Annotated in this window: 48 protein-coding genes (2 of these 48 running past the window's edge); 30 read left to right on the plus strand and 18 right to left on the minus strand. The window is 35.9% G+C overall.

Annotated features, from left to right (window positions below; genetic code table 11):
- The 6 genes from BW946_RS07635 to BW946_RS07660 all read left to right on the plus strand — a co-directional run.
- Positions 1-208, plus strand: partial view of a thiol-disulfide oxidoreductase DCC family protein gene (locus BW946_RS07635; RefSeq protein WP_076595604.1) — the final stretch only. It extends 605 nt beyond the left edge of the window; the window shows 208 of its 813 coding nt (coding positions 606-813); its start codon lies beyond the left edge, outside the window; the stop codon is at positions 206-208.
- Between the two features lie 32 nt (positions 209-240).
- The gene (locus BW946_RS07640; protein ID WP_076595605.1) at positions 241-717 is read left to right on the plus strand and encodes an SRPBCC family protein; all 477 of its coding nucleotides are present in this window, start codon (positions 241-243) and stop codon (positions 715-717) included.
- A 16-nt stretch (positions 718-733) separates the two neighbouring features.
- Positions 734-1,438, plus strand: coding sequence for a YqjF family protein (locus BW946_RS07645; RefSeq protein ID WP_076595606.1), 705 nt, complete (start codon positions 734-736; stop codon positions 1,436-1,438).
- Positions 1,439-1,671: 233 nt separating this feature from the next.
- On the plus strand, positions 1,672-2,571 hold the full coding sequence (locus BW946_RS07650; protein ID WP_076595607.1) for a TIGR01777 family oxidoreductase: 900 nt from the start codon (positions 1,672-1,674) through the stop codon (positions 2,569-2,571).
- A gap of 50 nt (positions 2,572-2,621) precedes the next feature.
- Positions 2,622-4,064: an alpha-L-fucosidase gene (locus tag BW946_RS07655; protein ID WP_076595608.1), complete on the plus strand. Its 1,443-nt coding sequence runs from the start codon at positions 2,622-2,624 to the stop codon at positions 4,062-4,064.
- Positions 4,064-6,727: a beta-glucosidase gene (locus tag BW946_RS07660; protein WP_076595609.1), complete on the plus strand. Its 2,664-nt coding sequence runs from the start codon at positions 4,064-4,066 to the stop codon at positions 6,725-6,727. The genes BW946_RS07655 and BW946_RS07660 overlap by 1 nt, the downstream gene beginning before the upstream one ends.
- Before the next feature lie 47 nt (positions 6,728-6,774).
- On the opposite strand, the gene BW946_RS07665 is transcribed toward BW946_RS07660, so the two are convergent.
- Together BW946_RS07665 and BW946_RS07675 are read right to left on the minus strand one after the other, a co-directional pair.
- On the minus strand, positions 6,775-7,656 hold the full coding sequence (locus BW946_RS07665) for a hypothetical protein (RefSeq protein ID WP_076595610.1): 882 nt from the start codon (positions 7,654-7,656) through the stop codon (positions 6,775-6,777).
- 463 nt (positions 7,657-8,119) lie between these two features.
- Entirely contained in the window at positions 8,120-9,001 is an 882-nt protein-coding gene (locus tag BW946_RS07675) for a hypothetical protein (RefSeq protein ID WP_076595611.1), read from the minus strand.
- A 499-nt stretch (positions 9,002-9,500) separates the two neighbouring features.
- Between BW946_RS07675 and BW946_RS07680 the strand changes: the two genes are divergently transcribed.
- The 3 genes from BW946_RS07680 to BW946_RS07690 all read left to right on the plus strand — a co-directional run bounded on the left by BW946_RS07680 (position 9,501) and on the right by BW946_RS07690 (position 12,029).
- Entirely contained in the window at positions 9,501-9,764 is a 264-nt protein-coding gene (locus tag BW946_RS07680) for a hypothetical protein (protein ID WP_076595612.1), read from the plus strand.
- Positions 9,765-9,992: 228 nt separating this feature from the next.
- The gene (lpdA, locus tag BW946_RS07685; RefSeq protein ID WP_076595613.1) at positions 9,993-11,381 is read left to right on the plus strand and encodes a dihydrolipoyl dehydrogenase; all 1,389 of its coding nucleotides are present in this window, start codon (positions 9,993-9,995) and stop codon (positions 11,379-11,381) included.
- Between the two features lie 315 nt (positions 11,382-11,696).
- Positions 11,697-12,029 carry a hypothetical protein gene (locus BW946_RS07690; RefSeq protein WP_076595614.1) on the plus strand — a complete coding sequence of 111 codons (333 nt, stop codon included), beginning with the start codon at positions 11,697-11,699 and terminating at the stop codon, positions 12,027-12,029.
- 259 nt (positions 12,030-12,288) lie between these two features.
- Here BW946_RS07690 and chrA read toward each other — a convergent pair whose 3' ends face one another.
- On the minus strand, positions 12,289-13,422 hold the full coding sequence (gene chrA, locus BW946_RS07695) for a chromate efflux transporter (RefSeq protein ID WP_076595615.1): 1,134 nt from the start codon (positions 13,420-13,422) through the stop codon (positions 12,289-12,291).
- 282 nt (positions 13,423-13,704) lie between these two features.
- On the opposite strand from chrA, the gene BW946_RS07700 reads away from it, so the two are divergent.
- Positions 13,705-14,505 (plus strand): patatin-like phospholipase family protein, encoded by an 801-nt coding sequence (locus BW946_RS07700; protein WP_076595616.1) that lies wholly within the window; start codon positions 13,705-13,707, stop codon positions 14,503-14,505.
- A 126-nt stretch (positions 14,506-14,631) separates the two neighbouring features.
- On the opposite strand, the gene BW946_RS07705 is transcribed toward BW946_RS07700, so the two are convergent.
- The gene (locus tag BW946_RS07705; protein WP_076595617.1) at positions 14,632-15,069 is read right to left on the minus strand and encodes a hypothetical protein; all 438 of its coding nucleotides are present in this window, start codon (positions 15,067-15,069) and stop codon (positions 14,632-14,634) included.
- A 444-nt stretch (positions 15,070-15,513) separates the two neighbouring features.
- Here BW946_RS07705 and BW946_RS07710 point away from each other — a divergent pair, with 444 nt between their 5' ends.
- Both BW946_RS07710 and BW946_RS07715 read left to right on the plus strand, forming a co-directional pair.
- On the plus strand, positions 15,514-17,451 hold the full coding sequence (locus BW946_RS07710; RefSeq protein WP_076595618.1) for an SPFH domain-containing protein: 1,938 nt from the start codon (positions 15,514-15,516) through the stop codon (positions 17,449-17,451).
- A gap of 165 nt (positions 17,452-17,616) precedes the next feature.
- Positions 17,617-17,907 (plus strand): hypothetical protein, encoded by a 291-nt coding sequence (locus BW946_RS07715; RefSeq protein WP_136523106.1) that lies wholly within the window; start codon positions 17,617-17,619, stop codon positions 17,905-17,907.
- 40 nt (positions 17,908-17,947) lie between these two features.
- Here the strand turns inward: BW946_RS07715 and BW946_RS07720 are convergent, their stop codons facing one another.
- From BW946_RS07720 to BW946_RS07730, 3 genes are all read right to left on the minus strand, one after another.
- Positions 17,948-18,643, minus strand: a complete 696-nt coding sequence (locus tag BW946_RS07720) for an ABC transporter ATP-binding protein (protein ID WP_076595620.1) — start codon at positions 18,641-18,643, stop codon at positions 17,948-17,950.
- Between the two features lie 80 nt (positions 18,644-18,723).
- Positions 18,724-19,284: a hypothetical protein gene (locus tag BW946_RS07725; RefSeq protein WP_076595621.1), complete on the minus strand. Its 561-nt coding sequence runs from the start codon at positions 19,282-19,284 to the stop codon at positions 18,724-18,726.
- 344 nt (positions 19,285-19,628) lie between these two features.
- Positions 19,629-20,666, minus strand: coding sequence for a serine hydrolase domain-containing protein (locus BW946_RS07730; RefSeq protein ID WP_076595622.1), 1,038 nt, complete (start codon positions 20,664-20,666; stop codon positions 19,629-19,631).
- A 112-nt stretch (positions 20,667-20,778) separates the two neighbouring features.
- On the opposite strand from BW946_RS07730, the gene BW946_RS07735 reads away from it, so the two are divergent.
- Complete coding sequence (locus BW946_RS07735) at positions 20,779-21,291, plus strand: hypothetical protein (RefSeq protein WP_076595623.1); 513 nt, start codon at positions 20,779-20,781, stop codon at positions 21,289-21,291.
- Positions 21,292-21,431: 140 nt separating this feature from the next.
- Here the strand turns inward: BW946_RS07735 and BW946_RS07740 are convergent, their stop codons facing one another.
- The 5 genes from BW946_RS07740 to BW946_RS07760 all read right to left on the minus strand — a co-directional run bounded on the left by BW946_RS07740 (position 21,432) and on the right by BW946_RS07760 (position 29,184).
- The gene (locus BW946_RS07740; protein ID WP_228402486.1) at positions 21,432-21,950 is read right to left on the minus strand and encodes a TonB-dependent receptor plug domain-containing protein; all 519 of its coding nucleotides are present in this window, start codon (positions 21,948-21,950) and stop codon (positions 21,432-21,434) included.
- A gap of 969 nt (positions 21,951-22,919) precedes the next feature.
- The gene (locus tag BW946_RS07745; protein ID WP_076595624.1) at positions 22,920-24,389 is read right to left on the minus strand and encodes a TolC family protein; all 1,470 of its coding nucleotides are present in this window, start codon (positions 24,387-24,389) and stop codon (positions 22,920-22,922) included.
- On the minus strand, positions 24,382-27,543 hold the full coding sequence (locus BW946_RS07750; RefSeq protein ID WP_076595625.1) for an efflux RND transporter permease subunit: 3,162 nt from the start codon (positions 27,541-27,543) through the stop codon (positions 24,382-24,384). The genes BW946_RS07745 and BW946_RS07750 overlap by 8 nt, the downstream gene beginning before the upstream one ends.
- A gap of 15 nt (positions 27,544-27,558) precedes the next feature.
- Positions 27,559-28,644, minus strand: coding sequence for an efflux RND transporter periplasmic adaptor subunit (locus BW946_RS07755; RefSeq protein ID WP_076595626.1), 1,086 nt, complete (start codon positions 28,642-28,644; stop codon positions 27,559-27,561).
- Between the two features lie 105 nt (positions 28,645-28,749).
- Entirely contained in the window at positions 28,750-29,184 is a 435-nt protein-coding gene (locus BW946_RS07760) for a hypothetical protein (protein WP_170872062.1), read from the minus strand.
- A 320-nt stretch (positions 29,185-29,504) separates the two neighbouring features.
- On the opposite strand from BW946_RS07760, the gene BW946_RS07765 reads away from it, so the two are divergent.
- Positions 29,505-31,013, plus strand: coding sequence for an amidohydrolase family protein (locus tag BW946_RS07765; protein ID WP_076595628.1), 1,509 nt, complete (start codon positions 29,505-29,507; stop codon positions 31,011-31,013).
- 232 nt (positions 31,014-31,245) lie between these two features.
- Here the strand turns inward: BW946_RS07765 and BW946_RS07770 are convergent, their stop codons facing one another.
- Positions 31,246-32,076: a hypothetical protein gene (locus BW946_RS07770; protein WP_076595629.1), complete on the minus strand. Its 831-nt coding sequence runs from the start codon at positions 32,074-32,076 to the stop codon at positions 31,246-31,248.
- A gap of 265 nt (positions 32,077-32,341) precedes the next feature.
- Between BW946_RS07770 and BW946_RS07775 the strand changes: the two genes are divergently transcribed.
- Positions 32,342-33,388 carry a helix-turn-helix domain-containing protein gene (locus BW946_RS07775; RefSeq protein ID WP_083688807.1) on the plus strand — a complete coding sequence of 349 codons (1,047 nt, stop codon included), beginning with the start codon at positions 32,342-32,344 and terminating at the stop codon, positions 33,386-33,388.
- Positions 33,389-33,645: 257 nt separating this feature from the next.
- Here the strand turns inward: BW946_RS07775 and BW946_RS07780 are convergent, their stop codons facing one another.
- The 3 genes from BW946_RS07780 to BW946_RS07790 all read right to left on the minus strand — a co-directional run bounded on the left by BW946_RS07780 (position 33,646) and on the right by BW946_RS07790 (position 37,117).
- Positions 33,646-34,677 carry a hypothetical protein gene (locus tag BW946_RS07780; protein ID WP_139325983.1) on the minus strand — a complete coding sequence of 344 codons (1,032 nt, stop codon included), beginning with the start codon at positions 34,675-34,677 and terminating at the stop codon, positions 33,646-33,648.
- A 419-nt stretch (positions 34,678-35,096) separates the two neighbouring features.
- Positions 35,097-35,789 carry a hypothetical protein gene (locus BW946_RS07785; protein WP_139325984.1) on the minus strand — a complete coding sequence of 231 codons (693 nt, stop codon included), beginning with the start codon at positions 35,787-35,789 and terminating at the stop codon, positions 35,097-35,099.
- A gap of 380 nt (positions 35,790-36,169) precedes the next feature.
- Entirely contained in the window at positions 36,170-37,117 is a 948-nt protein-coding gene (locus tag BW946_RS07790) for a beta-1,6-N-acetylglucosaminyltransferase (RefSeq protein ID WP_076595633.1), read from the minus strand.
- 445 nt (positions 37,118-37,562) lie between these two features.
- On the opposite strand from BW946_RS07790, the gene BW946_RS07795 reads away from it, so the two are divergent.
- The 4 genes from BW946_RS07795 to BW946_RS07810 all read left to right on the plus strand — a co-directional run bounded on the left by BW946_RS07795 (position 37,563) and on the right by BW946_RS07810 (position 41,377).
- Positions 37,563-38,279: a DEAD/DEAH box helicase gene (locus BW946_RS07795; RefSeq protein WP_228402489.1), complete on the plus strand. Its 717-nt coding sequence runs from the start codon at positions 37,563-37,565 to the stop codon at positions 38,277-38,279.
- Between the two features lie 55 nt (positions 38,280-38,334).
- Positions 38,335-38,529: a cold-shock protein gene (locus BW946_RS07800; protein ID WP_076595634.1), complete on the plus strand. Its 195-nt coding sequence runs from the start codon at positions 38,335-38,337 to the stop codon at positions 38,527-38,529.
- A gap of 346 nt (positions 38,530-38,875) precedes the next feature.
- Positions 38,876-39,337: a MaoC family dehydratase gene (locus tag BW946_RS07805; protein WP_076595635.1), complete on the plus strand. Its 462-nt coding sequence runs from the start codon at positions 38,876-38,878 to the stop codon at positions 39,335-39,337.
- 369 nt (positions 39,338-39,706) lie between these two features.
- Positions 39,707-41,377, plus strand: a complete 1,671-nt coding sequence (locus BW946_RS07810) for a hypothetical protein (protein ID WP_076595653.1) — start codon at positions 39,707-39,709, stop codon at positions 41,375-41,377.
- 153 nt (positions 41,378-41,530) lie between these two features.
- Here the strand turns inward: BW946_RS07810 and BW946_RS07815 are convergent, their stop codons facing one another.
- Positions 41,531-42,001, minus strand: a complete 471-nt coding sequence (locus BW946_RS07815; RefSeq protein ID WP_076595636.1) for a hypothetical protein — start codon at positions 41,999-42,001, stop codon at positions 41,531-41,533.
- 405 nt (positions 42,002-42,406) lie between these two features.
- Between BW946_RS07815 and BW946_RS07820 the strand changes: the two genes are divergently transcribed.
- From BW946_RS07820 to BW946_RS07830, 3 genes are all read left to right on the plus strand, one after another.
- On the plus strand, positions 42,407-43,717 hold the full coding sequence (locus BW946_RS07820) for a hypothetical protein (protein ID WP_076595637.1): 1,311 nt from the start codon (positions 42,407-42,409) through the stop codon (positions 43,715-43,717).
- Between the two features lie 432 nt (positions 43,718-44,149).
- Positions 44,150-45,289, plus strand: a complete 1,140-nt coding sequence (locus BW946_RS07825) for a helix-turn-helix domain-containing protein (RefSeq protein ID WP_076595638.1) — start codon at positions 44,150-44,152, stop codon at positions 45,287-45,289.
- A gap of 154 nt (positions 45,290-45,443) precedes the next feature.
- Entirely contained in the window at positions 45,444-46,502 is a 1,059-nt protein-coding gene (locus BW946_RS07830; RefSeq protein WP_076595639.1) for a serine hydrolase domain-containing protein, read from the plus strand.
- Between the two features lie 77 nt (positions 46,503-46,579).
- On the opposite strand, the gene BW946_RS07835 is transcribed toward BW946_RS07830, so the two are convergent.
- Positions 46,580-48,976, minus strand: a complete 2,397-nt coding sequence (locus tag BW946_RS07835) for a TonB-dependent receptor plug domain-containing protein (protein WP_076595640.1) — start codon at positions 48,974-48,976, stop codon at positions 46,580-46,582.
- 485 nt (positions 48,977-49,461) lie between these two features.
- On the opposite strand from BW946_RS07835, the gene BW946_RS07840 reads away from it, so the two are divergent.
- From BW946_RS07840 to BW946_RS07875, 8 genes are all read left to right on the plus strand, one after another.
- Positions 49,462-51,372 carry an amidohydrolase gene (locus BW946_RS07840; RefSeq protein ID WP_076595641.1) on the plus strand — a complete coding sequence of 637 codons (1,911 nt, stop codon included), beginning with the start codon at positions 49,462-49,464 and terminating at the stop codon, positions 51,370-51,372.
- 222 nt (positions 51,373-51,594) lie between these two features.
- Complete coding sequence (locus BW946_RS07845) at positions 51,595-52,419, plus strand: helix-turn-helix domain-containing protein (RefSeq protein WP_170872063.1); 825 nt, start codon at positions 51,595-51,597, stop codon at positions 52,417-52,419.
- Positions 52,420-52,495: 76 nt separating this feature from the next.
- Positions 52,496-53,794, plus strand: coding sequence for a serine hydrolase domain-containing protein (locus BW946_RS07850; protein WP_076595643.1), 1,299 nt, complete (start codon positions 52,496-52,498; stop codon positions 53,792-53,794).
- Between the two features lie 249 nt (positions 53,795-54,043).
- Complete coding sequence (locus tag BW946_RS07855; RefSeq protein WP_076595644.1) at positions 54,044-54,715, plus strand: hypothetical protein; 672 nt, start codon at positions 54,044-54,046, stop codon at positions 54,713-54,715.
- Positions 54,716-54,883: 168 nt separating this feature from the next.
- Positions 54,884-55,429: a helix-turn-helix domain-containing protein gene (locus tag BW946_RS07860; RefSeq protein ID WP_076595645.1), complete on the plus strand. Its 546-nt coding sequence runs from the start codon at positions 54,884-54,886 to the stop codon at positions 55,427-55,429.
- 1,175 nt (positions 55,430-56,604) lie between these two features.
- Positions 56,605-57,051 carry a helix-turn-helix domain-containing protein gene (locus tag BW946_RS07865; RefSeq protein ID WP_317043148.1) on the plus strand — a complete coding sequence of 149 codons (447 nt, stop codon included), beginning with the start codon at positions 56,605-56,607 and terminating at the stop codon, positions 57,049-57,051.
- A complete protein-coding gene (locus BW946_RS07870; RefSeq protein ID WP_076595646.1) occupies positions 57,026-57,352 on the plus strand; it encodes a transposase in 327 nt (108 codons plus the stop codon). The genes BW946_RS07865 and BW946_RS07870 overlap by 26 nt, the downstream gene beginning before the upstream one ends.
- 206 nt (positions 57,353-57,558) lie before the next feature.
- Positions 57,559-57,671, plus strand: partial view of a fibrobacter succinogenes major paralogous domain-containing protein gene (locus BW946_RS07875; RefSeq protein ID WP_076595647.1) — the 5' end (the start) only. 2,905 nt of this gene lie beyond the right edge of the window; 113 of the gene's 3,018 nt are visible here — the first part of the coding sequence; the start codon lies at positions 57,559-57,561; the stop codon falls past the right edge of the window.

Raw genomic sequence — 57,671 nt, forward strand, 5'->3', positions numbered from 1 at the left:
TTTAATCGGAACTTTACTGTTAATTCCTGCGCTGATAATCAGTTTTACTCCTGTTTTTTATATGATATATTTTGGAATTGTCATATTGATCATGTTTCTGGAACATATAAGGAGATGCCGCATACTAAAGTTGAATTTTCTTCCGACCATTTCATGGATATTATTTAGAATAACAGCATTAGTAATAATTATTCTGTCAACTATATAAATTAAAATGTAATCGCTAAAACCTATTAAAAAATGTCAACCATCTATTTAAATACAGTCATCAAAGCAGATATTCACTATGTTTTTGATCTGGCAAGAAATATCGATCTCCATCAGCAATCCACTTCTATATCTCATGAAAAAGTCATTGCAGGACGTACTTCAGGACTGATTGAAAAAAATGAAACCGTAACCTGGCGGGCAAAACATATGGGAGTCTATCAAAATCTCACTACAAAAATTGTCAGCATGGAAAAACCGTTTCAGTTTATTGATGTCATGCAGAAAGGAGCATTCAAATCTATGCGTCACCGACATATTTTTAAATCTGTAAACGGAAATACGTTGATGACAGATATTTTCGAATTTGAATCTCCGTTGGGCATTATTGGAAAGTTATTTAATGCTGTTTTCCTCAGAACGTATCTCAAAAACTTTCTGATCCGAAGAAATGAAATGATCAAAACCATTGCAGAATCTTCTGTCCGTGACGGAATTGCGATTTTTTAACCTAAAAAACAGAGTGATGAACTTTTTAAAAGCAGAATGGCGAAAACTGGCCATCATCAATTACGAGATCAATCCTGAAGTTTTGCAGCCTTACCTTCCAAAAGGAACTGAACTCGATTTTTATAAAGGCAAATGCTACGTAAGTCTGGTGGGATTTATGTTTTTAAATACCAGACTTTTGGGTTTACCGATCCCTTTTCACCGCAATTTTGAGGAAGTGAATCTAAGATTTTATGTAAAGAAAAAAGAAAACGGAATCTGGAAAAGAGGAGTGGTGTTTATCAAAGAAATTGTTCCAAAACCTGCTTTAAGTCTGGTGGCCAATTCCATATATAAAGAAAATTATCATACCATGCCGATGAAAAATCAGATTGATGAAAAAGGAGATGAACTCCAGATCCGGTATTCATGGAAAGATAAAAGCTGGCATTCTATCCAGATTACAGCCGAAAATACTGCAAAACCACTGGAAGAAAACTCAGAATTTGAATTTATCACAGAACATTATTTTGGCTTTACAAAAAAAGAAAACACAACTTCCGAATATCAAGTCTGTCATCCGAAATGGGAATGCTATACTGTAAAAGAATATGAATTAAAAGTAGATTTTCAAAAGATCTATGGAAATGATTTTGAATGCCTGAATCATCAGAAACCTATTTCCGTAATGCTTGCCGAAGGCTCAGAAATTCAGGTCAAAACAAAGAAATACATCAGCTGAAAAATGAAGAGATTAAAACATCTTGTCTATTCATAAAAATCTGTGAAAATCTGTGCATTCTGTGGTAAAAAAAACACTCTCCAATAATAGTTGTGACAAATTATTTTAAACACAAATATCACCAATATTTTCACAAATATGCACAAGGAAAATACAACATAATCATCTGTGAAAATCTGTGAAATCTGTGGGAAAACCTTAAACATTGAACTCCAAACTTTAAACCTTAAAAAATGAAAATAATCATAGCCGGAGGCACCGGATTTCTCGGCGAAAACTTAGAAAAACACTTTACAGAAAAAGGAAATCAAGTTTATATCCTTACTCGCAATCCCCAACATAAAAATGAAATCCTTTGGGATGCCCAAACGATAGGTGAATGGAAAAATTACCTCGAAAAAGCAGATGTTCTCATCAACCTGACAGGAAAATCTGTGGACTGCCGCTATAACGAGAAAAATAAAAATGAAATCTACTCCTCAAGAATCGAGAGCACAAGAATATTACAGAAAGCAATAGATCAATGCTCTGATAAGCCAAAAATTTGGCTGAATGCCAGTTCGGCAACTATTTATGTTCATTCTGAAAAACATATCAATACAGAAGAAAACGGAATTATCGGTGACGATTTTTCTATGAATATCTGCAAAAGCTGGGAGACAGAATTTTTTAAAGTTGAAAATGAAGAAATACGAAAAGTTGCCCTCCGGACTTCTATTGTTATGGGAAAAAATGGTGGAGCTTTTCCAAAACTGAAAATGATTACAAAACTGGGCCTGGGAGGAAAGCAGGGAAGAGGCACTCAGATGGTAAGCTGGATCCATATTGAAGATTTTTGTAAAGCAGTGGACTGGATTATTCGGCACGAGACTCTTTCAGGAACAGTGAATATAACCGCACCGGCTCCTCTTTCCAATCAAAACATGATGAGAAAACTGAGAAATAAAATGAAAATGCCTTTTGGACTCAATGCTCCTGTCTGGCAGCTGGAAATTGCATCTCTATTCATGAAAACAGAAACCGAATTACTCCTAAAAAGCAGAAATGTGTATCCTGAAAAACTTATAAAAAGCGGATTTAAGTTTTTATATCCCGAATTTGATGAAGCGATTCTTAATCTCTTGGAATCCTAATGTTTGCGGGTTTCCCAAAGGATAATTAAATTAGCGAAAAACTATTCCATATGCTGGTTATATCCAAAATAAAATCCTTTTTTCTTTCATCCTTTTTAATAAGTTCAATCGCTTTTTCACAAGTTCATAATGTATCAGAAGGCTATCAGAAGCCCACAGACCCGTTGGTAGTCCAGAATCTGGAGCAATGGCAGGATATGAAATTCGGGCTGTTTATGCATTGGGGAACCTATAGCCAGTGGGGAATTGTTGAAAGCTGGAGCTTATGCCCGGAAGATGAATCATGGACACAGAGAAAACCTGAACATGGAAAATCTTACTACGAATATGTGAAGAATTATGAAAATCTTCAGACAACTTTCAATCCAACCCAGTTCAATCCTCAGAAATGGGCGGATGCCGTAAAAAAGGCTGGAATGAAATATGTGGTTTTTACCACCAAGCATCATGATGGTTTTGCCATGTTTGATACCCGGCAGTCAGATTATAAAATCACTTCTTCCAAAACCCCTTTTTCAAAAAATCCAAAATCTGATGTGACGAAAGAAATTTTCAATACGTTCAGAAAGGAAGGCTTTAAAATCGGAGCCTATTTTTCTAAGCCAGACTGGCATTCCGATGATTATTGGTGGTCTTATTTTCCACCCAAAGACAGAAATGTCAATTATGATCCAAGGAAATATCCGGAAAGATGGGAGAACTTTAAAAAGTTCACCTTCAATCAGCTGAATGAAATTACTTCCCGTTATGGGAAAATAGATATTCTTTGGTTAGACGGCGGTTGGGTACGCCCTTTTCACACCATAGACCCGAAAGTAGAATGGCAGCGCACCATCAAAGTAGAACAGGACATTGATATGGACAAAATAGGAACAATGGCGAGAAAAAATCAGCCGGGAATAATCATTGTAGACCGCACCGTTCCGGGAAAATGGGAAAACTATGTCACTCCTGAGCAGGCAGTTCCGGAACATGCTCTTTCCATTCCCTGGGAAAGCTGCATCACCATGGGAGATTCTTTTTCTTACGTTCCCAATGATAACTATAAGACCTCCCAGAAGATCATTGAAACCCTGGTAAAAATCATTTCAAGAGGTGGAAATTACCTCATGAATATTGCACCCGGACCTAACGGAGATTATGATGCCATTGTATACGAAAGATTACAGCAAATTTCCGGCTGGATGGAAAAAAATCAGTCCGCTGTTTTTGCAACCAGAAGCATTGCGCCTTATCACGACGGAAATTTTTATTATACACAAAGCAAAGATGGAAAAACAGTGAATATTTTTCACTTGGATGAAAAAACAAATTATGAATCTCCATCAACGTTAAGTTTTACAATTCCTGATCATTTTAAACCAAAATCTTTGAAAGTTTTAGGCTTGTCAAACAAAATTCAATGGAAAAAATCAGGGAATTCAATTGAAATTAATTTGCCGAAAGAAAGATCTCAGTTAAAATATTCAACTGTAATTCAAATCGTTCAATAATGAGATGCATTTGTTTTAAACTTGCTGGAGTCGCATTATTGTTGAATGTTGTGATTACTTTTGCCCAAAAACCTCTATATAAAGATCCCAAACAACCCATCGAAGCCAGAGTTCAGGATCTGTTGAAGAGAATGACTCCGGAGGAGAAGTTCTGGCAGTGTTTTATGATTCCCGGAGATCTGGATAACGTTCCGAAAGGACAATATTCCCACGGAATTTTCGGATTGCAGGTAAGCGCAGGAAATCAGGGAGGCGGAGCCGCAGGACAGCTGCTGAAATACAATGCCAGTGAAGATGCAGAGATACTTGTGAAAAAGATCAACACCATTCAGAAATATTTCGTAGAAGAATCAAGGCTGGGAATTCCCATTATTCCTTTTGATGAAGCGTTACACGGATTGGTTCGGGAAGGTGCTACCGCTTTTCCGCAGGCAATAGGTCTGGCTGCTACTTTCAATCCTGAATTAATGAACAGGATTTCAACAGCAATTGCCAGAGAATCAAAATTAAGAGGAATCCGTCAGATTCTGACACCAGTGGTCAACCTTGCAAATGACGTGAGATGGGGAAGAACAGAAGAAACCTACGGTGAAGATCCGTTTCTGACCTCCGTAATGGGAGTCAGCTTTGTCACTTCGTTTGAAAATATGGGAATTATTACCACGCCTAAACACTTTTTAGCCAATGTAGGAGAAGGTGGAAGAGATTCATACCCGATTCATTGGAGCAAAAGATATCTGGAAGAAACTCATTTGATTCCTTTTCACAACGCTTTTACAAAAGGAAAAAGCCGTTCTGTGATGACTTCTTATAATTTGCTTGATGGAAGACCGTCAACCGCCAATCATTGGCTGTTAACTGAAAAATTAAAAAAAGACTGGGATTTCAAAGGCTTTGTCATTAGTGATGCCAGTGCAGTGGGTGGAGCAAATGTTCTGCATTTTACGGCAAAAGATTATGATGATGCCTCTGCACAGGCTATCAATGCCGGACTTGATGTCATTTTTCAGACAGAATATAAACATTATCAACTCTTTATTCCTCCGTTCTTAGATGGAAGAATTTCTAAAGAAAGAATAGACGATGCCGTCTCAAGAGTATTGAGAGCCAAATTTGAACTTGGACTATTCGAAAATCCCTATGTTTCTGCTAAGGAAATTGAAGAATTAAAAAAACTAAATCATAAACCTTTGGCAGAAAAAGCAGCTGCAGAATCTTTTGTTTTGCTTCAGAATAATAATCATACACTTCCTGTTCCTGAAAATGTTAAAAAAATTCTTGTAGTGGGAACAGATGCTGTGGATGCAAGATTAGGTGGTTACTCAGGGCCTGGAAACAAAAAAATAAATATTCTGGATGGTCTTAAAAATTATGTAAAAAATACAGATACTGAAGTTGTGTATTCAAGAGGAATTGACTGGAATGTAAAAGACTTCACCACAATTTCAAATGAATATTTATCTTCTGAAAATAAAAAGGGATTAACAGGATATTATTTCGTTAATCCCGATTTAAAAGGTAATCCAGCTTTTGGAAGGCAGGATGAAAACCTCAGTTTCAAATGGACTTTATACTCTCCCGATCCGGAAAAACTGCAGCCTGATCATTATAGTATTCGTTGGACAGGAAAACTGGAAGCCCCGGATTCCGGGAAATATTTGATAGGCTTGCGTGGAAATGATGGTTTCAGGCTATACCTGGATGGGAAATTAATGATTGATCAATGGGAAAAGCTTAGCTATTCTACAAAATCAACACCTGTGGACTTTATAAAAGGAAAGAAATATGATCTTAAGATTGAATTTCATGAAAATCGTGGAGAAGCCAATCTGGAACTGATCTGGAACTATGGTTTGTACGATTATCAGAAAGATTTTAACGAAGCTTTAGATCTTGCCCAAAAAGCAGATTACATTCTTGTAACAGCCGGAATTCATGAAGGCGAATTTCAGGACCGCGCATCACTGAGTTTGCCCGGAAATCAGGAAGCGTTTATTCATGAAGTTTCAAAATTAAATAAGCCAATTACCGTTCTTTTAGTAGGCGGATCGGCCATTAAGACAACAGCATGGAAAGATAAAGTAGGAGCGATCTTAGACATTTGGTATCCGGGAGAAGAAGGCGGAAATGCCGTTGCAAAAACACTTTTTGGCGCAGAGAATCCTTCAGGAAAATTACCTGTAACATTTCCTGCTGAAGAAGGGCAGCTTCCTTTAACTTATAATCATCATCCAACAGGAAGAGGAAATGACTATTATGATCTGAGTGGTGAGCCATTGTATCCGTTTGGTTTCGGATTAAGTTATACCACTTTTGAAATTTCTGATCTGCAGCTGAACAAGGCTCAGTATTCAGAAAACGAAACCATTGTGGCTAAAGTCAATGTGAAAAATACAGGGTCAAAAGCGGGGAATGAAGTGGTTCAGCTGTATGTAAAAGACATACTTGCTTCCGTTTCCAGACCTGTAATTGAGCTCAAAGGATTTCAGAAAGTAGAACTGCAGCCCGGGGAATCAAAATCTGTTACTATTGAAGTTCCCATAAAGCACTTACAGTTTCTGAATGAAAAAATGAAATGGGCTGTAGAAAAAGGAATCTACAGGATCATGGTTGGTAACTCATCCAGGAATCTTACACTAAAACAAAATATTGAAGTTTTATAACAAAAAAAGAGCAGAAATTTCTGCTCTTTTTGTATATCTTTATAATATTAGTATTTTCTCGCCAATAGGACATTCAATAAGAATGTTCCCGCCCAGTTACTGTTATTGGTTCCGTTTGTACCGATAAAGTCTACACGGGCTACAGATACCGTAAGTCTGGTTCTGCCTGCTGTACCGTTATTAGCCAGGCTTACAAATGATGCGGTAAACACATCGGGAAAACTTGAGTTATTTCCCGCAGTAAGAATAGGATACATATTCGTAACATTAAATGGAGTTCCCTGGTATTCATAAACAAGCGTCATTCTGCTTGTGTTGGAGTAGGAAGCAGTATGAGCCCGGTCCACAGATGTTTTACTCACGATCCACCATCTGTCAGCTGCAGTACCTGAATCATAGCCTGAATTAGTATGATTGGTCCAGTCTGCAGTAGCTGAAATTCCAAGCGCATGAGGAGGAATAAAAAGCTGCGTACCATAAATCTCTACGTTGCTCGGTTTTGGAAGCACTGTAAAAGATAAATCCCACGTTCCTCCGGAAGTATTGCTGTTGTTGACTACTTCAGCATATGCTCCTGTAGGAATTACAAAAGAGGAAACCGGTGTGTTATCTATTCTTAAAGTATTTCCACTGGAAGCCTGTAATGTAATGGCATTCGGAGAAATGTTTTTAATCTTATAAATTCTTCCGGTAAAACTGGTTGTTCCGGTTCCGATTACAGGTAGGGTGAAAGTGGCATCAGCCGTTCCGTTATAAGTGATGTAATGATCAGTAGCCAGGATATTATAGCTTGTAGCAGTTATCTGAGTATAGCCCGCCCTTAACGAACCATTTACGGCAAGGGTACTGTTGGGTGTGGTTGTGTTAATACCTACTTGGGCATTTAAGGGAACAGCTCCGAATAAAACGATAAAGATGTATTTTTTCATATAATGAAAAGTTAATTTATACAAAGATAAAAAAAACAACCAAAATGAATATTTAAAGCGGATTTTAGGAAAAATCACTTTTATTGGAAGTAGGTATTTTTGATAATTACTTAAATCAATTTGAAGGGAACCTCCAAATCTTCAGTAAGATAATAGCTGGAACACAGTCGGTGATAACCATCGTTCATTTTGTACTCTAACTAATAATATAGGAGACGGATTTTTATTTTTTTCAACCTTTTTCAGATTTTCTTTCACATGAATATTAGTTTCCGGAAGCAGGGTAAGTTTACTGGCTCTTAAAATATCTTCCGACTTCTTTGGTAGAAGCAGTCTTTAATTTTTTTCCGCAGAAGTCTTCATAAGTACTTCTTTAAAAAGAGCCATAAATGTATTAAAAATAGATTTTATAACATAAAAAGAACAGAAATTTCTGTTCTTTTTATGTTTATTCTTGAAAATATTAATATTTTCTGGCTAACAAAACATTCAGTAAGAATGTTCCTGCCCAGTTACCATTATTGGAGCCATTACTACCTATAAGATCCACACGGGCCACAGATACCGTAAGTCTGGTTTTACCACCATTACCATTATTGTCAAGACTTACAAAAGATCCTGTAAATACATCTGGAAAACTTGAGTTATTTCCTGGTGTGAGAATAGGATACATATTGGTGACATTGAAAGGAGTATCCTGATATTCGTAGACAATGGTCATTCTGCTTGCATTGGAATAGGTAGAAGTATGAGTTCCATCTACAGATGTTTTACTCACCACCCACCATCTGTCCTTTCCTGAGCCGGTATCATAGGCTGTATTAGAATGATTGGTCCAGTCAGAAATAGCTGATGCTCCTAATGCATGAGGAGGAATGGAAAGCTGAGTACCATAAATTTCTACGTTACTCGGCTTAGGAAGAACTGTAAAAGATAAATCCCATGTTCCTCCGCTCGTATTACTGTTGTTGACTACTTCAGCATAAGCCCCTGTAGGAATGACAAAAGAAGCAGTCGGTGTATTGTCAATTCTTAAGGTATTACCACTGGAAGCCTTGAGAGTAATTGCATTCGCAGAGATATTTTTAATCTTATAAATTCTTCCGGTATAACTTGCAGTTCCCGTTCCTATGACAGGAAGAGTAAATGTAGCATCAGCTGTTCCATTATAAGTAATGTAATGATCAGTTGAAAGAATATTATAACTTGTGTCCGTGATCTGGGTATATCCGGCTCTTAATGAGCCGTTGATAGCGAGAGTACTGTTAGGATTTGGGGTGTTAATCCCAACCTGTCCCATTAAGGGTAAAGCCCCCAATAAAGGGATCAAAATATATTTTTTCATATTGCGATGTTTTTATACAAATGTAAAAAAAAATATATAAAATTCACTAAATATTGAATAATTGCTATGCATATAATACAATATTTAGTGATATAAAATGAGTGATTAATCTTAAAGCAATCGGCAGAGTATTTCAAGTTATTAACTTATTCCTTTAATTAATACACGAGATTAATGATTAACAAAGGTTTTCTTATTGATAGACTTTCGACCGGCTCAGGTTGAAAACACCAATACCATCCCAAATTTTTAAGCATTGTCAGGCTGAGCCTGTCGAATCTATTATTACTCAAAGGGATAGGTTAATCAAGTTATGAAGTAAGATAATATCTGCAGGATAGGCGGTGATAAACACCTGCAATAATAAATGTTGGCAGAAATTTTTCAGATTTTATTGTATATAAATCTTGGTATGATATATGCAAGATTTATTGTGAACCGGAATGAATTTCATTAAATAATATCGAATTAATTGAAACCATTCAAAAATAGGAACATTATGAAAAAGTTATTAATTTCAACAGTATTGTTATTAGGTTTATCTATGAATGTTTCAGCTCAGAAACATCCAGCACCGCCTCCACATCCTTCAAAAAGTGAGTTGGTAAATATTAAAATGCAGGAACTTACCAAAAAATACAATACTGAGAAAAAACTGATCCTTAATCACCCGCTTGCTACCAAAAAGATGAAAAGAGATCAGATGAAAGCTCTGAATGAAAGATATGCGGCTGAAAAACGATTACTTAAACAGGCAAAATAATACAGTATTTTTGCGGTTATTAAAATTTGAAAAGCCGTTTTTTATACTTTAAGTTTTGATGAGTTTTCAGTATAAGACAAAATTTATTGAAAGAGAATGCGTATTGTATTCTCTTTCTTTGTTTAAAATTGAATAAAAATAGCTTTATTAATGCATTTTAAGATCAGTTTGCAGAAACATTAAACATCCAATATTTTTCCTTAAATTCGCATAAAAATTTTTAAAGTAATGAATTACGATATTATTGTCATTGGAAGTGGTCCTGGTGGATATGTTACTGCGATCAGAGCAGCGCAATTAGGTTTCAAAACCGCAATTATCGAGAAAGAAAATTTAGGAGGAATCTGCCTTAACTGGGGATGTATTCCAACTAAAGCTTTATTGAAATCTGCTCAGGTTTTTCATTATATCAACCACGCTGAAGATTATGGTTTGAATAAAGTGGAGGCAAGCTTTGAATTCCCGAATGTAATTCAGAGAAGCCGTGGTGTTGCCAGCAAAATGAGCAAAGGAATCGAATTCTTGATGAAAAAGAATAAGATTGACGTAATTCTTGGTACTGCAAAAGTACAGAAAGGTAAAAAAGTTTCTGTTACAGATAAAGAGGGAAAAGTAACCGAATATACAGGTACTCATATCATTATCGCTACAGGAGCCCGTTCAAGAGAATTACCAAACTTACCGCAGGATGGTAAAAAAGTAATCGGATACAGACAGGCATTATCTCTTCCTGAGCAGCCAAAATCTATGATCGTTGTAGGTTCTGGAGCTATCGGGGTAGAATTTGCTGACTTCTATAACACAATGGGAACTAAAGTTACTGTTGTTGAATTTATGCCAAACATCGTACCTGTAGAAGACGAAGAAATCTCTAAACACCTAGAGAAATCTCTGAAAAAGACAGGAATCGAGATCATGACAAACGCTTCTGTAGAAAGTGTTGATACAACTGGTGAAGGAGTAAAAGCTACTGTGAAAACAGCTAACGGAAACATTACTCTTGAAGCTGATATCTTATTATCTGCTGTAGGTATTGCTGCTAATATCGAGAACATCGGTTTAGAAGAGGTTGGAATCCAGACAGATAAAGGAAGAGTATTAGTGAACGAATGGTATGAAACTTCAGTACCTGGTTACTATGCCATCGGAGATATCATCCCAACTCAGGCGTTGGCTCACGTAGCTTCTGCAGAAGGAATCACTTGTGTTGAGAAAATCAAAGGAATGCACGTTGAAAAAATCGACTATGGCAATATCCCGGGATGTACTTACTGCCACCCCGAAGTAGCTTCTGTAGGTCTTACTGAAAAGCAGGCTAAAGAAAAAGGATATGAAATTAAAGTAGGTAAATTCCCTCTTTCTGCAAGTGGTAAAGCTACTGCAAACGGAAACACAGACGGATTTATCAAAGTGATTTTCGATGCTAAATACGGTGAGTGGTTAGGATGCCACATGATTGGTGAAGGAGTAACAGATATGGTTGCTGAAGCTGTTGTTGCCAGAAAATTAGAAACTACAGGTCACGAGATCATCAAATCTATCCACCCGCACCCAACAGTTTCTGAAGCGATTATGGAAGCTGCTGCAGCGGCTTACGGTGAGGTGATTCACATTTAATCAATTAATTTAGATATATAAAAGCTCAGATTTTTCTGGGCTTTTTTAATAATTAACCATGAAGAAAGTATTTTTTTATTAGCAATCCTTTGTTTTGCCTTCATTTTTTCTCAAGAAAAAGAAAACAAAAGGTATTTTCCAACAGAATATGTTTTAAAAAATTCCGGAGATACTCTAAGGGCTAGGGTGAGAAATACGGGTATGTATAACAATAAAAAATATTCATTTGCCACTGTTTTATTTAAAATGAAAATGATGGATGAAAAAGGGAATACAACTTAGGTTCCCATTAATGAAGTAAGATATATTAAAATTTTGGATGAGAATAAGCAGAAGCATGAATATTTTGCATCAACAGATAAATTTCTTAAAGAGAAAGGACTGGTTGAAGTAGTTTATGAGGGAAAGAATATAAATTGGTATAAAGCCTTTAATAACTCTATTCTTTCACCAGGTATTCAAATTTTGAATTATTTGGTTGATAAGGATAAAAATATTCTTTATGAAGAGAGTCTTTTAGATAATTTCAGCCGGAATTTAAAGAAGCTATTTAAAGATGATTTGGACTTGACAGAAAAACTAAAGCAAGCCAAAACAGAGAAAGATTATCTTGAGCTTCTACAATTGTATGATACTAAACTAGAATAAGATAAATATAAAATACAGATTATATGTATTTTTTTAAATTAAAGAAAAATAACCTAACAGGTTTCAAAAACCTGTTAGGTTTATTCTCTGTTTTTCTTAAGAGATTTCTGATGAAATTGTTAGCTTAAAATTTTTAAAACCTATTAGGTTTAATGCACATCTAATTGATAAGAATAGAAATGAGCTTCAGTATTAATCATACAACCACAGATGAAAATCTGTGGTTTTTTATGGAAAATGATTACTGTTTATACCATATTCACGTCAGAAAATATAATAAATAACCCAGTAACGCTCCTCCGATAACCACAAAAGCACTGTTTAGTTTTTTAAAAACGAACAGGATAGCTATACTGACGCAGGCAATAAGAGTTGTTTTCCAGTCGGTAATGCTGTCAATTCCCATAGTGATGCATACAGAAATAATGAGAGCTATTGAGGCCACATTTACACCATTAAGAAAAGAAGAAAATGTTGAAGAATTTCTCATTTTATTGACGAAAGGACCTGTTAAAGCAACCAATATGAAAGAAGGAAGGAATATAGCTAACGTAGATACCAGAGCTCCCGAAATCCCATTGATCTGGTATCCGATAAATGTCACTGAAGAAAACACCGGACCCGGTGTAAACTGGCCTACAGCGATAGCATCTATGAGTTCCTGGCGTGTAATAATTCCTTTGGAAACAAGCTCTGTATTCAGAAAGGCGAATAAAACATATCCGCTGCCGTATAATATGGCGCCCACCTTCAGAAAGATCCAGAATAATTTTAAATTGAGAAGAGAATAAACATCGGATAGTAAAAACTGCAGCGGCCCAATAAAAATTAAATTGTTCAGTCTTTTTACATTGTTTTTTTGCAGATAATCTATTATCAATAGTAGCAGACCGGCTCCGAACATTAATCCTATTTCATTGATTTTAAAAAAAGAACATATGAGAACAATTACACCAACAGCTGCTAATCGGAAAGTTTTTACTGATTTTTTTGCCAATGGGAATACAGCGCCTAAAATAATAGCTATAATAGCAGGCTTTATTCCATAAATGAAAGGATATATTTCGGGAAGCTGGCCATATTTTTTGTACAGCCATGCAAAAGTACCGGTAATAATAACGGCGGGAAGGATAAAACAAAGCCCCGCAACAATAAGCCCTTTCCAGCCTGCTCTTTCACGCCCTATATGAATTGCCATTTCAGTACTGTTAGGACCTGGAATGATATTGGTAGCTCCAATAAGATCCAGAAATTCCTGATCTGTCAGCCACTTTTTTTCAACTACTACTTCTTTTTGCATCATAGCGATATGGGCAACCGGACCTCCAAATCCAATGATTCCCAGCTTCAGAAATAATTTGGCAAGGTCTTTTAAGTCATTACTATTGTTCACTTTAATTTAAACTATTGTTTTACAAGGATCATTTATTATAAATTGATTTGATAAAAGTAAAAAACTATGGTATATATTTAATATCTGCATGATCATTTTTACATTAATTTTTGAGAAGTATGAGCTTTAATAGCAGATTGAAGGTCAGACTGCTTAAGGAGTTAAAACTGTGTTGATTGAATTTTGATATCATTACAGCAGATTTTATTAAAATAATTTTAAAATCAGCATATTTATAAAAATTAACTTAATTATTTCAGACTGTTTTCTTACATTTATTCAATGAATTTTGAGAGAGTAGGACTTGTTTTATCAGGAGGCGGTACCAAAGGAATCGCTCATGCAGGAGTATTAAAATTCTTACAGGAAAAAGGGATTGAGATAGATATCCTTTCCTGCTGCAGTGCGGGATCTATCGTAGGATGTCTGCACGCTGTCGGAAAAACTCCGGACGAAATCCTGGAATTCTTCAATTCTGTGTATTTTTTCAATTGGAAACACTTCACATTCAATCAGCCGGGATTGGTTTCTTCAGTGATCTTCAGGAATTATCTGAAACCTATTTTTCAGGAAATGAAATTAGGTGATCTTGATATCGAAGTGAAGATTGTAGCAACTGAATTAGTTGCCGGAACCCAGAAGATTTTTGATAAAGATTTTGAAATCGTAGATGCTATTATTGCGTCATGCTCTATTCCTGGTATAACCACTCCTTACATCATTGGAGATGAAATGTATTGTGACGGAGGAGTATTGAATAATTTTCCAGCGGACATTATCAGAGAAGATTGTGATAAATTAATTGGTGTTTTTGTATCACCACCCAATGAAGCTAAAATTAAAGATCTGAACTCTATCAAAGCAATTGTTTCCCGATCTTATGACCTTCTTTCCTACAGGATTGAAAAAATAAAATTTGATTATTGTGACTGGTTCATATCTTCCCAGAAATTATCTTCCTACGGAACTTTTGAACGAAGAAAAGACCGACTGGAGGAAATTTTCAATATCGGTTACAGAGCAGCTAAAGAAAGCTACGAAGAAAGCTCCCTTTTTACAGAATTAAAACAATCCGGAACATAAAACAATCCCGCATATATAATTTGATGCAGGATCTTTATTGTATAAGAGAGTTGGAAAGACTGTAGATTCTAAAAATGAGACTATCAACTTCCAGCCTCTCTCTTCCATCTTCCAGCCTATATACTCTTAATTTTTCACCACATAGCCATCCTGGCGAACGATTTCATGATCATTAGCATCATTTACAACCAAGGTGTAAGGCGCTTTTTTCGGAGAATCTGTAAGGTAATTTCTCCAGATCTGATAGCTGTGTCCTTCATTGCTGAATTCGATATAATAATTTCCTCCTGTACCATCAGGGATCAGTTCACCATCGCTGATGATCATACTTGGCTTAGCGGTGATCTTTGCATTGGCATTCCAGGATTGGTAAAGGTACTTGCCATTCGGCTGCTTGTCTATTCTGATCTTGAATTTTTTGGTTTTGATAATAACAGTCTTCGGGACCTGCTGAAGGATAGAAGAGGTTATAAAACCTTCTGTTTTTAGAGTAGGAACTTCTTTGGCATAAACGAAAGAAAACTGGACTAAGCAGAAAGTTCCTAATAAAATATGCTTTATCATATTGAGTGGTTATTGGTTAATATTTCAGACTCTATCAAATATGAAGCCATTTTTCATTAACGAGAAGACTTATCGTTCTGAAAAAGAAGTTCTTAAGACTTTTGTATAGACGCTCTTAAAAATAATGATTTTGATTTTCAGTTAATTATCATTTTGTTTGTGAAATATTATCAAATTCTGAAACAACTGAATACTTTTCTTATGTACATTTGTACCATCAAAGGATCTCGTTCCTTTATTATCAAAATGGAACTCATTAATTTTAAGTTTTTCGTATTAAAAGTATCAGAAATCATCTTCACGATTTTTAATACATCTCCTCCCTCAATTTCTTAATTTTTTCGAAAGAATTATTATATAATTCGTACTCTGCTTTTTCATATTCTGAAGGATCAGAGCGCAATCCCTGTTTTCAAATTTAATCAAAAAAACAAAAAACAAATTATGGAATTAGCTTTTCATGGCTGGATGGTTCCGGCTGTAATGGCACTTTTGTGCATATTTTTTTACAAATTCATTTTAAGAATTTTTTTTGGATTGATCATTGTTCCCCAGGACAAAATAGGATTGGTTACCAAAAAATTTGTGCTGGTAGGAAAGCAGGAGCTTCCGGAAGGAAGAATTATCGCAACCAACGGTGAAGCAGGTTTTCAGGCTCAGACATTAGCTCCGGGAGTCTATTTTGGAAAATGGATCTGGCAATATTCTATCGACTTTCAACCTTTTACAGTAATCCCGACCGGCAAAATAGGGTTGTTGCTTGCAAAAGATGGTATAGAACTGGAAACAGGAAGGATTTTAGCCAGAAAAGTAGACTGTGATTCTTTTCAGGACGCCGAAGCTTTTTTAAAAAACGGAGGAAGAAAAGGCCGTCAGACTGCGATTATTGCACCGGGTTCTTACAGAATCAATACGCTGCTGTTTGAAATAGAATTAACGGATATGACCCAAATTCCTGACAATGCAGTCGGAATTATCACCACAATGGAAGGAAGTCCTTTGGAAGAAGGTCAGATTGCGGGTAAAATTATCAATGATCATAATAAGTTCCAGGATGTTGATACTTTTTTAAATAACGGAGGATATAAAGGACTTCAGGAACAGGTAATCCTGGCAGGTTCTTATTTTCTGAATCCCTGGTTTACCAAAGTGGAAATGGTAAAAATGACGGAAATTCCGATTGGTCATGTTGGCGTAATCATCAGCTATGTAGGAGAAGACGGAAAAGATTTAAGCGGGGTTGATTTTAAACATGGAAATATTGTAGAAAAAGGTCATAAAGGTGTTTGGGCGGAACCCATTGGCCCCGGAAAATATCCTATCAATCCTTATATTATGAAGGTTGAGCTTGTTCCTACTACCAATTTAGTCTTGAACTGGGCTTATGAAAGAAGCGAATCTCACCAACTTGATAAAAATCTTTCAACTATTACAGTAAGAAGTAAAGATGGTTTCCCTTTCAATCTGGATGTTTCACAAATTATTCATATTCCTACCTATGAAGCTCCTAAAGTAATTGCGCGTTTTGGAAATATGATTAATCTTGTAAGTCAGGTTTTAGAACCAACTATTGGCAATTATTTCAGAAACTCAGCGCAGGACAGTGATGTAATTGCATTTTTAGGAACCCGAAAAGAAAGACAACAGTCGGCCAAAGACCACATCAGCAGTGTTTTGGAGCAATATAATGTAAATGCTGTTGATACTTTGATTGGAGCTATTGTTCCGCCGGAAAGTTTAATGAAAACCTTAACAGACAGAAAACTGGCAGAAGAGCAGAAAATTACTTATGAAACTGAAATGCTGGCTCAGGAAACCCGTCAGGCTCTGGAGAAAGAAACGGCTGTTGCTGATATGCAGAAGGAAATTGTAAAGGCAGATCAGGGCGTTGTGATTGCAGAAAGAATAGCAGATGCATCTGTGAAAAAAGCAACCGGAGATGCCAATTCTGTAAGATTGCAGGCCAACGCAGAAGGAGACCGGTTGAAGCTGCTGGCTACCGGAGAAGCCGAAAAAACAAGACTTTTGGCAAAAGCTGAAGCCGAAAAAATAGAATTACTGGCAAAGGCAAGCGCTGAACAGATTTCATTAACCGGTAATGCAGAAGCAGAAAAAATTCTGGCCATCGGTAAATCTAATGCGGAATCTTACAAATTGTCTGTGGAAGCAATGGGCGGCAATAATTTTACACAATTAAAAATAATGGAAAATATAGCCAGTCAGAATGTAAGAATAATGCCTGAGGTATTAATCGGAGGAAGCGGGGATTCTGCCAATGGAGGAATCAGCGGACTTTTGGGACTTCAGCTGTTGGAGCAGGTTCAGAAGAAAAATGTTGAAACTGTTGCTGTAACAGAAGAAAAAACAGATAACAATTCTTAACTTAAATTTTAAGGTTTTAAAATGATTTATATTGTTCAGCTCATTATAACACTTTTGGTAATTAGTTTTTTTATTTTCTCCATTATTGAAATCTATTGTAAGATTGTAAGAAAAGAATCCAGAGCTTATTTTGGAATGCTTATTAGCTTAATTTTATTTTTTTTAATGATTACAGTACGCAATCATTTGGTTAAAAATGAACTTGTAGAAAATATAAAAACTTCAAAAATAGAACAGGAAAATTCATTTTTCTCAAAAAAAGAACTGTCAGATATTCATATTGTAAGTGAGAAAATAAGAGTGGTTGACAAAGATATTTTTGTAGTACTTATGCCTCAGAAAGATACCCTTTACATGAATCAGGATTTTCATGATAAAAATAAATTCTGGGTTCACTATAAAAAGTACGAGATTTTAAAACTTACAGCACCTGTAGGATATATACTAAAAAACTAAAAAAAACCGCCCGAAAAACTTTCGGGCGGTTTCATATTTTTTATGCGGTATAGCTTGCAAAAGCATCTTCCAGGCTTTCAAATTTACCTTTGAACTCATCAATAGGGCAGTCCTGAAGAATATTTCCTTTATGGATAAGAATTACTCTTGAACAAAGCGCTTCTACTTCCTGCATGATGTGCGTAGAAAGTAAAACTGTTTTTTCCTGACCAATTTCTTTTACCACATTACGGATTTCAATAATCTGGTTAGGATCCAGACCATTGGTAGGTTCATCCAGAATCAGTAAATCCGGCTGATGAATAATGGCCTGTGCCAATCCTACACGTTGCTTGTATCCTTTAGACAGCTGTCCGATCTTTTTTGATTTTTCCGGAGTAATTCCTACCAGTTCAATCACATCATCTACTCTTGATTCAGAAATTTTGTGGATATTGGCCACAAACTGAAGGTATTCTTTTACATACATTTCCAGATAAAGCGGATTATTTTCAGGAAGAAAACCGATTTTCTTTTTGCTTTCAATCTCATGGTCAGCAATATTCATCCCATTGAAAATAATTTCTCCCTGATCAATTTTCAGTGCACCGACAATAGATTTCATCAGGGTAGATTTCCCGGCACCGTTTGGACCAAGAAGACCGATGATCTCATTTTTATCAATAGAAATGTTGATGTTGTCAAGGGCAGTCTGTTCACCAAATTTTTTGGTTAAATTGATTATCTGAAGCGGCATAGGTTTTACTATCTTTCTGCAAAAATAAAATAAAAAAACTCATCCGGTAGAACGAGTTTCGCAATATTTTTAAAATATAATTATTTTCTTGATTTTTTCTTGGTTCCGCCAGATGCAGGAACTGCTGTAGAAGCTGTATTGGTGGTTCCTTTTACTGCTGCCGGGTTGATACTGGCGGGTTTGTCATACATAGTATATTTACCGTTGGTTCGGCCAAAAATTTTTTCCACCTGTTTTTGGGTTAAATACTGTGACTTGCCAATGTATTTTCTATTTTTGTTGATCACCTGAATAAACTGCATGGTCTGCTGCCCGTAGTTTTTTTCATAATGAAGTTCTATAATATCATTGGGCAGTTCCAATACCACATTTTCTTCTGGAGCGGAAATAAAACCATCCATAATAAGTTTATATAATCCGGCAACATCTCCATTAATGTTCTGGAATGAAAAAGATCGGATTGTATTCAGGTTGCTGGTGTTCAGATCCTGGTAGTTAACTGTAAATTTATCTTCCTTTTTATAGAGACCAACGGAATTATCTTTACCAATTTCCACCAAACTTTCATTTTTCAACACTTTGATCTGTGAGAAAACTGAAATACCGAACATACATGTAATAAGTAGAATTATTTTTCTCATGGAATGAATTTTAATGTTTTATAACTTGGTGCACATAAATTTACTCATAAAAAAGCTTAAAAACAATTTTATTCGTTAAAGCAAAAGTAACACTTTTTTTTAATATTTATAAGAGATCATCTACTGATGCTATGGATTTCATTGTTTGTGTAAAGAATTTTGAATCATGGTTTTGATTCTATTTTCCAAAAGGACTGTTATTTTTCTTTAAATCAGGTTTATAATTCTGGATATCGTGTAAGGTGTTGAAAAACAGATTGGAAATTACTCAGGTATGGCTAAATTAAAAATTTATTAAAAATAAATGTTAAAAATGAGCTTTTGTACACTAATGAATAAAAATATCAATGGGTAGCTATGGCTTTAATAATCACATTCTTTATCGCCGCTTCTTTACCACTCCAGTATTCACTGTTTTCAGGCATCTGATTTTCAAGAATAATGAGGGTAGTATCTGTGGAAGGAAAATAGGTGTTAAGGCAGGTGAAACCATCACCAAGACCTGTCACCGCAAAATAATCCAGTCCAGCCTCTTTGATAAATCTTACATTATACCCGAACCCCATACTTTCTTTTCCGAAAACATTGTGCTGGGATTGGGTAGAAGGCGTCAGCATCAGCTTTTGAAATTCAGGAGAGAGAAGTTTCCCTTTAAATAAGGCCTGATCCCATTTTGCAAGATCCTGCACTGTGGAAATGATACCTGCAGCAGATGCTATTTTATCATTCAGAAAGGTTTCCTTTACTTTTTCAAACCGGTTATTTTTGTTCATATAACCAGGAACGAGAGATTGATTATTCTTTGTATTGTAGACGAAAGTTTTATTCATTCTCAGCTTTTTGAAAAGGGTATTGGCCAATTCTGCGAAACTTTTCCCTGTTGTATTTTTAAGGATTTCCCCAAGCATCATATAGGAAAGATTACCATATTTGAACTGTGAACCGGCTTTGAAAGCTGCAGGTTTTTCCGGATTGGTAATCCCGTGGGTATGGTTCAGAAGATGATGGATCGTAACCGTATCGGCCCAGGTTTGGGTAAGAGAAGGAAGGTATTTTCTGATAGGAGTATGAAGATTCAGTTTCCCCTGTTCGGCAGCCTGTAAAATTAAAACGGCAGTCATCTGCTTGGAATTTGACATGATTTCAAACTGATCATCTGTTTTTAAATAAATCTTCTTTTCGAAATCTTTGTAACCATTGGATTTTAGATACTGTATTTTTCCTTTTTGAGCTATCAAAACAACTCCGTTGAATGCTATTGGGCTGGCAGAGGTGATAATACTGTCTACTTTTCCCATATAGCTGTCTTTCTTCTGAGCTGTTATGATAATGGATAAAAGAATAGAAAATACACCTGTTAAGAATAATTTTGTCGAGATCATTATGTTTTTTTTGTATTGAGAGACTAAGAAATGGATATTACTTTAAAATGTTTCCAAATATATGTATTTCCTCTTTTGCTTTTATTTCAAATATTTAATAATTTAGTTTCCCATGAAAATAAAAACCATTAGTCTTCTCATCCTTATTTTGTCTGTTATATCCTGCAAAAAAGATAAAGAATATCCTAAATATGCTGAACTGGAATCTGGAAATGGAACCTATTCACTTTATATAAAAGACGGAACCTTTGAATTTTTAAAGACAGAACATATAAGCTATGATCAAATTGTAACAGCACCTTTCTCAGAAGGGAAATATGAAATATCAGGCGATGAGCTGATTTTAAAGAGTAATCAAAGAAAAAAATATATTTTCAAAATCGGGGAGGAATCTGAGTTGATCCCTGAAAAAATGGATTCATTAAAGGATCTAAAAGGATTATTTCCGATTCAGATTCTTCATAACAATAAAATGCCGAAGGAAATAGGACGAATAGATTCTCTGGGAAGAAAAAATGCTTTATGGCTTTATTTTAATGAAAAAGGGAAGGTGATTAACCAGAGACTGTATAAAAATGGCGAGCTGGTGAAAGACAATTATAAGTCTGACATTATTATAAAATAAAGAATCTGTTGATTTCTTTTATCTCTCACAGATTTTGCAAATTAAGCAGATCTTTATGCAAAACTTGTTGAAATCATGAGAAAATTTTAAACATTCTCTTGCTAAAAATTTTTGACTTTTTTTGCGCCTTAAAATTATACTCAAAATTTAGAAAAACTTTGCGTCCCTTTACTTTTTCCTCTTTTGGTGTTCACAATAATCACTCCATTGGCTCCTCTGGAACCATACAAAGCATTCGAAGAGGCATCCTCAAGAAAAGAAATACTTTCAATGTCTGATGCCGCAATACTGTTCAGGTTTCCGCTGTACGGAATTCCATCCAGTACAATCAGCTGGTCGCTGGAGGCGTTGATAGAGCCTATTCCTCTCATTCTGATCGTAGGCTGAGAACCTGGCTGGCCGGAAGAAATTACCTGTACTCCCGCCACTTTTCCTCCAATTCCCTGAAGAATATTTCCGTTTTGAAGATTAGAAAGATCTTTAGCCTTCAATGATTGTACAGATCCTGTAATCTCTTCTTTTTTCTGTTTTCCAAAGGCTACCACCACTACTTCTTTGATGGAAGTTTCCTTGGAAAGGCTGTCTTTACTTTGTGCAAAACCATATTCCGCGAATAGCAGTAAGGCCAATACACCAAACTTGCATTGTTTCTTTTTCATTATATTAATCTAGGTTTAAACTGAATTGTGTATTACTGCTGATCTCCCGGTAAAAAGTGTGATTTTCCGCCTCCTTTTTCAGGGAGGTTTTACAAAATAGAAAAGTAAAATTTACAGGAGATGTACCCGGATGAAAGAAGCCTTGAACTTTTTGGCTTTAATTCCTACAGTAATGAATGTATCTCTTAAAAAGTTAGCACATCATCATCATGCCCATCATATCAGAGCACATGTCTTGAGAAATACAGTTGTGCTGTGAAAGGGCAGGCATTCCATAACAATTTTGCTGTGCAGGAGCTGCCGCCGTAATGGTGCATAGGTAAGAATTAAAGGTATTCTTATTCATGAGAATAAAGTTTATGATTTTTTTAACTGGGTCAAAATTATTTAATAATTGACAAACCCCTGTAAAAGGAGAGTATGAGATAAATCATGTTAGTCTACTAAATTAGTAGGTTAATTGATTTTAATTAAATTGTTAAATCGTAAATATTTGATTTTTAATCTATTGCTTGCTGTTTTGAAAATCTTAAAAAATGATAAAAAAGTTAATTTTCAAAGGTGAATTAAAATTAAAATCATAAGTCTATTTATTTTGTAGACTTTTTGTTTATTTTATAGCTGTATTCAATGAAAATGAGCATTAGAAGCTTTATCCTGCTATCCGCTCATACTTCTCACGCCTGGCTGTCACCCTCAGCTTAGCCGAAGACCTCAACGCTTGTTGCGGGGTAACCGCTGCTATCAGGGCTAGAATAGAATTATGAATTATGAATTATGAATGAAAGAAATATACTCAAACATCTGTGTTGATCTGTGTAATCTGTGGGAAAAATGAAAATATTCAATAGGAACGGGCTTTAGCCCGTTTACCGAAGATTAAAAAATTCATCAGGCTTCAGCCAAAACCTAAAAAAAGAAGCCTACCTTTCGGTAAACTTCTTATGAAAACAAGATTAAAATATGGATTTATTCTTTCTTAATATCCGGAACTTCCAAAGGTGTCTGGTCCCAGCCGCCACCTAAAGCTCTGTAAACAGCAACACTCGCTTTAAGTTGGTTCACTTTCTTTTCTACCAGCTCAAATCTGGATTCCAGCGCATCCCGCTGAGTCAGTAAAACTTCCATATAATCAGCACGGGCATATTTGAACAGATCGTTGGAAATATCAATAGACCTGGTTAAAGCATTCACTTCTTTCGTTTTGATATTCACACTTCTTTCCAGATTATGAATTTTAGATAACTGGTTCGCTACCTCAATATAAGCTCCCAAAACAGTCTGCTCATAATGATACACTGCCTGAATCTGTTTGGCATTGGCATTATTATAAGCCGCTTTAATCGCTCTTCTGTTGATCAGAGGAGCGGTAAGTTCTCCCGCAAGAGAAAACAGAAACGACTGAGGTTTGATGATATACAACGGATTAAAAGCCTGTAATCCGACTCCTGCAGAAAGATCAAGAGAAGGGTAGAACCTTGCTTTGGCTGCTTTAATGTCAAGCTTGGCAGCAGCCAGTTCATATTCAGCCTGTTTGATATCCGGACGGTTTTCCAATAGTTCGGAAGGAATTCCTCCATACACTGCTTGCGGAACAACAGAATCAAAAGAATCCTGACTTCTTTCTACTGGTTGAGGAAATCTTCCCACCAGATAGTTGATCTTATTCTCAGTTTCAACAATCTTCTGCTGGATGTCATACTGCATGCCCTGAGTTTTCAGTACCTGAGCTTCAAATCTCTGCACAGCTAATTCATTGGATCTGGCATTCTTTTTTAACTCTTTGATGATATCCAGCGCATCATTCTGAATTTTGATATTCTGATTCAGAATCACAAGCTCATTATCCAGCGCCAGCAGTTCATAATAAGAATCGGCAATCTCAGAAATAAGATGAGTTGTCATAAAGTTCTTTCCTTCAATACTGGCAAGATACCGCTGTACCTGTGCTCTTGTGGCATTATGAAGCTTTCCCCAGATATCGGTTTCCCACTGTGCCTGAGCGCCAACGCCAAAGTCAAACAAAGGTTCAGGCATTTCTCTGCCCGGTTCTATTTCTGTATTGGCTTCCATAGCCCCGATATTGGTGTATCGGCTTACTTTGTCTGCACCAGCTCCGGCTTTTAAACCTACAGATGGAAGATATTCTCCTTTTTTGGCTTTGATTTCATTTTTAGACATTTCAATTTCCTGAAGAACAATATTCAGTTCCTGGTTATTCTGAAGGGCCTGACTAATCAGCTCCTGAAGATGAGGATCACTGAAGTATTCATTCCACTTCATTTTTCCTGTATTGATGGTGTCGTTTTCTGCAGAACCGTATTTTTCAGGGACTGTTTTATTTTCAGTACGCTGTACGATTTCTATAGGTTTACAGGCAGTAAGACTTAATAAGACGACTGCCAGACCTGTATATTGATATATTTTTCTTTTATTCATAATGGATCATGTCTTCACTTAATGGAGATTCATCTTCGTCTTTGATCATTTTTTTACCATCAGACCATTTGGCAAATATGTAGTAGAGCCCCGGAATTACAATCACTCCGAATAGCGTTCCTATCAGCATTCCTCCCAGTGAGGATGCTCCAATGGTATGGTTTCCGATCGCTCCGGCACCTCTTGCAAAAACAAGCGGAACCAATCCTGCAATAAAGGCAAAAGAAGTCATCAGGATCGGTCTGAAACGGGCTTTGGAGCCTTCTACAGCAGCTTCCAAGATAGAATCTCCTGCCTGGCGTCTTTTCACGGCAAATTCTACAATAAGTACCGCGTTTTTACCCAGTAATCCGATAATCATGATCAATCCAACCTGTGCATAGATGTCATTTTCCAGACCCATTGCTTTTAATAATAAGAAAGACCCGAATACTCCCACCGGAAGTGAACAAAGAACAGCAAACGGAATAAGAAAACTTTCATACTGAGCGGCCAGAACCAGATATACAAATACCAGAACAACAAGGAATACATAGATGGCTTCATTACCACGCTGTGCCTCGTCATAAGACAATCCTTCCCATGCCACTTTGTATCCGTGAGGAAGTGTTTTGGCAGCCGTTTCGTTGATAGCCTGAATAGCATCAGCAGTAGTATACCCTGCAGCCGGAAGTCCACGGATTGCTGCGGAATTGTACATGTTGTAACGCGTAATTTCGTTAGGTCCCTGAGTCTTTTTCATGGTCATGAATGCGGAATAAGGAACCATTTCATCACGGTCATTTTTCACATACAGATTCATAATATCCGTAGGAAGCCTTCTGAATTCCGGAGACGATTGTACATATACTTTAAAGAACTGTCCGAAACGGATAAAGCCCTGTTCATAGGTACTACCGATCAGAATGTTGAGGTTGTCCATCGCTTTTCCGATAGAAACTCCTTTCTGCATCGCTGCATTATTATCAAAAACCAGTTCATACTGTGGATAATTAGCCGCAAAGAAGGTGAAGACTCCTGAAAGTTCCTTACGCTTTTTAAGCTGGGCGATGAAATCTTTATTGGCTTTGTCAAATTCCTGATAATCAGTCGTTCTGTTAAGGTCAAGAAGCCTCATAGAGAAACCTCCCGAAGATCCGAATCCCGGAACCGCCGGCGGTTCAAAGAACTCAATGGTAGCTCCGAGGTCTTTTGATTTTTCTTCCAGCTCTTCCATAATTTCCTTTACAGAATGATCACGGTCGTTCCAGCTTTTAAGGTTAATCAGACAGGTTCCTGCATTCGAACCACGGCCTTCCGTCATGATTTCGTATCCTGCCAACGATGATACAGATTCCACACCATCTACACCCATACAGATTTTCTGCAATGTTCTGGAAACCTTATTCGTCTGTTCAAGGGTAGAACCCGGAGGAGTCTGGATAATAGCATAGATAGTTCCTTGGTCTTCATTCGGGATAAACCCGCCCGGAAGTACTTTATTGATCATCACAATTCCGGCACAGAAAGCAATCAGAATTCCCCATGTTACTACTTTTCGGCTTACGATTTTTCTGAGGAATGAAGCATATTTTCCTGTTATTTTATCAAATCCGCTGTTAAAAGAGTCTAAAGCTTTGGTGAAAATATTGACTTTCTTAGGTTTTCCATGATGGTTTTTCAATAGCATTGCAGCTAAAACCGGAGTCAGAGTAAGGGCTACTACCGCAGAAATCACAATAGAACTTGCCATGGTAATAGAAAACTGACGATAGAAAGTTCCCACCGGACCTGTCATAAATGAAATAGGAATGAACACAGCTACCATCACGGCCGTAATAGCAATAATAGCACCTGCAATTTCACCCATTACTTCTTTTACGGCTTTGTAAGGCGAAATATTACTGTCTTCCATTTTGGCGTGAACGGCTTCTATTACTACAATCGCGTTATCAACCACAATACCGATGGCCAATACCAATGCGAAAAGAGTAACCAAATTGATGGTTAATCCGAAGAACTGAATGACAAAGAAAGTTCCGATCAGGGAAACCGGTACGGCAATAATAGGAATCAAAGTAGAACGCCAGTCTCCAAGGAAAATGAAAACAACGATGGCTACAAGGATAAATGCATCTCTCAACGTGTGCATTACCTGTTCAATAGAAGCATCCAGGAATTGGGATACGTCATAACTGATTTTGTAATCAACACCCGGAGGGAAGTTTCCTTTCATTTCTGCCAGTTTTGCTTTCACATCCCTGATCACGTCATTCGCATTACTTCCGTAGTTTTGTTTTAAAACGATAGAAGCTGAAGGATGGCCGTCAAGATTGGAATAAATATCAAAGAATTCACTTCCAAGCTCTACTTTGGCAATATCTTTCAGCTTCACATTTTCTCCTTCAGCATTGGAACGGACAATGATGTTTTCATATTCTTCCGGTTTATTATATTGTCCTTTATACGTCAATACATATTCCAGTGACTGTGCTGCAATTCCTGAACTTTGCCCGATCCTTCCCGGACGTCCGATGATGCTCTGTTCGCCAATGGCTTTCATCACCTCATCTACAGAAATAGAGTAAGCACGCATACGGTCAGGATTCAGCCAGATACGCATGGCATATCTACGGCTTCCCAGAATCTGAGATTTTGCAATCCCGTGGATACGGTTAATTTCCGGGATGATATTCACCATAGAGTAGTTATACAGGAATTTTTCATCCATACTTTTATTCGTACTGTAAAGGTTTACGTACATCAGCATACTTGGCTGAATCGGGTTTACTACAACTCCTTCTTTCTGTACAAGTTCCGGTAATAAAGGCATTACCTGATCTACTCTGGTTTTTACCAGAACCACCGCTTCATTGGGATCGGTTCCGGGATCAAAGACAACGTTTACCGTAGCTTCTCCGGCACTGGTGGCATCAGTAGTGATGTAACGCATTCCCTGAACTCCATTGATAGCATTTTCAATCGTAATCAAAGATGATTTTACCAATACATCTGCACTCGCTCCCGGATAGGCAATAGAAACAGCTACTGTGGTTGGGGCAATTTTTGGAAACTGTTCTGTAGGAAGCTGCTTCATGGCGATACCTCCCATAAACAGGATCACAACCGATATCACAATGGCGAAAACCGGTCGGTGTATTACTTTTTTAAACATAATGCTGCTTTTGGGTTACTCGGCGTACAGATCCAGATTCGACATTACTTTTTCAGGCTTTTGGTACTTTGAGCTGATCTTCTGGTTTTCCTGAACCATTCTAAGACCCTCAAGCAGGATTCTGTCATCCTTTCCAATTCCTGAAGAAACTACATAAATGTGAGGTAATTCGGCAGCTACTTTTATTTCTCTTGCATGTACTTTGCCATCTTTACCAATCACATAGACATATTTCTTTTCCAGCTCTTCGAAAGTAGCTTTCTGTGGAATCATCATCGCATTGGAATAAGGGGAAGTAATAACAATGTTTCCGGTTTCTCCATATCTTAACAGGCCTTTTGGATTCGGGAAAGTAGCCCTGTAAGCGATATTTCCTGTTTCATTGTCAAAATCAGACTCTATGGTCTGTACGATACCATCTTGGGTAAACTCTTTGCCATTGGCCATTCTTAAACGTACATGCAATGGATTGTTATCTTTTTTCGCATCCATCTGATTAAGATATTCAGTTTCAGGAACATTGAAGTATACCCACATTTTGCTGTTGTCTGAAAGTTCAGTTACCAATTCACCTTCATCTACAAGGCTTCCTTTACGCACATGTAATTTTCCTACAATTCCGGCAAACGGAGCACGGATTTCTGTGAATCTCAAATGGGTATTCATTGAAGAAAGCTCGGCCTGGGCTTTTTCATATCTTGCTTTGGCCATAGCCATTTCCTGGGGAGCAACGATGTTTTTGTCGGAAAGGTTTTTGGTATTCTGATATTCAATTTCTGCGTATTTGGTTTCCGCTTTGGCACGGTTTACATCAGATTCATAAAGATTGGGCATGATTTTGAACAACAGCTGTCCTTTTTGTACAAACTGCCCTTCATCTGCATAAATAGACTGGATGTATCCTTTTTCCTGAGCTCGAAGCTCAATATGATTAATGGAACGGATTTGCGCAACATAATCTTTGTTCACCAATGTATCTTTTATAAGAGGGCTTGTAACGTTGAATGAAGCTGCTTCTGTTTTTTCCTTTTTTTCAGATTGACAGCCTACAAACAGGAGAATAAGGCACAAGTTGATATACATGAGACTTTTCTTGACCATGATAAATATTGTTTTTATAATAATTTATAATTGAAAAAATAGAGTTACCGGCTCTCATAGCAGAGTATGAAAACAGATAAGATTTTCGAAAAAATTAGTATAAAATCACAGTCGGATGACCCTGTACTGGATGTACAGATCATCGTCTAAGGTTTTTAAATTTTCTGATTGAGCAAGAGAAACAGCAATTTGTCTGTTGTGAAATGTAGTAACAAAGCCTGAAATGAGATGCCATAAACCATCTTTAAAAAGGGCAAGAAGCTGGGTAGAACCTGAGGTTTCTACATTGTCGTCATTTTCATTGTCATTTTCAGAAAGATTAGCTCTGATTTTGTTGTATCGCGGATGGCTGACATTGTAAGTGTCATTGGCTTCATTATTTTTAAGAAATGCAAAAGATTCTTTGAAGCTCTTTTTCTTATGAATAAGAAGATCAGTGGTAAAATGAATATCGGAAGGAATATCCGTTGAAATATACTGTTGAATTTGCCCGTAATACCATCCTACAATGGTAAGCATAGCAAATAACAAACTGTACAAATATTGATAAAATCTTTTCCGCATCCCAGTGACAAAGGTAGGTAAACTTCAAAATAAGTGCAACCGTTGAAGATTAAAAAAGTGTTAAAAGTAGTTTGTTGACTAAAAAATAGATCTGTTTCCCTGATTTTCCTTTTTGGCTAGGAAGAAGATAGACCCGAAACATATAAGGAAAGTGAATATTGTAAAGTTTTTCAATATAAAAATTAATCTTTTTTTGAATTAGCTTTATTTTGCACAATTTTTGCTGTAAAAAGCTACTTTTAAAGGTTAATGCATAACCGATAGTACAAAAAACTCCTCCAATATTTATATTTATTATGATGAAAAAATACCTTATTTATATATCACTTTTTGGGGCACCCTTATTCTGGGGCCAAAGTAAAGTGACTGAAAAATCTGCTTATCAGCAAAGCCTGACACTGTCAGAGACAGAAAATGCAGCAATGGCGTTTGATGCTGATATAAAATTGTCCGATGCGGAAATCGCTTTGGATAAAAAACTATTCCAGCTTCGTGAACAGTTTCTGAGTGATTCCGAAGCAAAGAAAATATCTTTATATAACAGCTCTTTTAATGAGTTAAAACCATTAATAGAAAGCAGCAAGCTGTTTGAAATCCTTCAGACAATGCCGAAAGGAGGTCTGCTCCATACCCACAGCGGTGGAATTACAGATGTGAAATGGATTATTTCAACAGCCAGAAAATACCAGGAATGCTATGTTTACGATCAGAAAGATAATGATCAGTTTATTTCCGGACAGCTGGGATTTTTTGAAAAAGGAAAAATTCCGGACGGATTTGTAAACCTTGATAAAAAACTCACTTCAAACCCTGACTTTGAAAAAAAACTTCAGGATCTTCTTACGCTGAAACGTGATAACCTTTGCTCTTATACAGATTATTGGATTGAATTTGAAAAACGTTTTAAGCGTATCAGTTTACTGCTTCCCTACCGTCCTTTCTTTAAAGAATATTATCTGAAAGGATTTCAGGATTTAGTAAAAGATAAAGTACAGCATGTAGAAATCAGATATATTTTTGATGAGCTTTATGATTTTCAGCATGGAAAGTATCCTTTGAAAACTTCCATCACAGATCTGCAGGACATTCTTAAAGAAGTACACCAATCAGATCCCCGGTTTACTCTGAAACTGATCTATTCAAGCTTTAAATTCTTAGATAATGAAAGTATTGAAAAACAGCTGGAAACGGCATTCGAAATGAAGAAAGAATTTCCGGATATGATCTCAGGCTTTGATCTTGTGGCAGATGAAGCGGCTGGGCATAATATCAGTTTTTTTGAGAAAAGCTGGGCCAAAATGAGCGGACTTAGTAAAAAGTACAAAGTGGAACTGCCTCTTTTCCTTCATGCCGGCGAAAGCAATTCTATTCTGAATAAAAATATTCTGGATGTAGTGCTGCTGAACAATAAAAGAATTGGCCACGGACTGAATCTGATTTACTTCCCAAAAACAATGGAACAGGTCAGAAAACAAAATAAACTGGTGGAAGTAAGCCCACTCAGTAATCAGATCTTAGGATATGTAAGTGATCTGAGAAATCATCCGGCAAGAGTATTATTAAGTAATGGAGTACAATGTTCCATCAACAGTGATGATCCATCAGTGTATGGATATATAGGTTTGAGCTATGATTTTTGGGTTACACTGGTCTATTGGGAACTGGATGTGAAAGCCCTGAAGAAGCTGGTCTTCAATTCCATTACTTATTCTTCTTTGAATGATAATGAGAAAAAGAAAGCTGTTGATTACCTGAATCTGCAATGGAATGACTTTGTTCAGAAAGCAAATCTGAAATTAAATTAATTATCATTTTGGTAAAAGCAGTATCCGGTTTTCAAAGACATTCAGAAGTGTCCTGACAGTTGAATCCGGTCTTAACTTTGCATAAAATCAGTCCGGGATCAATATTATCCCGGACTATATTTAGGCATTTGTGTTTTTGAAGCTGTGGGGTATAAAAAAATACTTCTTTAAGATATCTTATATAAGGAAGACAGGAACAAAAGCTTATTGGACCGTCTTTATTTTGATCTTATTATACAATAGTAACCTGTACAGCGATCCACCTAACGCCGTCACTTACTATTTTTACTTTAGGATAGTTCTCTTGTATTCGGTAATCGCCTCCGTTACCTGTTGTATAGTTATTACTTATCCCGTTGATATATGTTCCGTAAATAGGATAATTGGTATATGCATGTAACCCTGAAGCTGTTCCGTTTGCACCATCGGAATCATTAATCAGATAAAGTTCACGCCCGGGGAAAAGCTCAGGATTCGGTAACTGAATATTATAATTCGTATTGATAAAATCCGGAGCAGATCCGGAATTGGTAGGCCCTGAGATGGTACCGGACAGTCTTATAAAAACATAATAATCACTATCCTGTACAATATACGGATTGGAAGAGGTCCTGCTTCCGGTAACAAAGGTAATATTTTGAGTAATTCCCGCTCCTAGACTGAACCTTCTCCATCCTGTTCCGTCCCAGTAATAATATCCGGGCGAGAGATTTGTCCCTATATTGTAGACAAGAAGACCGGTTGCCTGGCCGCTTATGCCGTCCAGATCCATTGTGTAGGAAGTAAGATCTACTCTTGGAGGAAGAAATCCCTGGCTGGATGTGCTTATATCAAGCTTTGCAGAAGAATCAGGTGAAATAGTCCCTATTCCTACAGATCCGTTGGCGGTCATAACAAAATCATTGGCTTGCTGCGTTGATGTCGGACTACCTGATGAAGGGTTATCTTTTGCTGCATCAATATGGAATGCTTCCAATGGAGTAGATGTATTAATTCCTACCTGTGCAAGTAAAGTTGTGCATGTAAAAAACAGTGCCATCTGCAGTAAAATCTTTTTTTTCATTTTTTGACTTTTTTTTTTGTGTGTTTAACGATAATGGTTATTATGAACGATTAATACTTGTATTCACAAACTTATTGTCTGCGCAAATATAGACGGAATAATAAACTGAATATGATAAATTGATAATGTTTATAAAGGTGTTTGAATTAAAGTAAATTTCTATATATTAGTAACTTAATTAAGTTGATTTATGAAAATATTCTATGAATAATTTATTATAGGTTGAAAAATGATTAATTTAGTATAAAACATAAGCGTTATACTCATGATGAAATTAAATGGTATCAAAGAAAATGAAGATCACAATATGTCTTCCCTGAATAATCTTTTCAAAAGATATATTCTTCATTATAATTTAATATTAGTAACCGTATTACTCATTCATGAAACTTTCTTCTATTTTGAAGGAAATACCAATATTGCGATGGTGATGTTCAGCTTTACACTTTTTCTTATATTGGTCACTGTGGTGGTTTATAAACTGGATTATTTTATTCTCAGATATCTGATTACCTACTATATTGTGGTTCATATAACCCTTTTGAACATTCTGATTTTTGCTTTCTTGAAAAATACTCCTGAGGTTTCTGTATTTATTCTTTTAATTCCTTTTGGAATTTATAATTTTTATAGTTTCAAGACAGTTATATACTGCATTGTTACTATAATGTTGTCCTTTTTGACTATAGTCTCACTCCCGGAACATTATTATCCCGATGTTCTGCAGGTTCATTATAGTGCTTATGTAGGGACAATAAAAATTATTTCTACCTTTTTTATTATAGGAATATTTCTTCTCTATTATAATATTCTGATTTCAAATGAAAAGGTTAAAATTTATTTGAGGAATAGTAGTATTATGCATAAAAATGATACTACTTTAGATGAGGAAGATTATACAGCTGCTATAAATGAAACTTATACAGCACTGTATGAACAGATTATTGATCATTTTAAAAGCGAGCCGTGGAAAGACCCTGATTTTTTGGCTCAGGACCTTGCAGAGAGCCTTAATACGAATACAACCTATATTTCCAGAGCTATCAATATCAATACGGGAATGAATTTTAAAACTTTTGTAAATAGCTACAGGATCAATTATATTAAAGAAGAATTGAAAAAAGATAATAATTATAACCGGTACACCTTGATGTATATTTATACTTCAGCCGGTTTCAGACATCAGTCTACATTTAATAAAACATTTAAACAGTTTGAAAATATGACTCCATCAGAATTCATCAATTCCCTACTTAAAAGGGAGATGCCTGATCCGATAGAAGAAATGAAAGTTATAAATTCCGCAGAATAAAATATTCAGATCACGCTTACCAATAAAAGAGGTCTTAAATTGAAAAATTTAAGACCTCTTTTATTTAAGATTTTTTTGAATATCCGCAAATAACCTAATATGTGGTTTAATCTGAAAATCAAAGATTTAGAATAGACGCTTCGACAAGCTTAGTATGATAATTCTAACACTAAATGCTTGATTTTTAGTGATGTAAGACTGAGCCTGCCGAAGCCTTAGGTTGATAAACGGACTATCAAAAATATTTTATATGCTGTTTATCGTGATCTGAAGCTGTCGTAAATACTAAAGCCTATATTGGTGGATGGACTTGTATTTCTGTAGGTAATACCTGCAGCTGTTTTTTCAAGAATAAAGTCTACACCAAGATCAAAATCAAAAGTAAGAATATCTGTACCTTCACCGCTTACGGTAAGGTTGTTGGTTCCTGTTCCTGGTGCCGATCCATAATACCTGCATTGGAATTTATTAGTAGGAGACCATACAACTTCACCATACACTACAGCACCAGAGCCTGGAACACCAAATGCAAATCCTGAGTGAACGGTGAATTTTACAATTGATCCCTGGTTAGTGGCTACTAAAGTCTGAGCAGTAGGGGTACTTGTATAATTACCATCAAACGTGAGCGCAGTAGTGCTGCCTGACGTTATACTGAACTTGGAAAAGATGTTTCCATTATTGTCAGCATGCAAGGGGAACGTTCTATTGTAATTGATGGATGAAGCTGTTTTGTTATTGCTATTGCTCAGCCCGATCAGTTTAAGAATCGAATTGGTATTTACTGTATTGATGGTAACCATTGCACTGTTGTCAGCGGAGCCGATACTGGTTCTCCCATTATCTGCCACTATAAATTCAGTGCCCGCAGGTCTGGATGTTGTGCCGTCTGAAAGTTTCCCTATTTCAATTTTACTGCCTGAAGGAACATTGGTCCATTCATCATTGGTCTGATCGAAGGGGCCGGCTGCGATTTTGATCCATTTATTGATGGTAGCATCACCATTAAAATAATAATATCCCAAAGAAACAACATCCACTGTTTGTCCGGAAGGAGAAGGGTCAGCTGCTGTAACATATACCAGCGCTCCGGTTTGTTGTGCAGTGTATGTTTTTGTTTTAAGATCTGCTCCTGTAATTCTTGGAGCAATAATTCCATCAAATATGGAAGGGTCAGATGGTTTTCCAACCACATCTAGAGTAGATTTAGGAGTGTTTGTATTGATACCTACCTGGGAGAAAAGCATGCTGCAAAATAATATATTCAGCACAGTTAAATTTTTTTTCATTTCAGAATTATTTTAAAGGGTTACTGTAAATACTTTATTAATGCAATTTAAATTATAATTCATTATGTGAAAAAATATATATAAGCGGATTTATAAATTCGGTTAATAATAGTAAATTAAATTTATTAATTTGTGTGTAAAATTTACCTATGTGTGAATTTTTTTAGTAAAATAAAAATTATAATGTCAAAGTACATATTTCGGAAGATTTCCAGGAGTCAAACCAAAAATATCTAAAGTATGAAACTTTTTTGGCCAATATATCTTATTATAAAATGGGTGCAATGGAAAATAAGCAAACTGTAAAGGAATATATTTAATGTAAAAAAGACAAGCATCAAAAATTGTATAGCTAATAAACTTACACTTTTTGAAGACTCATCTTTTAGAGGACTATCATTCTTGCTGGCTATTTTTTATTATAATGCCTCAGTTGATATTGTAAACCCTCTCTGTACTCCACTTAGATTAGTTATAGTAATTGTATTGGCGGAAGGTTTTGTTATACTGAAACTGATAAGTGAACCTGTTACAGTGTATAAAACACCTACACCATCGCCCGCGTCTGCACGGGTGCTGGTAGGAGCAGGAGTAATATCGGATGCAACTCCTAGTAGCCCAAGACCTCTTCGGGCATAATTGAATGTTGCAGTCATATTAGCACCTGGAGCTACACTGTTAACGGCTGATCTTATCAGCAATGTCCCATTAACACCTCCTGTAATATCTGTTATAGTAGCTGATTCGTTATTATTAAGGGTGACTGACTGAACCTGCTTGCCCAATCTATAATTAATATTTCCATTAGATGTATCATAAACAAGTATTCTGACAGTTCCGTCTGAGTTTACCGCTGATGTACTTGCCAGATTTCTTATTCTGATAGCATCATTACCTGCATCAATATCCATTTTTTTTTGTGGAGAAGAGACTGAAACACCTAAATTTCCAATGTCGGATAAAGTAATTATTTCAGTGTTACCTGAATTAGTTACACTTAATGCTTTAGTGGCTGCTGTATTGCCTTTACTTTTTATGTCTAAAGTTGATTGCGGACTCGTATTATTAATGCCAACTTGGGAAAAACCGAATCCAAAAATCAACATAGTCATAAGAGTTAAATTTTTTTTCATTTTAGAATTGTTTTAAGGGTTACTAAAAATTCTCTAAAACAAATTAAAAGATAAATTTTTGTTTTTTTAAAAAAACATATAAGTAAATTTATAAATACGTTTAATAATAATAATTTTTTTTGTATATGATATTGATTTTCAGATATGGAGATTCTTTTTCTGCTGTTTGTTGATGTCGTATATTATTCATGATCAAGACAGGATATCCTGTCATTTCAGTTGACTATACATGTTAATAAGAAATCAGTAGCTTACCTTTTAAGTAATGGATTATCTTGGGGCAGAAAACAGATCGCATTATTTTTATAGATCTTTTAAACAGGTTTTTTTATTGTGTATTGGTACTCAAACTTTTGAAATCAGTTGTTTTGACGGTTATCTCTTTTCAGTTCTCTTTCGATCTCATTCACATAGGGAAGGGGAGTGAGATAGCTGTCTTCAATATATTTTGTGATACTTTCATCTGTTTTTTTATTGACCTTTCTGATGAAAAGCTGATTCCCGGATTTTAAAGACTGAATGTAGTTGAATGTATTCTGTGTATTTTGAAAGAGAGAGGTCTCAAGTACCGCTCTTTTATCATCATTGATAATAATATCACTGAATGATGTATTCATAAGAACCGTCTGAAAAAATGATTCTGCAGGTAAAAAAGTATGAAGATAATAGTCTTCAAAATCCATTACCGTTTTGTTGTTGGTTAAAAATAAGCATGTTTCTCTTGTGAAAATGAACCATTTGCCCCCTATATAAGGGATTACATTTTTCATAAAAGATCTTTTGTAGATGAGAGATGAGATTACATAAGCCAATTCTGTAAAGTGATTTTGTATTCTTTGCAGGGTATCAGGTCTGTAAAACTTCTGATCATAATAAAAAAGATAATTCCTGCCTTTATTGGCGGTAAGAAATTTACGGATAATATTTTGTGACTTCAGCGGATAATCTTCACCGCTCAGATTAATAAAATAATCCCATTCTTTGCTAACATTGAGGAGGAATTCCATAGCGTTCAATTCTGCCTGAACGATGTTGAAGCCTCCCGAAACTATATTCATACTGTCCAGAATATAGACATTTGGAAAATGAACGATATAAAGCTGTATTTCTTCAATGAAATCTTGTTTCGCTTTTTTATCAATATGGATAAGATAAAACTGATCCCTTGTATAGATCTTCTGAAACATCTTTTTAAATATTTCAGGTCTGTGATGTATCATGATGAAATAAGCAATTCTTACATGAGGGCCTGTATGTGATTCTAATGTTTGGGGAGAAGGGCTGGGTATGGCGGAGGAAGCTTGCATATTCCGGAGTTTAAAATCATCCGCGTCAGCAAATAATTCGGTTAATTTTCGGAAGGTACGAATAAATTTTTGATAATCAGTTAATTAAATAAAGTAGTATTCGGTTTTTTTATCGTAGGTTTGCAGAACATTTATAAAACAGGTCACTGCCTTTGCTATTCTGTCATAGTTTAAAATCACTTTTTTCTTTCAGTTTTGCTTTTTCAGCTACCAATTTATAGTCTTTGTTTTCATAAAGAGAATACGAGATTGTAAAGTTCTATTGTAGATAAGAGCGATGCGTTATTGCCGGGTATCAGTAATATATTTAAGAATATTATTGTAGCTGAGGCAAGAAAAAGATGAGCAGAAAAGAATACTCTTTTGTTTATCATTATAATAGACCAATTCAAATTCTGATCAACAGATTTGTTTGTAAAATACCGGGAAAAAACCGGAATTTATAATGAATTTTAAAAATTTAAATCTAATTAATCCTATTATCCGTGCAGTAACAGAAGCCGGATATTCCAGACCTACTGAGATACAGTATTCTGCAATTCCGCATATTTTAGCAGGAAGAGATATTGCAGCGTCTGCACAAACAGGTGCCGGGAAAACAGCTGCCTTTGCTATGCCCATTTTACAGCTGCTGAAAAGACAAACTCCAGATCATAAAGAAATACGGACTTTAATACTTACCCCAACTCAGGAACTGGCAATACAGATAGAAGAGAATTTTAAAATCTACAGCAAGTATTTACCATTATCCCAGCTTTCCATTTATGAAGGGGTTTCCATTGGAAGCCAGCTTGCTGCACTGAGAAAAAGAGTAGATGTTCTTGTGGCAACACCTGGAGGACTGCTTGATGTAGAAAATCAGAGACATATTGATCTTTCTAAAATTGAGTTATTTGTTTTAGATGATGCAGATAAAATGCTTGATATGGGATTCATTAATCATATAAAAAAAATATTGAATCTGGTTTCTCATAGAAGACAAAATTTGATTTTTTCTGCTACAATGCCGGGAAGTTTAAAATATTTTGCCAAAACAATCCTGAATAATCCTGTAGAGATTATTGCAAATCCGGCTTCTTCAATACAGCAGACGGTGAAGCGTCCGGACCTTAAAAATATTCAACCGCTGGTGGGAAGCACAATGCCTGCCAGAATATCATAAATAAAATCTGTAGCGTTTACAGATCATAATAAACAATTTTTTAATAATAATTACAATGCAAGAAGGCACCGTAAAATTTTTCAATGAAGCAAAGGGCTTCGGTTTTATTACTCCAACAGACGGAAGTAAAGATATATTTGTACATTCTTCAGGATTAAACACAAGATTGATCCGTGAAAATGATAAAGTAATTTTTGATGTACAAAAAAGCGATAAAGGGTTAAATGCTGTTAACGTAAAGTTGACATAATAAAAACCTCAATTGCGAATATGTTATAATAGCATTCATTGTCATATTAGTCTCATATTTTTATATTTTTTCCATTCAAAATCCATGAAACTTCAGTATCTGGATACTTTGTTTGAAAGAACATTGATGTAATGTAGATTATTTTTATTTTCATTATGTTCATAAGCCTCTTACTTTTTAGGTAAGAGGTTTTTCAGGAATTTAATAAAAGAAGGCGGCAATTGGTCTGAATATTGACAGATTAAGACAGAAGCCCGGAAAATAAATATGCAGACCTGATATCCACTTACTATAGTGATGATTGAGCTGAACATATTTTAATCCCTAAAAAGGGTGTAGAAAGGATATGATTATTATTAATAATTTTAATGAGTATAAGTCTCTTGAAGGACAGATGTTGGGAGATTCTGCCTGGCATACAATAAGTCAGGATCAGATCAATAGATTTGCAGATGCAACCCTTGATCATCAATGGATACATACGGATCAGGAAAAAGCAGAGAGAGAAGGTCCTTTTCACTCAACCATTGCTCATGGATACTTAACAGTGTCTTTGATTCCTTATCTCTGGAAACAGATTGCAGATGTGAGAAATGTAAAAATGGAAATCAATTACGGAATAGAAAACCTTAAGTTTGGAGAAGCAGTTCCGGTAAATAGTGATGTAAAACTGCAGGCAACCGTAAAATCCGTGACTGATCTTAGAGGTACTGTTAAAGCAGTCGTGGAGGCCAGACTCCTAATTAAAGACCATGTAAAACCCGCCTATACAGGGGATGTGATTTTCCTTTATCACTTTAAAGATTGATTTGCTTTTTATTGGGTAAATTATTGATATTTAACATCTTAAAACTGAAAGCATCATTGAATATAATGATGCTTTCAGTTTATATGACCTGTTTGTAAAAAACGATTGTGGTTTTGTGGTTTTCTTTTCCAACGGATGACACAGATTTCCCCGATTTTTATGGTTAATATTATGTATGGTTCTTTACACGTACAAATGCCTGTAAACTCCAGTACAAATACTGGGCTTCAAAATCGGAAATTTATACCTTAAAATTCACTCTTTTTTCGCCGTTACTTTGGTATGTTCAAAAGAAGCTTCAAAACCCTGAACAACGGCAGCATCCGAAAAGCCAGGAAAAGAGTAGGAACCATATCAAATATTTTAATCATGAAAAATCCAGAAAATGTTGCTCCCTTTGTGGAAGCATCACAAATTATTACAGAACTGAAAGACAGAGCCAATGATATTCTTTCCAGTGTTTTAAGTACAGACCTGTCTGCAATCACTATTAATGGAAAAGGAAATTTCCCTTATTACTGGCAGAATCCGTCTAACCTGAAGTTTAATAAAAAAACTTACGACTGGATCTCTTCCAATCTTAGAGCCAATACTGAGCCGGTACAGCTTGATCAGGTATTTACCAATTACTTTATTGATGCTTTCTCAAAAGTCAATTATTCCTTATCAGTAGAAGATACGGCTGTACTGAATGATGCCCATACAAGGGCTACAGATCAGCAAATGGCTTTACTTAATGCCTGGGTAGCGGCTTATAATACGCTTCCTCCAGCTACGGATACCATGCAGCCTATTGATATCATTATGGATAAAATTGCTACAGAATGGGCTAATCCTTCCACTACTTTGTACCAGATTCAGAAGAGTGATAACCTTGATGCGTTACTGAATAAGACACCGGCAAGCGGTAAACCTATTATCCCTGTCTTAGCCAATTATCTGGATGCGTTGGGCGCCACAATATCTTTACAGAATAATGTGACAATGAATAATGGCTACCTGTCCAAAGCATTGAAGAATGTACAGAATCCTAAAAAAGAAAACGGCGGACTGCTCCTGAATGACGACAGTGTTTTACCCGCTTTCGAGGTGACCACTCCGCTCAACGAAATTTTAAACGGCCTTAAAAATACTTCTCAGACCGCTCAGATCGACATGGAGGTAAGCCGTGAATCCGAAAGCCGTTTCCGGGTTTCCGTAGAAGGGAAAACGGGTTTTTCTATTCCTATCTTTGATTTCTTTACCCTGGGAATTGGAGGGAATGCCAATTATTTCAGTGAAGATATTGCGATAAGCAAAAACTCTATCAAAATATCAATGATGTTTACAGGGGTTACTCTTGTGAACTTTGGACCAAAAGACTTTAATATTGCCAGCAATATGTACTGGGCATGGTTTGACCCGATCCGTAAAGCACAGATCAACAGCAGAGACAAAGAGGAAGAAAAGCATATCTCAGGATATAAGTTTTCTCCGGATCCGGGGATGAAATTCGGACCAGAAGGGCCTTTCGGATTACTGAACGGAGTAGCAATTTCCAATTATCCTACTGTAGAAATCACGGTAACGGGTGAAGATTATAAAAGTATTCAGAAAACCTTTGAACAGTCTTCTTCGGCTACGCTTTCTTTCTTGGGAATTCCGCTGGCAAGTGTTAAAGAATCTACTTATTCTTCTTCCTTCTCAGTAGATCATTCAAAATCATCAATCAAAATTACACTCAGTCCTCCGCCAAGTCTGGTGGCTGGTAACAACAGAGATTCCATAGCATGGGTTCTGGGTGCGGTTGTGGATTATCCGGCAGAAGTGAATGATGACGTTGTACTTATTAGTGATGAAGAACTAGTCGGTAAAGGAGCTTATCCTAACTATCAGCTGTATAAAGATAACTTCGGAACTACTTATTGTTCCGTAAAAAAAGTAAAATCTCACGCCGTGGGTGCCACATGGGTAAGTGAATGTCTTGCCGCCCATCCGGGAACAAGTGCTGCAGGAAAACCATGGACAAGCCCTAAACAATCCGGAGTGATCTGGCCATAAACCAACAAAAAAATAAGTAGTAAAAAATAGACTGTCTGAACAAGACAGTCTATTTTGTTGGATTTTATTTCAAGATCTTCTTATTCTGTCAATTTTCAGAATTTTTACTGGTTCGAACCAGGGAAACTTTGAAGAATAGGATATTTTAAAAAACTATTTGACCAGAAGATAGATTCCGACACCAATAGCAGCATAAGCCGTAACAGTAAGAATGTCAGCAATGGGCTGTGAAAAGCGTTTTTCTGCAATTCTCTCGCTATTGATCTGGTTCTTATGGAACTTCAGACTTTTTTTGGCATTTCGAACAGGATGTGCTACCAGGCTGTCTCCTTCCCAACGGTCAACAATTACTTTATAACTTTTGTTGTCTACTTCAATTCTGACATTTTTACCTGCAGCCAATTTTTCCTGAACATTGATAGGAGCAGGGGTGGGCTGTGCACTCAGAATTGGAGCTGAAGTGCTGGTATCCATCATTTGCTGGGAAGTATTATTAGCTACAGCGGTATTCTTTTTAGGACCTTGATTATTGTTGGCAGCCGGATCTACTGGCTTTTTTACCTGGTAGGTATAGCAACTGGTAAGCATACATAATATAATGATGAAATAAAAATTCTTTCGCATAAGCCAAATTTAAGAATTAAACGGAATATTTGGGACTTTCTTTTGAAAGATGATGTTTTTTTTGAATATTCTCCATTGTTCCTGATGTAAAAAGTCTCAAAATATTAGTACGGCTAAAGTAAAAAACAGTGTCCTGTTTTTGCCAGTACAATACAACTTTTGGATAAAAAGATGTATATGCTATCCTCGTCATGGGTTAAAGCTTTGACAAAGATTTTTTTTCATATTTATATTGAGAGCAAAAGGAAAAGATATTTTTAATATATCCCTTACGTATGACATATGTAGTAGGTAAATGAGTTGTTGATGTATGAATAATTTGTTAAAAATGCATTTTTGATGTATGCGCATATTGTTGGTATATTTCTTATCTCCTTACATTTATAAAAACAAAATGATCAAATAATGAAAGAAAAATTTCTATTACTTGGAGGCTTTATGCTTAGCCTTCAGGTGTTCTCGCAAATAGGTGTTAATACACCAAATCCTCAGGCCAGCCTGGATGTAGTAGGTAAGCCCACCTCTACTAATGTATTCGATGGTATTATTGCTCCCAGAATTACGGGAGCACAACTCAGAGAAAAGACATATACCCCAAAACAGCAAGGGGCAATGGTGTATGTAACAGCTGCTGATACAGCTCCCGGCGGGCAGACAGCAGAGGTTACCAGCACAGGGTATTTTTATTTTGACAGCAACCTGAACCGCTGGCAAAAACTGAACTCGGGAGCTGTCACCGTTGGGGATCCTACAACAGATGCTTTCATTGATGATCCGTCCAATACAATGGTAAAATTAGGAGCAGCCTCTACCGGAGCCGCCAGATCTTCCAACACCGATTTCGTTATTAAAGACAACGGAAGAGTGGGGATAGGAACTGAATTACCTGATACAGCCCTGCATATAAAAGAAAACGACAACGCTAACAGTAATCAGCTGAAGGTTCAAGCAACCAATAGTTCTCCGTTGATTAATCTGGAAAGAACAGGAAGCACTAATTTATCTTCCGGAACAGAGCTTGGAAAATTATCCTTTAATGGAAAGATTGCAGGAGCTAATTTTCCATTAGCAGGGATAAAAGCTAATTACTGGGGAAACGGGACAAGCAATTCTTCAGCTCTTACATTTTCTACCAGTGACCGGCCCGCTGTTGTAATTAACGAGAATGGGAGTATGGGAATAGGGCGTTCCGATGCCAATTATGCAATGTCTCCCACGCAAAAGCTGGATGTAGACGGAAATGTAAGATTCAGAGATGTTCCGGCATCCATGTTGAATAGTACGGACATGTTAATGGCGTTGGATGCTAACGGAGTTGCTAAAAAAGTAGACATCACAACACCGGCCAGTGTTTTGGTTGCTACAAGAACAGGTCCTTCCGCTAAACCGGGAGATGGCTCCTCGGCCATCATGTGGTTTGAAAATACCCGTCTTTCTGATAATACCTATCTGACGAGAGTTGATAACGGCACGTTTAAGGCAGTCAAGACAGGATTATACACCATAAATATCACAGCCCACTTTGACCAGGTTCCTGAAGGGACATTGGCACAAAACCACTACAGAGGAGTAACAGTAGGGGTAAGGACTACAGCAAACAAACTTACCCAGCATTATGGATCTAATTATATGGGAAATGGATATACCAATATTACTGCTGTTTTTATATTAAATGCAGGAGAAGAATTTCATGCATACAGCCAATGTGATAAATGAGGTACATACAGACAGTTGGAAGCTACTATGTCCGTTGTTTACACACCTTTATAATATGTTAGGACCATTTTATATAAAAAGACAAAGAACTGTTTTTGCATGCCCGGTAGGTGTTTCAGACAAAGAGACTTATGTTTTGGTATCCTTGTCAAGGTTTTAAAACTTGACAAGGATATTTTATTGTTTTAGAATGCTTGATTTGTAATCGTAAAAGCCACATGAAAGGATTCGTGAGGCAGCAGGGCATTCTGAGAACCTTCATAACGTCCAGTTCCCACCTTCCAGCCTTACACATATATGATAGATAAAAAAAACAGCCGGTATCAATCAAATTTTTATATTTGCATGGGTTGGGGCAGGGCTCTTGGAAGACTGCCAGAATACCCGTAAAAACTTAAAAATATAATAACCCAAAACAAAGAATGATAAGGAATGGATAAGAGTAATTTATTAATTATTATAGCTTCGGTTTCTATATTCATTTCTGTACTTCTTGCTGTTTTCCTCCTTACTGTAAAGACCAGACACAGGGTAAGCAATGTTCTATTTGCTGTTTTTCTCATCCTGAACGCTATAGATATTTGCGATCCTTTATTTTATGGGATGGAAGGTGGGCCGTCTAATCTGGGAATGTTCAAAAACATGTTTGTTTTCCTGCAAATTCCGGTTTTTTATCTCTATGTATTATCCGTTTGTTATTCGGATTTCAAACTGAAACCTCAGCACCTGCTGCATGTGCTTCCGTTTATCATTACTAATCTTACTTTAGTGCCTCGTTTTTATGGTGTAGATACTGCATCCAAAATTTTCTTTATTGAAAACCGGCAAAATATGATAGAACTGAAGTTTAATCATATTCTCCTCCATGTTCAGATGATCATTTATTTTGTTGCGGTTTTCAGGGTATTGAGAAAATCGAAGACGCTTTATCTTGAAAATTATGCAGGGAAAAGTATAAGCTCCTACAACTGGCTGTTTCAGTTTACGGTTATATTGTGCATTGTATATAGCATTGCTCTTTTAAAGAACATCCTGAAATTTTCAGAGTATGTTCATATTTCAGAAGAGATAAAGGCTGGACTTTTATTATTATCCCTTTTTATTATCTGCTGGTATCTTTTCAAAGCACTGAATCATCCTGAGCTTTTCAGAAATGTAGATTCAAAATTGAAGCTGGTGTCTGAGCTGGTTTCGGAAGAGAAAGGCAATGAAGAATCTGCGGTAAGCGACATAGAATATAATGAGAAGCTTTTGAGATTAAAAAACTATATGACTGAGAAAAAATCTTTTCTTAATTCTTCTCTCACCATTCAGGATGTGTCCGGTGAAATTGAAATTCCTGTGCGCGAATTGTCTCTTTTGATCAATCACCAATTGGGGCAGCATTTCTATGATTTTGTAAATACCTATCGCATAGAAAATGCAATGAATATGTTAAAAGATGAAACCAAAAGTAAGGTGACGATCCTTGAAATTCTGTATGAAGTGGGATTCAATTCAAAATCTTCTTTTAATACAGCCTTCAAAAAGCATACGGGGACTACGCCTACGCTTTATCGTAAAAATTTGTAATACAGTAATTTGTAATTACCCATACGCTTTTTTGGAATGATTCGAACGTATTTTTTCTGATCAATCGGGACGATTACTTTTATTCGGTCGCCTGTCTTGAGGAGCTTCCACATCTTTGTATCGAAATTAATATTTAACATTAAACAATGATACAATGAAAACGTCATTTCAATTTTTAGCAGTACTGTTATTCTTAAGCAGTTTTTCTTTCGGACAAAAAGTTTCCACAAAAATCGATTCTATCATCCGGGATAATTATAAAAAAAATCCAGAGGTAGGAATCAGTGTTGGCTTTATCAGTAACAATGAAGAATACTATACTGCATATGGCAATGTAAGTAAGGAAAGTAAAGGCAGAATCGACAAAAACTCTCTGTTCGAAATTGCTTCGATTACTAAAATTTTAACTGCCAATTTAATTGCCCAGGCAGTGATAGACCACAAGATAAAACTGGATGATTATATAGACCGTTTCCTTCCCAAAGAATATGTGTTGCATCAAAATCTTAAAAACAAAATCAGAATTTCAGATCTCGCATCCCATCAATCTGGTTTACCTGACATCGACTTTCCAAAATTAATAGAACTGAATCCTCAGCAGCCTATAAGCAATGTTAACCAAAATACCTTGACCACTTTAATCAATACCTGCAGTGAGCTGAAAGATTATGGTAAATACCGGTATTCTACCATTGGCTATACTTTATTGGGACAGATTCTGGAAAAGGTATATAGGAAGAGCTATGATGTCATTGTAAGAGAAAAATTAACAGCTCCCCTGAAAATGACCACTACATTAACGAAAGATTTTAATGTGAAAAACAGAACAACCGGCCATAATCCGGATGGAGGAATTCAGGAATTTTTCTATTGGAATGTGACTGCTCCTGCGGGATTGTTAAAATCTAATTCAGCTGATATGATCAGGTTTTTAAAGGCTGTACTAAATGATAAGACCCAAGTAGGACAGGCTTCCATCATAGGGGAAAAAATCTTTTACAAAGATGACAAAAGAGAGATGGGATTAGGTTTGAATATCTCAACGGATGATCAAAATACGCTCTATTTAAAATCCGGAGATTCTATGGGACAATCTTCCATCATATGTTACAACAGGGCTAAAAAATGGGGAATTATTATCCTTCTTGATCAGAGAAACTCTAAAATGAGACAGGATCTTCTGAATACAATTTATGATACCGTTCTGAAATAACCTTAGTATCCCTGTTTATTACATCAATATTCATTTTAATAAAAAGGGACAAGCTCAATATAACTTGTCCCATATGATTATTGTAAAACCTGCTGGTCATAAAGAAGATTATCGTCTTCATCAAAGCTTATGATCAACACTTTATATTGTTTTGCACTGTCATTATTAAAGAATTTGATTCTTGGAGGAACATAGTCGCTGTCAAATAAATTAGGATTCCAGTACAGTGTTTCGCGGGTATCATTTTCAATTTTTTCCGGAGCATCGTCATCTATCATTTCAATAGGGAATTCAGAAGGTTTATCATATCCTTTGATGATGGATGAGTTGTTCTTCCTCGTTTCTTTTTCATTACTTTTAGATTTCATATTCCCCTTCATCGTGTAGATGGCTACGGCATCACCTATTAATCCGGATCCTTTAATGATTTTTACCATCGCAATATTATTAACCGGAAGACTGGAAATCATGGTAGGATCAGTAGGTATTTCATCTAAAAATAGTTTAGCTTGCTGGCCTCGGATATAAGGTACGCTTGCTCCTGAGTTGTTTTTCTGAAATGTTAAGCCCGCAGCTCTTCCCTGCAGCCAGTCTAAAATATTGCTTGATCCTGATATATGCTGATCTTCATTAACGAAATCAAATACAGTTGAATTTAAGGAACTGAACATTCCGCTGGACAGCTGTTTTTCAAGCTCTGCTTTCGGATCTTTCTTTTTTCCTACTAAAGCTATTGCCTGGATTTGTATATCATTACTTTCTTTCTTTTTAATGTTTTTCTGAGTGTTGATAGCTCTGGAAATTGTTGAAGGCAGGTTTTTATTTTTGTCCGTTTTTACCAATGTATATTGAGTTGCCGGGAAATTGCCTTTAAATTGAGAGGGAGTAACTAACGGTTCTATGGTGACATATAAATCATCATTTCCTGATTCTTTATTTTCTGAATTGACAAAGGCTGTAATTTCCAGCGGTTCATCATTATTGAGGTTATTTAAATAAATATATCCGTTTTGATCTGTTTTGAATTGGCTGAATGCAGGCTGGTTTTGGCCGGATTTTGCTAATAAATTGACATTCGTATTGGGCAGAAGAGCATTGTTTTTAATGGGTTTTACCCTGTAAGAAAGGTATTTTTGTGATGGGGTTTTAATGACGGGAGCAGTTCCGCTGAGTACTGAACTCCAGTCGAATCTTTTCCAGTTTTCAGAAATAAGCAGGGCGTCCAAAGCTTCAGTATTGGTATTCTTGGAGAAGTATTGGGCCGGGCTGTCTATTCTTGTGGTAAAATCTCCCGTTAACCAAAGTGCGCTCAGAATATTATCTGCTTCCGGAGTTTGAGTTCCGTTATCTTCACTTACCAAAACCGTATAGTTTTTGAAATAAGATTCCGGAGAAAGATCAATACTGTTGAAAGCTCTTGGCGTTGTTTTTAAGCTCTGACCTACTATTTCCGCTTTCTCAATCTTTAAATTACCAGGTTTTATAAAACAAAGCCTTTGTGCAGCCACATTATCCTGTTCATCAAAAATAACCAATTGCAGAATACCATTAGCGCCATTACTGATTTTCGTGGGAATAAGACTTGATGCTTCATTGGTCAGATGGTTGATATTGGCTCTGTAAGCAAGATGATTATTGATGAGTCCGATAATTTTATAACCCTGAAGCTGTTGTTTTAGATTAACACCTTTTAAGTTATACTTTATCCCTTCTTTGGAACTTGAAACTTCTATATTCAGGCCGCTGTCTGCAACTTGTGGCAGATCTATTGTTTGGCTTTTTCCTGTATTATCCTGAATAATGGCCTGATATTTCTTTCCTGATGCCGGAGTTATCTTAAAAGAAGCAACATTTTTATCAAAAGACTTGAATGTGGTAACAGCAGTGTTGGGATTTTGGCTGTCTATAATTTTTCCGGACCAGTTTTCCGGCAGCGAAGAATTGGAAGATAACCTTACCGCAAATTTTGTAGGCATACCGTTAATGAAAGTTCCGCCTTCCGGAAAAACTTTGGCAGACCAATCGGAGCTTTTTGCAATGACCAGGGATTCCAAAGAGTTTGGATTATAAACCGGAATTGTTTTGACAATTTGGAAATCTTCATTAAAATTGGTCATGTAAGGAGTATAAGCTCTTACAAAATATACCTGTTCAGGAAGATCTTCTTTCAGTTGAAAATCTCCGCTGCCTTCACCATTGGTAAGGAGTATTGTTTTCCAGTCTATTAATTTTTTATCAGAATTATACAGCTCAACAAACAGAGTAGTGGATAATGCGGAACGGTTATAACCGTCAAACACAAAACTTTTGAACCAAATCTTATCACCAGCGGCATATTGCGATTTATCGGTAAGAACATATACTTTTTCCTGTTCGTAATTATTCTCAAGATTAGTAATTGCTTTTTCTAATTTGGTTTGTGCCAGTACAGGCTGTACCATTGAAAGAAGCAATACACAGAACATATTTTTCATAGAAATCTCAGCGCATTTTAATTCTTTGCTAATGTAATCATTTAAAGGCTTCTGGAGTTGATTTTTAATATGTTATTTCATAAGAAAGAAAATAGCTTGATGATGGTTTTCAGTTAAAGATTCATGCATGCATTGCCTGATGCTGTATGGCGGTTATCAGGTTGTACTTGTGAATTAAACAGGAACGTACTGTAAATTACAATTTTAGATATTGAAATTTAATCAATATTTAGTGATAAAAAATATTTTGAATGAATATTTTTATTATTTTTATAAAATAAACTAAAACATGAAAATATATGAAATTTATTCACATTCCCGAATTCAACCTGACATAGAACCTTAAAAAATCCTTTTCAATTTAAATGACAAATAAGCCTCACCTGATGAGAGGCCTGTATTTCTATGTACATCAGGATAGACATAATTAAAAATTGATACAAGCAAAATTAAGCTTAAATAAATCCTTAAATCCAATTATTCCTATGGAAAAATCACACAATCACACCCATGGCTGCACCCATTGCTCTTGCCACAATCCTGTTTTGGATGTTCTTAAAGAAGAACTTTTCAGTGCAGAAAATATGACAAAAATAAATCCGGGTTCCGGAAAAGCCATCCACGAAAAACCACAAACTCTGATGATAAGCGGAGGAATCATCCGTCCTATGATTGGAGGATCAACAGATACCGTTGAATCCGTGGGAATTGCTGATGGAAAAGTAGTGGTAACCGGTACAAAAGATCAGGTAGAAGAATATATGAAAGAGAACTATCAGGGATTTCAAAAAAAAGAATTAACCGGTACTCAAACTTTACTTCCCGGTCTGATAGAGCCTCACGTTCATATGGTTCCAACTGCAATGATGCAGGGCTGGCTGGATCTGAGCCCTTTTGAAGGACAGAATTTGAAGGCTGTATATGACCTGGCATCTGTGGGAACAATCATCAACAGTCACATTCCCAAAATTCCCGAAGCTGTTATTTTGGGCAGAGGATTGGATCCGTCTTTAATGCCTTTTAAGGAAAAAGAGGGCAAAAAAGAGCTGATAACGATTGATAATGTAATACTTGATACCATTAATCATGATGTTCCCATGATGCTGTTAAGCGCCTCTATGCACACCCTTTATCTGAATACAAAGGCGCTGGAGTATGTATTTAATCATAATCCTGATATAAAAAGCGAGTATAAAACGGTTGACAAATATATCAGTGAGACAAAAGGCCAGCTGCAGGAAGGCTTACAAATGACTCCGGCACTGAAGACAGTAAAGCTTCAGATTATTGCGATGAGTATAGAGATTAACCGGTATCTTACCCATCTTTTCAATACTGCCAATTCAAGAGGAGTTACTTTTATGTATGATGCCGGGCTGAATAAAGGCTCAGAAATCCTTTTAAGCAAATATTTCGAAACTCATCCTGAACGGGTAAGAACAGGCGGGGCATATCTTTGTTCCAGTCAGGAAGATGTTGATCAACTGGAGCACTATAAAGAGCCGGAGCATTATAAACCTGTCTATTACGGTCATATCAAAGTAGTTTCAGATGGCTCTAACCAAGGTTTAACAGGATATCAGAGTACTCCTTATCTTTGTGATCCTGCAAACAATACCGGAGTATTTAATTTTCCGCAGGCAGGTATTCCTGCCCATACAATTCCGCCAGGCTATAATACATTAATTAATAGCGTGGTAGCTGTAAAAGGCTGGCCGCTAATGGTTCATGCCAATGGAGATCAGGCGGTAACATTTGCCATTAATGCGTATCAACGCAGTTTAGCCCAATATAGAGGTCCGGAGCTTCGTAACCGTATAGAACACTGTTCACTGCTGACGGCGGAGCAAATTACCAATATGCTTCAAATTGGGGTTTCCCCAAGCTTCCTTATCGGGCACGTGGGCTACTGGGGCTACGCTTTTAAAGAAGTGATCTTCGGTGAAAAGGCGCAAATGCTTGATCTTTGCGGTTCTACGCTTGCTGCCGGTATGAGAATTACCCTTCACAGTGACAATGAGGTAAGTCCATTGGGACCATTAAGAATGATGGAACAATCGATTACCAGAATCATGGAAAAGAATCCTAATGATATTGAAGTGTTGAACACTGCGGAACGTCTTACCCCGGAACAGGCTTTGATTGCCGTTACTTATGATGCTGCCTGGCAGTGTTATGCTGATAAATGGGTAGGTTCCTTAAATAAAGGCTTCTTTGCAGATTTTGTTATTTTGGAAAAAGACCCTCTTTCATTAAATACCCCTTCATTGCAATATATGAAAATGAGAGACATTCCGGTACTGGAAACCTGGGTGGGTGGAATACCTGTGTATATAAATGATAAAGTAACAAAACCTGTCACTGAAAAAGATATGCTTTTTTCAGATAATTCATAGCAGGATTTTAAATAATTGCTAATCAAATCTTAATCAGAGTAGAGAACCATCTACTCTGATTTTTGTTTTTATAGGGGGGATTTTATGAAGGGATTTTAGCAACTATTTATTATGTTTTGAATTCTGTTGAGCATTTTAGTTTGTATCTTTCCTTTTCTAATCCAGGAAAAAAGATATTGGCTAATGGAGCTGGATTCACATAAATTTAAAAGCCAAAAAAGAATGACCATAAAAATCTATAGACCTGAAAACCCTGTACTAAAAAAATATATTGAATGCTTTTATATTCTCGAGCAGACCTCTGAAGAACCCTCAGCTGCTTATTTTACCTTTCCGAGTATCTATACCATTGTCACTGCCAGTGAGAAAACAGAAACCCTGGTCACCAAAAATAAAATAACAACCAGGTATTGCTCGTCCAACCCAATTGAAACAAACCTGGTAAGCGATTTTAATGAACCGGTATTGGTTAGCTATGAAGGCGTAATCAATGAAATTACTACCTACTTCAAGCCATTAGGGATCAATCCTTTTATACCGAATAATCTGAGATGTTATTCCGAGGGGAGCTTTCCGGATTTTAGTCCATATGAGGATTATAAAGAAACCATGGCTGCTATTCTTTCCACAAAAGATCCTGAAGAAAAAATAAAGGCGTTGGAATCATATTGGCTTTCAAAATTTCGTCCCTTTGAAGATGTCCTGCTGACAGAAGTACTCACAGAAATGCTCCATACAGATAATATCAACCAATCTATAACGAAGCTGTCTTATGCAACGGGTAGGTCACGAACAACGATCAACAAACATTTTGATCAGCATATTTGTAAAACACCCTCTCAGTTCAAAAAAATTATCAGATTCAGGGCAGCAGTTCAAAGCCGGCCTGACGACAAAAACAGAGCGGGTTTGTCTTATAGTCTGGATTATTTTGACCAGTCACACATGATCAGGGATTTTAAAAAATTAACAGGTTTTACGCCAAAAGTCTTTTTTTCAAAAATAACAACACTTGAAAAAGGATTCATAAAATGGATGTTTATTTAGCAGGGTTTACAAAAATACAATGATGATGATGGATTAAGTAGTAACATTGCAGCTTAATCATGTCATTCAAAAGTTTATGAAGCCAATCCTAATAATACTTTTATTCCCGGTTTTTATTTTCGGGCAGAAAAATGGGTCAGCAAACCTTGCGAAATATATGCAGGCTCAGGTTGAAATAAATAATTTTAGCGGAGCTGTTCTTGTATCGAAAAACGGCCGGGTTTTACTAAAAAAAGCGTACGGTCTGGCAGATTATGAGTGGAATATTAAAAATACCATAGATACTAAATTTCAGCTGGCCTCAGTAACAAAACAATTTACCGCCACCGCTATACTTCTGCTGATTGAAAAAGGAAAACTGTCTCTTGATGATAAACTGAGTAAATTTTTACCAGATTACCCAAAGGCTGATAGTGTTACGATCCATATGTTATTATCACATAGCTCAGGGCTGGCTATGGGTTTTAAAGAAATAGCTTTAAGCTCAATGGATAAAGATTCCGCGTATGCCAAAATAAAGAAAATACCTTATGAGTTCTCCCCGGGAACTAAAAGCGGATACAGCAATATCGGCTATTATTTATTGGCTAAGATCATTGAAAAAGTGTCAGGCGAGAAGTATGCTGTTTTCTTAAAGAAGAATATATTTGAAAAAGCAGGAATGAAGAATACCGGCGTTAGTAATAATGAATCGATTGTTGAAAAAAAAGCAAAGGCTTACTATCAGGCAGAAAGCGGGCTTATTCATAATCCCTTTATCAACTGGGAGATTAATGTAGGCCATGATGGCGTTTATTCCACGGTTGAAGATCTGGCCTTATGGGATAAAGCTTTATATGGAACAAATATTCTTTCTGCACAGATGAAGAAGCTCATGTTTAGTCCATACGGAGCTGAAAATTGGGGCTATGGCTTTATAATCAATCCGTTTTACAATCACGGGCATCAATTAATTGCTCATGACGGAGGTTTTTTCGGCACAATGACTTCCTTTAACCGCTTTACGGACGACAAACTCTTCGTGACCGTACTTTCCAATAATGAATCATTTTCCTATATTATAAGTTATGGACTTTCCGCTATTGCATTGGGAAAAGAGGTGGAACTTCCTTACAAACATCACAGGGTTGAAATAAACCCCGATTTATATGATCAATATATGGGTAAGTATGATAAAATTGACATATTGAAAATTGACAGTAAGCTTTATTTTAACAGTGTGGAAATGGAACTCATCCCAGAATCTAAAAACAAATTTTTCAGAGCAGATAATAATGACAGAACCATTGAGTTTATTCCGGACAGTGCGGGCCTTTACAATTCTATAATTCTGACAAAAGGAGGCGTAAAAGAAGTTGTAAGAAGAAGTAAATAGCCCAAACGGTCTTGATGCGTCAGAAATATAAGTGATCTGTGTTTTATCACCAAACTGTTTATTGGGATAAGGAGCAGAATTAACATTTTTATAAAACAGAATCGGCAGATCCAGGCATATGATGCCATAATTTTTTCTATATTTAGAGGAAGTTTAATAGGATATAGGTTTTAGTGATGTTTAGAAACAGGGCTTGTGTTTTTATTTTGCACGCTGCCTTGCCTGTAGATACCAATATAAAAAAAAACAATGCCGATAAACCTGATACCTCCGGACGGAGGCCTGTTATACAAAGAAACAGATATGACTCAGTTGTTCCCTGAGCCTTTCAATGCAATAACTGCCCTGTTTTTTTTAGCCATAGCCGTTTTCTGGACGCTTAAATTGAAAGGTCATTACAAAGAATATCCTTTTTTAACCTACTGCCTGGTTTTATTATACATTGGTGCTATTGGGGGAACGGTTTACCACTCATTCAGGCAATGGCCGGTATTTATTATGATGGATTGGCTGCCTATTATGCTGCTCTGCCTTTCTGCCGGATTTTATTTTGTAGCGCAGAGTACCAGATGGTATTATGCGGTTGCAATGGTTCTGGGATGTCTGATATTGATGCTGGGTTTGAGAAACTGGATTCTTATCGGTAATCCTTCTCTTTTTATCAATGTCAATTACGCCATCATGGCCTCATTTGTAGTTTTTTCGGTACTAAGGTATTTGATCTATACCCAATGGAAAGCGGGCAAATGGGTAGGATTTGCCGTGTTGTCATTTGTTTTGGCACTCACCTTCCGCATCGCTGACAAATGGGAATGGTTCAGTTTCGGAACTCACTTTTTATGGCATACTTTCGGGGCGGTGGCGACGTTTTGTATGTTTAATTATATCTATCTTACGCGGAATGTAATTGGGAAGAGATAGGTTGTTAATTCTCTTCGCAAAGTTTCAAAAAAGGATTTGGAGGATATGTATGCTTAAAACCAAAAACAAAGCTTGAAAAACATTATATGCGGCAATATGGATTACAGTCAACCAAAATATATTTGATCACTGAAGGAGAAAATTCATTACAATTAATTCAGGAATATTATGAAGACAAACAGGAAGGAAATTAAGGAAACAGATTTTTCAAAATTTACAGGTGAAGAACTTGCGGATGCTTTTGTCTTTCCTGCTGATCAAGTTTTGAATACGAAGGAGAAAAAAGATGAGGAAGACTTCTGGGCAGTTCGCTGGAAACAATTTGACAATCGCACTCACAGTCAGAAAATGTATTCAAGATTGTTACAGCTAAAGTTTCAATTGGAAGACTATATAGATAGCAGCCAATATCTGGAAGCGTTTAGTTTTGGATTTTTTTTAAATGAGTACGTTAACAGACAAGACAAAAAAGATAAAGACTTTGCTGTTGAGGTGGATGTGAAGCCAGCTGTACTTAGCCAATATATTAATAACCATCGAAAGCCGACAGATGAGTTCATCATCAGGCTTGAATTACATTCCAACGGGCTGATTCCCGCAATACATTGGTTTAAGGTTATCCAAAAAAATAAAGAACATGAGATCATGACCAATCAGAAATTAAGAGAGGAAGAAAGTAAGCATGTTAAAAACAGACTTGGATTTGCTTATTAGCTTTCATTTGCTTTAAAAGGGGATAGTTTGGGAACTTCAGATCAATCAAGAATTTCCGCAGAGGGCTTCGGCAGCAAAAACTCGATTGCAGATAAAAATTCTAAAGGAGGGAAGGCACAAAACTGTAGAGTAGAGCTGTTTAACAATAAGGTAACCTTATAAAAATATAGAATTAGATTAAAAATCCCAACGAAAGCTGGGATTTTTGTTTTAATTTCTACTGAGTAAAGTATAGGAATGCTTCAGTTTCGGAATCCACTTTTTATGACATACGTTTGGGCTGGCAGCAACATTTTACATGTTAAATTATATCTTTCTTACGGGAATATAATTAGGAAGAGATAGGTGGATTTTATTTTTCTGTAGTGAAAAGTTGGGAGACTTCGGAGAGGAAGTTTTTTTTAGGTTAAAAAAAATCATAAAAAAAATAGATAAAACATAAGTGTTTTTTATGAGTAAGTCAAATATATATATTTAGGGTCAATTTGAGGGTAAACTTATTTTAAGTAAGTAATCTTTTATGCTTTCTTTGCAACCTCAAATTACAGGAATTAAATTGGATAAGTGAGATTTAGATGATTATAGAGAAATTGGTAAATGTAAATAAGTATATTTTATGATAGCATTCCATTATTAAGTTCCTGTAATTTATTATTCATTTTAACTTTTTATATGTTTCTTCTATATTCTTTTTTAGAATATAGAAGTTTTTTTAATGCAGTTTAAGGAATTAAGATTTGATAGTCTCTATTATAATTAATATTCTTCTATTTATAATTGAAAGTGTTTTTGCAATACAATTGCTTTATGTTACTATGATAAGTGCTTTTAGTAAAAAAAATCTTAAAATTTTATATTTCGCTTTGCATATGAATGCCATGAGGCTCTCTCAAAAGTACTCCCTCTTTCGGACTCCTTGCCTGGCAACTTTTGTGATTTAGGAGATCTTCAGAGCGTTAATTTGCCTTTATCTTATTATTTCGAATATTGCTTTGTAAATTTAATTGGCAAATATTTAAGTTGTTGTTTTTTAGTGTTTAATAAGATTTGAGAGGGGTGTTTGAGGGGTATTTGAGAGGTATTTGAGAGGTGGTTTTTTAGTTTATCATTGCAGTTATCAATTACTTTGCAGCCATTATTTTTGTTATTGTAGTAATTATAAAAAAATCAGTTGTATGATAAATTTTAAGCAAATACATATTGGTAATTTGTTGAAACGAGAAGTTGAGTATAACAAAATAGACAATCAAAGAATTTGCAATTTTTTTAAATATGATTCAATGAGAATTGAGGAAATGTATAGGTCGGAGAGTATTGATCTAAATGAACTTTTAAAGTGGTCAAAACTCTTGGAATATGATTTTTTTAGAATTTATTCACAGCATCTTATATTATATTCTCCCCCTAAAACTGATCACCACATTCCAAATAAACATGTAAAAAATAAACTGCCAAATTTCAGAAAAAGTATTTATACAAAAGAGTTAATAGATTTTATCATTGAGTTGGTAAGTACAGGTAAGAAAACAAGAAAAGAAGTAGTTGATCAATATAAAATCCCAAAGACAACTTTATATAAATGGCTTCAAAAATACAATGAAAAAAGGGAATCCGAATTATAAATTAATTTATTCAGATATGATAGATCTGAAATATCCTTTTAAAAAGGAACAGTGTGCTAGCATTCTTAATAAGGAACAGTTTACATGTTTGGATGTAATTAATATTAATAAAATAATATTTGGAGAGAATGAAAGTGAAGAAAATAAAAATCAAAAATTTAAATGCTATGATAAAAATACCATTTTTAAAATATTAGAATATCAGAAAGAAAATCATCTTACAAATACACAAGTAGCAGCAGAATTTAAAATGAGTAGAAATACTTTAGCCAGTTGGAAAAAAAAATATATTATAAAATAACCTGTATGAAGAATTTCTGAACATTATTATTGTTCTTTTCTCATTTTAACTTTCTATCATAAGTTAAGAACTTTAATTATAACTAATAAAATATAAAACAGAATGAGAAAATAAAAAAAAGATGAAATGTAAAGTTGTGATTTTTTAGGAATTAATTAAACACAATTAATTATTAGTAAAAAAATATATTTAATTAACATGAAATTATGAAAAAAGTATTATTACTTGCTATTTTTACATCGTTTGTAAATATAGCAATGGCACAAAGTAATGGAGGCGTTGGGATAAACACAACATCTCCTGATCCTTCAGCCGTTTT

The organism is Chryseobacterium sp. RU33C (assembly GCF_900156015.1).
GTDB classification, from domain to species: Bacteria; Bacteroidota; Bacteroidia; order Flavobacteriales; family Weeksellaceae; genus Chryseobacterium; species Chryseobacterium candidae.

Coding starts and splice junctions, on each gene's coding strand:
- BW946_RS07825 (WP_076595638.1), top strand. CDS start 44,150: ATGGATAAGAGTAATTTATTAATTATTATAGCTTCGGTTTCTATATTC.
- BW946_RS07820 (WP_076595637.1), top strand. CDS start 42,407: ATGAAAGAAAAATTTCTATTACTTGGAGGCTTTATGCTTAGCCTTCAG.
- BW946_RS07710 (WP_076595618.1), top strand. CDS start 15,514: ATGGAATTAGCTTTTCATGGCTGGATGGTTCCGGCTGTAATGGCACTT.
- BW946_RS07790 (WP_076595633.1), bottom strand. CDS start 37,117: ATGCAAGCTTCCTCCGCCATACCCAGCCCTTCTCCCCAAACATTAGAA.
- lpdA (WP_076595613.1), top strand. CDS start 9,993: ATGAATTACGATATTATTGTCATTGGAAGTGGTCCTGGTGGATATGTT.
- BW946_RS07705 (WP_076595617.1), bottom strand. CDS start 15,069: ATGATAAAGCATATTTTATTAGGAACTTTCTGCTTAGTCCAGTTTTCT.
- BW946_RS07715 (WP_136523106.1), top strand. CDS start 17,617: ATGATTACAGTACGCAATCATTTGGTTAAAAATGAACTTGTAGAAAAT.
- BW946_RS07725 (WP_076595621.1), bottom strand. CDS start 19,284: ATGAGAAAAATAATTCTACTTATTACATGTATGTTCGGTATTTCAGTT.
- BW946_RS07800 (WP_076595634.1), top strand. CDS start 38,335: ATGCAAGAAGGCACCGTAAAATTTTTCAATGAAGCAAAGGGCTTCGGT.
- BW946_RS07770 (WP_076595629.1), bottom strand. CDS start 32,076: ATGAAAAAAAAGATTTTACTGCAGATGGCACTGTTTTTTACATGCACA.
- BW946_RS07640 (WP_076595605.1), top strand. CDS start 241: ATGTCAACCATCTATTTAAATACAGTCATCAAAGCAGATATTCACTAT.
- BW946_RS07655 (WP_076595608.1), top strand. CDS start 2,622: ATGCTGGTTATATCCAAAATAAAATCCTTTTTTCTTTCATCCTTTTTA.
- BW946_RS07850 (WP_076595643.1), top strand. CDS start 52,496: ATGAAGCCAATCCTAATAATACTTTTATTCCCGGTTTTTATTTTCGGG.
- BW946_RS07810 (WP_076595653.1), top strand. CDS start 39,707: ATGAAAAATCCAGAAAATGTTGCTCCCTTTGTGGAAGCATCACAAATT.
- BW946_RS07660 (WP_076595609.1), top strand. CDS start 4,064: ATGAGATGCATTTGTTTTAAACTTGCTGGAGTCGCATTATTGTTGAAT.
- BW946_RS07665 (WP_076595610.1), bottom strand. CDS start 7,656: ATGAAAAAATACATCTTTATCGTTTTATTCGGAGCTGTTCCCTTAAAT.
- BW946_RS07730 (WP_076595622.1), bottom strand. CDS start 20,666: ATGATCTCGACAAAATTATTCTTAACAGGTGTATTTTCTATTCTTTTA.
- BW946_RS07700 (WP_076595616.1), top strand. CDS start 13,705: ATGAATTTTGAGAGAGTAGGACTTGTTTTATCAGGAGGCGGTACCAAA.
- BW946_RS07680 (WP_076595612.1), top strand. CDS start 9,501: ATGAAAAAGTTATTAATTTCAACAGTATTGTTATTAGGTTTATCTATG.
- BW946_RS07675 (WP_076595611.1), bottom strand. CDS start 9,001: ATGAAAAAATATATTTTGATCCCTTTATTGGGGGCTTTACCCTTAATG.
- BW946_RS07755 (WP_076595626.1), bottom strand. CDS start 28,644: ATGGTCAAGAAAAGTCTCATGTATATCAACTTGTGCCTTATTCTCCTG.
- BW946_RS07765 (WP_076595628.1), top strand. CDS start 29,505: ATGATGAAAAAATACCTTATTTATATATCACTTTTTGGGGCACCCTTA.
- BW946_RS07795 (WP_228402489.1), top strand. CDS start 37,563: ATGAATTTTAAAAATTTAAATCTAATTAATCCTATTATCCGTGCAGTA.
- BW946_RS07745 (WP_076595624.1), bottom strand. CDS start 24,389: ATGAATAAAAGAAAAATATATCAATATACAGGTCTGGCAGTCGTCTTA.
- BW946_RS07785 (WP_139325984.1), bottom strand. CDS start 35,789: ATGACTATGTTGATTTTTGGATTCGGTTTTTCCCAAGTTGGCATTAAT.
- BW946_RS07720 (WP_076595620.1), bottom strand. CDS start 18,643: ATGCCGCTTCAGATAATCAATTTAACCAAAAAATTTGGTGAACAGACT.
- BW946_RS07750 (WP_076595625.1), bottom strand. CDS start 27,543: ATGTTTAAAAAAGTAATACACCGACCGGTTTTCGCCATTGTGATATCG.
- BW946_RS07780 (WP_139325983.1), bottom strand. CDS start 34,677: ATGAAAAAAAATTTAACTGTGCTGAATATATTATTTTGCAGCATGCTT.
- BW946_RS07650 (WP_076595607.1), top strand. CDS start 1,672: ATGAAAATAATCATAGCCGGAGGCACCGGATTTCTCGGCGAAAACTTA.
- BW946_RS07870 (WP_076595646.1), top strand. CDS start 57,026: ATGAAAAAAGGGAATCCGAATTATAAATTAATTTATTCAGATATGATA.
- BW946_RS07830 (WP_076595639.1), top strand. CDS start 45,444: ATGAAAACGTCATTTCAATTTTTAGCAGTACTGTTATTCTTAAGCAGT.
- BW946_RS07840 (WP_076595641.1), top strand. CDS start 49,462: ATGGAAAAATCACACAATCACACCCATGGCTGCACCCATTGCTCTTGC.
- BW946_RS07860 (WP_076595645.1), top strand. CDS start 54,884: ATGAAGACAAACAGGAAGGAAATTAAGGAAACAGATTTTTCAAAATTT.
- BW946_RS07645 (WP_076595606.1), top strand. CDS start 734: ATGAACTTTTTAAAAGCAGAATGGCGAAAACTGGCCATCATCAATTAC.
- BW946_RS07740 (WP_228402486.1), bottom strand. CDS start 21,950: ATGAAAAAGAAACAATGCAAGTTTGGTGTATTGGCCTTACTGCTATTC.
- BW946_RS07815 (WP_076595636.1), bottom strand. CDS start 42,001: ATGCGAAAGAATTTTTATTTCATCATTATATTATGTATGCTTACCAGT.
- BW946_RS07845 (WP_170872063.1), top strand. CDS start 51,595: ATGACCATAAAAATCTATAGACCTGAAAACCCTGTACTAAAAAAATAT.
- BW946_RS07775 (WP_083688807.1), top strand. CDS start 32,342: ATGATGAAATTAAATGGTATCAAAGAAAATGAAGATCACAATATGTCT.
- BW946_RS07735 (WP_076595623.1), top strand. CDS start 20,779: ATGAAAATAAAAACCATTAGTCTTCTCATCCTTATTTTGTCTGTTATA.
- BW946_RS07805 (WP_076595635.1), top strand. CDS start 38,876: ATGATTATTATTAATAATTTTAATGAGTATAAGTCTCTTGAAGGACAG.
- BW946_RS07855 (WP_076595644.1), top strand. CDS start 54,044: ATGCCGATAAACCTGATACCTCCGGACGGAGGCCTGTTATACAAAGAA.
- BW946_RS07865 (WP_317043148.1), top strand. CDS start 56,605: ATGATAAATTTTAAGCAAATACATATTGGTAATTTGTTGAAACGAGAA.
- BW946_RS07835 (WP_076595640.1), bottom strand. CDS start 48,976: ATGAAAAATATGTTCTGTGTATTGCTTCTTTCAATGGTACAGCCTGTA.